Annotated in this window: 35 protein-coding genes and 1 tRNA gene (2 of these 36 only partly in view); 28 read left to right on the plus strand and 8 right to left on the minus strand. The window is 46.2% G+C overall.

Annotated elements, in window-relative coordinates; all coding sequences use genetic code 11:
- The 12 genes from BACINT_RS03370 to BACINT_RS03425 all read left to right on the plus strand — a co-directional run.
- Positions 1-2,143: the 3' portion of a golvesin C-terminal-like domain-containing protein gene (locus BACINT_RS03370; RefSeq protein ID WP_007660607.1), read on the plus strand. The gene continues 986 nt to the left of window position 1, outside the view; the window shows 2,143 of its 3,129 coding nt (coding positions 987-3,129); the start codon falls outside the window, past its left edge; its stop codon occupies positions 2,141-2,143.
- A 23-nt stretch (positions 2,144-2,166) separates the two neighbouring features.
- Positions 2,167-4,026, plus strand: coding sequence for an outer membrane protein assembly factor BamB family protein (locus tag BACINT_RS03375; protein ID WP_007660608.1), 1,860 nt, complete (start codon positions 2,167-2,169; stop codon positions 4,024-4,026).
- 32 nt (positions 4,027-4,058) lie between these two features.
- A complete protein-coding gene (locus BACINT_RS03380; protein ID WP_007660609.1) occupies positions 4,059-5,522 on the plus strand; it encodes a glycosyltransferase family 2 protein in 1,464 nt (487 codons plus the stop codon).
- A gap of 2 nt (positions 5,523-5,524) precedes the next feature.
- The gene (locus BACINT_RS03385; RefSeq protein WP_007660610.1) at positions 5,525-6,457 is read left to right on the plus strand and encodes a DUF4922 domain-containing protein; all 933 of its coding nucleotides are present in this window, start codon (positions 5,525-5,527) and stop codon (positions 6,455-6,457) included.
- A 63-nt stretch (positions 6,458-6,520) separates the two neighbouring features.
- A complete protein-coding gene (locus tag BACINT_RS03390) occupies positions 6,521-7,888 on the plus strand; it encodes a SpoIID/LytB domain-containing protein (RefSeq protein WP_007660611.1) in 1,368 nt (455 codons plus the stop codon).
- Positions 7,889-7,912: 24 nt separating this feature from the next.
- On the plus strand, positions 7,913-9,235 hold the full coding sequence (locus tag BACINT_RS03395) for an MFS transporter (protein WP_007660612.1): 1,323 nt from the start codon (positions 7,913-7,915) through the stop codon (positions 9,233-9,235).
- Between the two features lie 34 nt (positions 9,236-9,269).
- On the plus strand, positions 9,270-10,502 hold the full coding sequence (locus tag BACINT_RS03400; protein ID WP_007660613.1) for an exo-beta-N-acetylmuramidase NamZ family protein: 1,233 nt from the start codon (positions 9,270-9,272) through the stop codon (positions 10,500-10,502).
- Between the two features lie 169 nt (positions 10,503-10,671).
- A complete protein-coding gene (locus tag BACINT_RS03405) occupies positions 10,672-13,587 on the plus strand; it encodes an FAD-binding and (Fe-S)-binding domain-containing protein (protein ID WP_007660614.1) in 2,916 nt (971 codons plus the stop codon).
- A 25-nt stretch (positions 13,588-13,612) separates the two neighbouring features.
- Complete coding sequence (locus tag BACINT_RS03410; RefSeq protein WP_007660615.1) at positions 13,613-14,800, plus strand: acyltransferase family protein; 1,188 nt, start codon at positions 13,613-13,615, stop codon at positions 14,798-14,800.
- Between the two features lie 74 nt (positions 14,801-14,874).
- The gene (locus tag BACINT_RS03415; RefSeq protein WP_007660616.1) at positions 14,875-15,714 is read left to right on the plus strand and encodes an ATPase; all 840 of its coding nucleotides are present in this window, start codon (positions 14,875-14,877) and stop codon (positions 15,712-15,714) included.
- A gap of 53 nt (positions 15,715-15,767) precedes the next feature.
- A complete protein-coding gene (gene murQ, locus BACINT_RS03420; protein ID WP_007660617.1) occupies positions 15,768-16,583 on the plus strand; it encodes an N-acetylmuramic acid 6-phosphate etherase in 816 nt (271 codons plus the stop codon).
- Positions 16,584-16,615: 32 nt separating this feature from the next.
- Positions 16,616-18,508: a serine hydrolase gene (locus BACINT_RS03425; protein WP_007660618.1), complete on the plus strand. Its 1,893-nt coding sequence runs from the start codon at positions 16,616-16,618 to the stop codon at positions 18,506-18,508.
- A gap of 59 nt (positions 18,509-18,567) precedes the next feature.
- On the opposite strand, the gene BACINT_RS03430 is transcribed toward BACINT_RS03425, so the two are convergent.
- The 4 genes from BACINT_RS03430 to BACINT_RS03445 all read right to left on the minus strand — a co-directional run bounded on the left by BACINT_RS03430 (position 18,568) and on the right by BACINT_RS03445 (position 23,372).
- Positions 18,568-19,893: an ATP-binding protein gene (locus BACINT_RS03430; RefSeq protein WP_007660620.1), complete on the minus strand. Its 1,326-nt coding sequence runs from the start codon at positions 19,891-19,893 to the stop codon at positions 18,568-18,570.
- 182 nt (positions 19,894-20,075) lie between these two features.
- Complete coding sequence (locus BACINT_RS03435) at positions 20,076-20,708, minus strand: FKBP-type peptidyl-prolyl cis-trans isomerase (protein ID WP_007660622.1); 633 nt, start codon at positions 20,706-20,708, stop codon at positions 20,076-20,078.
- Positions 20,709-20,752: 44 nt separating this feature from the next.
- Positions 20,753-22,294: a glycine--tRNA ligase gene (locus BACINT_RS03440; RefSeq protein ID WP_007660624.1), complete on the minus strand. Its 1,542-nt coding sequence runs from the start codon at positions 22,292-22,294 to the stop codon at positions 20,753-20,755.
- Positions 22,295-22,502: 208 nt separating this feature from the next.
- Positions 22,503-23,372 carry a DUF4373 domain-containing protein gene (locus tag BACINT_RS03445; RefSeq protein WP_007660627.1) on the minus strand — a complete coding sequence of 290 codons (870 nt, stop codon included), beginning with the start codon at positions 23,370-23,372 and terminating at the stop codon, positions 22,503-22,505.
- 601 nt (positions 23,373-23,973) lie between these two features.
- Here BACINT_RS03445 and BACINT_RS03450 point away from each other — a divergent pair.
- The 4 genes from BACINT_RS03450 (at position 23,974) to BACINT_RS03465 (ending at position 28,781) form a co-directional block, all read left to right on the plus strand.
- The gene (locus BACINT_RS03450; protein ID WP_007660629.1) at positions 23,974-26,652 is read left to right on the plus strand and encodes a DNA gyrase/topoisomerase IV subunit A; all 2,679 of its coding nucleotides are present in this window, start codon (positions 23,974-23,976) and stop codon (positions 26,650-26,652) included.
- Between the two features lie 40 nt (positions 26,653-26,692).
- Positions 26,693-27,556, plus strand: a complete 864-nt coding sequence (locus BACINT_RS03455) for a DUF3316 domain-containing protein (protein ID WP_007660632.1) — start codon at positions 26,693-26,695, stop codon at positions 27,554-27,556.
- Between the two features lie 36 nt (positions 27,557-27,592).
- On the plus strand, positions 27,593-28,624 hold the full coding sequence (locus BACINT_RS03460; RefSeq protein ID WP_007660634.1) for a S41 family peptidase: 1,032 nt from the start codon (positions 27,593-27,595) through the stop codon (positions 28,622-28,624).
- A 75-nt stretch (positions 28,625-28,699) separates the two neighbouring features.
- Positions 28,700-28,781, plus strand: a tRNA-Leu gene (locus BACINT_RS03465).
- A gap of 148 nt (positions 28,782-28,929) precedes the next feature.
- On the opposite strand, the gene BACINT_RS03470 is transcribed toward BACINT_RS03465, so the two are convergent.
- Entirely contained in the window at positions 28,930-30,249 is a 1,320-nt protein-coding gene (locus tag BACINT_RS03470; RefSeq protein WP_007660636.1) for an ATP-binding protein, read from the minus strand.
- Between the two features lie 251 nt (positions 30,250-30,500).
- On the opposite strand from BACINT_RS03470, the gene BACINT_RS03475 reads away from it, so the two are divergent.
- The 12 genes from BACINT_RS03475 to BACINT_RS03535 all read left to right on the plus strand — a co-directional run bounded on the left by BACINT_RS03475 (position 30,501) and on the right by BACINT_RS03535 (position 53,953).
- Positions 30,501-33,539 (plus strand): SusC/RagA family TonB-linked outer membrane protein, encoded by a 3,039-nt coding sequence (locus tag BACINT_RS03475; protein ID WP_007660640.1) that lies wholly within the window; start codon positions 30,501-30,503, stop codon positions 33,537-33,539.
- An 81-nt stretch (positions 33,540-33,620) separates the two neighbouring features.
- Positions 33,621-35,141: a RagB/SusD family nutrient uptake outer membrane protein gene (locus tag BACINT_RS03480; RefSeq protein ID WP_007660641.1), complete on the plus strand. Its 1,521-nt coding sequence runs from the start codon at positions 33,621-33,623 to the stop codon at positions 35,139-35,141.
- Between the two features lie 296 nt (positions 35,142-35,437).
- Complete coding sequence (gene bglX, locus BACINT_RS03490; protein WP_007660643.1) at positions 35,438-37,765, plus strand: beta-glucosidase BglX; 2,328 nt, start codon at positions 35,438-35,440, stop codon at positions 37,763-37,765.
- A gap of 109 nt (positions 37,766-37,874) precedes the next feature.
- Positions 37,875-39,209 carry a glucoamylase family protein gene (locus tag BACINT_RS03495; RefSeq protein ID WP_007660644.1) on the plus strand — a complete coding sequence of 445 codons (1,335 nt, stop codon included), beginning with the start codon at positions 37,875-37,877 and terminating at the stop codon, positions 39,207-39,209.
- A 293-nt stretch (positions 39,210-39,502) separates the two neighbouring features.
- Complete coding sequence (locus BACINT_RS03500) at positions 39,503-42,541, plus strand: SusC/RagA family TonB-linked outer membrane protein (protein WP_007660645.1); 3,039 nt, start codon at positions 39,503-39,505, stop codon at positions 42,539-42,541.
- Positions 42,542-42,586: 45 nt separating this feature from the next.
- Positions 42,587-44,104: a RagB/SusD family nutrient uptake outer membrane protein gene (locus BACINT_RS03505; protein ID WP_007660646.1), complete on the plus strand. Its 1,518-nt coding sequence runs from the start codon at positions 42,587-42,589 to the stop codon at positions 44,102-44,104.
- A 75-nt stretch (positions 44,105-44,179) separates the two neighbouring features.
- Positions 44,180-46,501: a beta-glucosidase BglX gene (gene bglX, locus BACINT_RS03510; protein ID WP_007660647.1), complete on the plus strand. Its 2,322-nt coding sequence runs from the start codon at positions 44,180-44,182 to the stop codon at positions 46,499-46,501.
- A gap of 22 nt (positions 46,502-46,523) precedes the next feature.
- Complete coding sequence (locus BACINT_RS03515) at positions 46,524-47,384, plus strand: endonuclease/exonuclease/phosphatase family protein (RefSeq protein ID WP_021968220.1); 861 nt, start codon at positions 46,524-46,526, stop codon at positions 47,382-47,384.
- A gap of 8 nt (positions 47,385-47,392) precedes the next feature.
- Complete coding sequence (locus BACINT_RS03520) at positions 47,393-48,715, plus strand: glucoamylase family protein (RefSeq protein WP_007660649.1); 1,323 nt, start codon at positions 47,393-47,395, stop codon at positions 48,713-48,715.
- Between the two features lie 130 nt (positions 48,716-48,845).
- Positions 48,846-51,674 (plus strand): triple tyrosine motif-containing protein, encoded by a 2,829-nt coding sequence (locus BACINT_RS03525; protein ID WP_007660651.1) that lies wholly within the window; start codon positions 48,846-48,848, stop codon positions 51,672-51,674.
- Between the two features lie 109 nt (positions 51,675-51,783).
- Positions 51,784-52,137, plus strand: a complete 354-nt coding sequence (locus tag BACINT_RS03530) for a glucuronyl esterase domain-containing protein (protein WP_021968218.1) — start codon at positions 51,784-51,786, stop codon at positions 52,135-52,137.
- The gene (locus tag BACINT_RS03535) at positions 52,070-53,953 is read left to right on the plus strand and encodes an outer membrane protein assembly factor BamB family protein (RefSeq protein ID WP_044154696.1); all 1,884 of its coding nucleotides are present in this window, start codon (positions 52,070-52,072) and stop codon (positions 53,951-53,953) included. The genes BACINT_RS03530 and BACINT_RS03535 overlap by 68 nt, the downstream gene beginning before the upstream one ends.
- Positions 53,954-54,039: 86 nt before the next feature.
- On the opposite strand, the gene BACINT_RS03540 is transcribed toward BACINT_RS03535, so the two are convergent.
- The 3 genes in view from BACINT_RS03540 to BACINT_RS03550 are tightly spaced (at most 35 nt apart) and all read right to left on the minus strand, a layout consistent with a single transcriptional unit that may run on beyond the window.
- On the minus strand, positions 54,040-55,362 hold the full coding sequence (locus BACINT_RS03540) for a zinc-dependent metalloproteinase lipoprotein (protein ID WP_007660656.1): 1,323 nt from the start codon (positions 55,360-55,362) through the stop codon (positions 54,040-54,042).
- Between the two features lie 18 nt (positions 55,363-55,380).
- Positions 55,381-56,523: an Omp28-related outer membrane protein gene (locus BACINT_RS03545; RefSeq protein ID WP_007660657.1), complete on the minus strand. Its 1,143-nt coding sequence runs from the start codon at positions 56,521-56,523 to the stop codon at positions 55,381-55,383.
- A gap of 35 nt (positions 56,524-56,558) precedes the next feature.
- A protein-coding gene (locus tag BACINT_RS03550; protein ID WP_007660658.1) for a DUF6029 family protein crosses the window boundary here: on the minus strand, positions 56,559-57,671 show its 3' portion. Its footprint extends 468 nt past the window's final position; 1,113 of the gene's 1,581 nt are visible here — the last part of the coding sequence; its start codon lies beyond the right edge, outside the window — the gene reads right to left on this strand; the stop codon is at positions 56,559-56,561.

Genomic DNA, 57,671 nt, shown 5'->3' on the forward strand with positions numbered 1-57,671 from the left:
AGTGAACCAACAGATGGGTGGCGGCACCTGGATTTATCTGGGTACATTTGGTTTTGATGCCGGAAAAAGCGATGCCGGAAAAGTTGTTTTAAGCAATCGTTCTGATAAAGCCGGACGTATCGTTACCGCTGATGCCGTAAAAATCGGAGGTGGTATGGGAAATATAGCACGCCGTATCTCTGATGCAGGTGCCACAGAGAATATTAAAAGTTCGGACGGCAATGCTGCCATAGTGCATAAAGAAATGCCGAAGATAGATTACCCGTATGAGATAAGCGGTTATCCCCGTTTCTGCGAGGCAGCACGCTACTGGCTTCAATGGGCAGGTATTCCGGACAGTGTCTATTCCGACAGTCAAGGTAAGAATGACTATACAGACGATTACAAATGTCGTGGTATCTGGGTGAATTACCTTGCCGGTGGTTCTACGGTTAATCCGACAGAACAAGGACTGAATATCCCGGTAGATATGGCTTTCGCCTTCCATTCAGATGCAGGAACCACGCTAAACGATTCCATCATCGGAACACTGGGTATCTACTATACCAACGTTTACAATGAAGAATACGCCAACGGAGCATCCCGCTATCTGGCACACGACATGACAGACCTGATTCAGTCAAATATCGTACAGGATATCCGTAGCCTATACGAACCGGATTGGACACGCCGCGGTATGTGGAACCAATCCTACTACGAAGCACGTGTACCCCGTGTCCCCACTATGTTACTGGAATTACTTTCTCACCAGAACTTTACAGACATGCGTTATGGTTTAGATCCACGTTTCCGTTTTACGGTAAGCCGTGCAATCTATAAAGGTATGCTGCAATTCATTTGCTCGCAATACCACATGGATTATATTGTTCAGCCGTTACCTGTCGACAATATGGCATTGAAAATGGTAGGCGAGAATGAAATAGAGCTGACCTGGCAACCCGTAGCCGACCCACTGGAGCCAACGGCAAATGCTGAAAAATATATAGTTTATACCCGCATCGGAGATGGCGATTTCGACAATGGTGTGTTGGTAGATAAGAATACCTATCGCACTGCCCTCCCTGCCGGCATGGTATGCAGCTATAAAGTAACTGCCGTCAACAAGGGCGGAGAAAGTTTCCCGTCCGAAATACTCTCTGCAGGACGTGCACTTAATAGTTATAAGCGATTAACGATGAGTGATAAGCAAACAAACGCTAATCACTCAGATATCGTGCTGATAGTAAACGGCTTCGACCGCATCAGTGCTCCGGCTGATTTTGTTGCACCTGCTCCCGGTGATACTTTACTTGCCGGTTTCTTAGATGATCTGGACCACGGCGTACCTTATCTGAAAGATATCAGCTACATCGGTAAGATGAAAGAATACCGCCGTTCCATTCCATGGATGGACGACGATGCTTCCGGCTTCGGAGACAGCTATGGCAATTACGAAGATAAAGTAATCGCCGGAAACACATTCGATTATCCCGCTATTCATGGAGCCGCTATTTTGAAAGCCGGATATTCTTTCATATCTTGCAGCGATGAAAGTGTGGAAAATAAAACTATGAACCTGAACGACTATAAGTATGTAGACCTGATATTGGGTAAAGAATGTCAGACCAAAATGGGACGTGGCGGTGTGAAGCCGTTAGAGTTCAAAACATTCAGCCAACCTATGCAGGAAGCTATCACCGCATATTGCGGACAAGGCGGAAACATCTTCGTCTCGGGTGCTTATGTAGGAACCGACCTTTGGGACAATCGCCTTGCCCCGGCTCAGGAGTCCGATAAGAAATTTGCAACAGAAGTCCTGAAATATAAATGGCGCGTGGGGCAGGCAGCTACAGAGGGTAAGGTGAAATGTGTAGCTTCACCGTTCCCCGCCCTTTCAGGCAACTATACATACCATAATGAACTGAATGCAGACAGCTATGTAGTAGAATCACCGGATGCCATCGAACCAGCAACCAAAGATGCATACACCGTTATGCGCTATTCGGAAAACAACCTGAGTGCCGGAGTAGCTTACAAAGGCGACTACAAGACTTGCATACTGGCTTTCCCGTTCGAAGCATTACGCACCGCCTCTGAAAGAGAAATGTTAATGGATGCCATCCTGACATTCTTCAGTGAAAAAACAGATTCATTCAAACAATAATATACTAAAACCAATCATCATCTATGAAGCGAAGACTTTTAATAATGTTCCTGCTGGGGTGCCTGCTACCGTTCGCGGTACAGGCACAACATGGTACATTCCGTTTTGCGCAAATAACGGACATCCATTTCAGCCCCAACAATCCCAACCCGACGGAAGACTTGCTACGTTCCGTCGCGCAAATAAATGCGACAGACAGTATTGACTTTGTTTTGGTTACGGGCGATATCACTGAAGAAGGCGACCGTGCCACTATGCTGAAAGTCAAAGAGACATTGGATTTACTGAAAGCAAAGTATTACGTGGTCCTCGGTAACCATGAAACCAAATGGAGCGACTCCGGTTGTACTGCCTTCGGTGAGATATTCGGCGGCGAACGCTTTGAATTCGAGCATAAAGGCATCCTGTTTCTGGGTTTCAACTCCGGCCCGTTGATGCGTATGGCTTACGGACATGTCGTTCCGCAGGACATCCGTTGGATGACGGAAGAAATGGATAAGTTTGGAAAAGACAAACCGGTTATACTCGTCACACACTATCCGTTACTGGACGGAGATGTGGATAACTGGTATGAAGTAACAGATGCAGTACGCCCCTATAACATTCGTCTGTTCATCGGCGGGCACTATCACCGTAACCGGGATTTGCGTTATGATGGCATTCCGGGTATTTTGATGCGCAGCAACCTGCGTGATAAAGATGGAAAACCGGGATATGGTATCTATGATATAACGAAAGATTCGATCCTCGTCTACACTCAACGCATCGGCGAATCGAAAAAACAATGGGCTGCTTTCTCGCTGGCTCAGCCCTATTATGATCGTAATGGAAAAGCAGAGAAATACCCCGATTTTTCAGTCAACACAGCATACCCGAATGTGAAAGAACAGTGGATAGTACAAACCGGTGCAGGCATCTATTGTTCACCTGCAGTAGAAAAAGAAAAAGTGTTCGTCGGAGACGATATGGGTTATCTGACTTGCTATGCCTTGAAGAATGGAAAGAAACTATGGAACTTCCAATCCGGCAAACGCATTGTAGGCACTCCGGCTGCGGCAGACGGTGTAGTCGTATTCGGTTCTGCCGACCGTAACATCTACGGTCTGAACAGCAAAGACGGAAAACTGCTGTGGACTGTAAAAGCAAAAAGCCCGGTACTGGGTGCGGTAACCATTGAAAATGGAATTGCCTACATTGGTGCCAGCGATTCTACTTTCCGTGCAATTGATATCCATACAGGTAAAGTAATCTGGGTATATACCGGTGTGAAAGGATACATTGAAACCAAACCACTGGTAACAGCCGACAAAGTGATCTTCGGTGCCTGGGACAATACCCTCTATGCATTGAATAAGGCAGACGGCAAGGAATTATGGAAGTGGACAGGCGGTTTAACGCGCATGCACTTCTCACCCGCAGCCGTATGGCCGGTAGCTGCAGAAGGCAAAGTATTTATCACCGACCCGCAACGTGCCATGACGGCTATCAATATAGAAAATGGAGAAACAGTATGGCGCACTTTCCAGTCTATGGTACGTGAAACGATTGGTTTATCGGAAGACGGAACGCGCGTATTCAGCAAGACTATGAACGACAGTATTGTCTGCTATGCCACACAAGGAGATCAACCCCGTGAATTATGGGCAAGTAACGTCGGCTTCGGATACGAACATGCACCCTCTATGCAAGTGGAAAAGGGAGGTGTAATGTTCGGCAGTACCAAGGAAGGATTGATCTTTGCTTTGGAAGCCCAGACAGGTAAAGTCTTGTGGAAACATAAGATAGGTAACTCACTGATCAATACCGTAGTGCCGCTGAACGGGCAACAGGTATTGTTCACCGCCACCAGTGGCGAAGTAGGACTGCTACGAGTTAAAAATTAAAGAATTAATAATTAAAAGCAATATAGGACATTATGAATAAAATCAATTGCTTCGTTCCTTTCTCAGGAGCTGCACAAGCGGAAAAGACAGTAAAAGGCCTGCAAGAAACCGGCTTAGTGAATAATATTTATCTGCTCGCCCTACCGGACGTTACAGAAAACCTACCCGGATGCAGTACCCTGCACATGCAATCCATCCAGTCCAGCACTGCTATGAGGTACATCGCCGGACATAGCGATGCAGAATATACGCTGATCTATACAAAATATACAACGCTTGAACTGGGGTTATTCGCCCTGGAGCGTATGATACACATTGCTGAAGACAGTGGTGCAGGCATGGTATACGCTGACCGTTACCAAGTAAAGGAAGGCAAGCAAACCAATGCCCCGGTGATAGATTATCAATTCGGCTCATTGCGCGATGATTTCGACTTCGGTTCCGTACTGTTATTCCGTACGAATGCATTCAAGGAAGCCGCTGCCCGCATGAATGAAGACGAATATAAATTTGCCGGACTTTACGACCTTCGTCTGAAAGTAAGCCAGAAAGCAAGTCTGGTACACATCAACGAGTACCTGTACAGCGAAATCGAAGACGATACCCGCAAAAGCGGTGAGAAGATATTCGATTACGTGGATCCCAAAAACCGCGACCGTCAGATTGAAATGGAACAGGCTTGTACCGAGCATCTGAAAGAAATCGGCGGCTATCTGGCACCTGAATTCAAACAAATAGAATTCTCAGCAGGTAACTTTGAATATGAAGCTTCGGTTATCATCCCTGTACGCAATCGTATCCGTACCATCCGCGATGCCATTCATTCGGTATTGAAGCAGAAGACCGACTTTAAGTTCAACCTGATTATCATCGATAACCACTCTACGGACGGAACCACAGAAGCTATTGACGAATTCAAGAACGACGAACGCCTCATCCACATCATCCCCGAACGCAATGACCTGGGTATCGGCGGTTGCTGGAACATGGGGGTGCATCATCCCAAGTGCGGTAAGTTCGCCGTACAACTGGACAGCGACGATGTATACAAGGATGAAAACACACTGACTATCATGGTTCGCGCTTTCTATGAACAGAATTGCGCTATGGTGGTAGGTACTTATATGATGACGGACTTCAATATGAATATGATTGCTCCGGGTATTATCGACCACAAAGAATGGACACCCGAGAACGGACGCAACAACGCACTCCGCATCAACGGTCTGGGCGCTCCGCGTGCTTTCTATACTCCGGTACTGCGTGAAGTGAAAGTTCCGAACACCAGCTATGGTGAAGACTATGCACTGGGATTAAACTTCTCCCGCCAATACCAGATCGGTCGTGTATATGACGTAGTTTACATGTGCCGCCGCTGGGACGACAACTCGGATGCTTCACTGGATATCGTGAAAATGAATGGTCATAATCTGTATAAAGACCGCATCCGTACTTGGGAACTTCAGGCACGTGTAGCAATGAATAAGAAAGGATAACTATGAACCAAACCATAAACAATTTGTTCACCGAGCAACTAGTCTCCTGGGAAACGGCTCGTAACAACTATGCCGCCCTTTCGGGTGTCCAGGTGAAGGAGTTGAATGTAAACGGTATTCCTTATAAGGTACAGTTCAATCCTGCACGTATCGTTTCTTCGGGAGCCAAAGTAGATGCCCAGTCCATCAAGGAACGCAAATGTTTCCTCTGCCCGGCCAATTTACCGCCGGTGCAGAAAGGAATTCCGTTCGAAGGACATTATAATATCCTGGTCAATCCGTTCCCTATCTTTCCCCGTCACCTGACGATACCGGAAGTGGCACACGTGAACCAGCGCATAGCCGTCCGTTTCAAGGATATGCTGGCATTGGCACAAGCGTTGACGGATTACACAATATTCTATAATGGTCCCAAGTGCGGTGCCTCCGCCCCCGATCACGCTCACTTCCAGGCAGGCAACAAAGGTTTCATGCCTATTGAAAAGGACTGGCGCGAACAAGTAGCAGGCAAAGTGGCAGGTTACGGTGAAGCTACCCTCTGGTACTTGAATGACGCTCCCCGTGCAACATTGGTCATTGAAGCAGCCAATAAGAAACATGCTGCCGCCCTGTTCGATATCATTTATCATTCACTGGACATCAAACCGGGAGATGACGAACCGATGATGAATGTATTGGCATGGTACGAAGATGAGAAATGGATCGTATGCGTATTTCCACGTGAGAAGCACCGTCCGGCTTGCTATACAGCCGAAGGAGATGCCAATTTATTGAGCAGTCCTGCATCCGTAGACCTCGGCGGAGTGTTTATCACACCGGTCGAAAAAGACTTTCTCAAGATTACCGCCGAAGACATAGCCCAGATCCTGAGCGAAGTATCGCTTTCTGCCGAAGACTTCCATCAGGTACGTCAGCGCATTAAAGAGAAGATATAATAAAACGGAGTATCCTTATTCTCCTCCGGAGAGGGGAATTAAGATAGTAATTAATAAGATAATATGAAAGAACCCAAAGTACACGTAGGCATATTGTTCGAGCCGCAAATAGAGTTTATCCTGCTGAATCCGTACCGCATCAACGGTATGGAAATCAGTGGCAAGCAGGTTGTGACCTACAACGAAGGCAGGATACTGTGGAACGGACGCCTTTATGACGAGCTTCTATTTGAACCTGTAAACGAAGCTACCGACGCTTTCGAACTGCTTGATGTCACCATCGGCATCAACTTCCACTGGGAGCGTAAAGAAGACCAGCGCTTCCTGGGTTCTCTGAAGATTATTGTGGAGAACAAGAAGCTGACAGGCATCAACGTCATCCACGTAGAAGATTACCTGACCAGCGTAATCTCCAGTGAGATGAGCGCAACGGCTTCGTTAGAGTTGTTGAAGGCACATGCAGTGATTTCACGAAGCTGGCTCCTTGCAATTGACAATTCCTTACGGCATGACAGCGCAGCACCCAATAACGCAGCCAATTGTCAATTGTCAACTGTCAATTGTCAATTGAAGTGGTATGAGCGCGACGCCCATACCCGTTTCGACGTCTGTGCAGACGACCATTGCCAGCGTTATCAAGGCATCACCCGCGCCTCCACCGAAATCGTAAAGCAAGCTATCGCTGCCACCCGCGGACAAGTATTGACGTCTGACGGTAAGATATGTGATGCCCGCTTCTCCAAATGCTGCGGCGGTGCATTCGAAGAATTCCAGTATTGCTGGGAAGATACACCCCATCCGTATCTCCGGAAACAACGCGACTTCCGCATCTTCAATCCCAAAACCTGCGACCTCAGCTTTGAAGCTACCCGACCCGGTGGAGGATTACCCGACCTGACGGATGAACAGGAAGCGGAAACGTGGATTCGTACCTCTCCACCGGCCTTCTGCAACACCACAAATAAGAGAATCCTTTCGCAGGTGCTGAACAATTACGACCAGGAAACCACCGACTTCTACCGCTGGAAAATGGAATACACCCAAGAAGAACTTTCTGCACTGATCCTGAAACGCTCCGGCATCGATTACGGGCAAATCATCGATCTTGTCCCTATCGCCCGTGGAACTTCAGGTCGCCTCTGGAAACTGAAAATCGTAGGAACCAAACGGACGCTCACCATCGGCAAAGAACTGGAAATACGCCGTACGCTGTCCACTTCCCATCTCTACAGTTCCGCATTCATAGTAGGTAAGGAAGACGTCTCTCCCGAAGGTATCCCCGGACGCTTCATCCTCACCGGAGCTGGTTGGGGACACGGCGTAGGTTTGTGCCAGATCGGCGCCGCCGTCATGGGCGAGGAAGGATATAAGTATGACGCAATACTGCTGCACTATTACATAGGCGCAAGTATCGAGAAGCTATATGACTAATTCAACAAAACAATAAACAATATCATGAACAGTACAAAAAGAATATCACCGTGGGCATGGGTACCTACCTTATACTTTGCACAAGGCATCCCCTACTTCATAGTCAACAACATCTCGGTACTGATGTTTGCCAAGATGGGTGTTCCCAATGGAGAGATGGCTTTGTTTACGAGTTTGCTGTATCTACCCTGGACCATCAAGCCCTTCTGGAGCCCGTTCATCGACATCATCAAGACCAAACGATGGTGGATCATCTCTATGCAAATCCTGATGTCGATAGCATTCATCCTGTTGACACTGTCTATTCCGAAACCGGATGAAGCAACGATAGCTGCCGGAACAACTCCCATCAGCATGTTCACCATCACACTGGTTCTCTTCATCATTACAGCATTTGCTTCGGCTACACATGATATTGCCGCCGATGGCTTCTACATGCTGGCATTAAGACAGAGCGACCAGGCTGCATTTGTCGGTATCCGAAGCACCTTCTACCGCCTTGCATCCATCTTCGGACAAGGAGTACTCGTAGCCATAGCCGGTGCCATCGAGCTGAGATACAAAGACATTCCACTGTCATGGACCATCACAATGCTGGTTACAGCCGTCATGTTCAGTTTGGTAACTTTCTATCACCTCTTTGCAATACCCAAGCCTACCTCTGACAAGTCTGTGCTGACACCGGGAACAGCCAGTGCAAAAGCCATATTCCAAGAGTTCGGGCGCACATTTGCCACTTACTTCACCAAACCCGGCGTATGGCTGGCCATCGCATTCATGCTGCTTTATCGCCTGCCCGAAGCATTCCTCATCAAGATGTGTATGCCTTTCCTGGTAGCTTCTAAAGAGGCAGGAGGTCTGGAACTTTCCACGGCAGAAGTAGGTATTGTGTATGGCACTATCGGAGTGATATTCCTCACCGTAGGCGGTATCCTGGGCGGATTGTTTGCATCGCGTATCGGACTGAAGAAATCCATTTGGTGGATGGCGGGATGCATGACACTCCCCTGTCTGACCTTCGTCTATCTCGCCATCGGCCAACCCGATAATCTGTTTGCCATCTCCACGGCCATTGCCATCGAGCAGTTCGGCTACGGATTCGGATTCACGGCCTATATGCTTTATATGATGTACTTCTCCGAAGGAGAGTTCAAGACGTCGCACTATGCCATCTGTACCGCCTTCATGGCACTGAGCATGATGATTCCGGGCATGTTTGCAGGTTACCTTCAGGAAGCAGTCGGCTATGTCAACTTCTTCTGGATCGTAATACTCTGCTGTGCCGCCACTATTGTGGTCACGGTGTTTGCCGACAGGAAGATTGACCCGACATACGGGAAGAAGTGATAAGTGATAAAGTGATAAAAAAGAACGATTCATTATGAAAAAGTATATTCTCCTCTGTGTCCTCTGCTTCCTCTGTGGTGCATCGCAGGCACAAAAGATTCGGATAAAGACAGGTATCGAAGTCCTGAAAGATCAGAACTTCAAGTGCTTGGAAGGCAAACGTGTAGGTCTGATTACCAACCCCACCGGAGTGGATAATCAGATGAAATCCACCATTGACATTCTGCATGAAGCACCGAACGTAAATTTGGTTGCCCTCTTTGGTCCGGAGCACGGGGTTCGTGGCGACGTACATGCCGGCGACCACGTGACGGACATCAAAGATGCCACCACCGGATTGCCCGTATATTCCCTTTACGGCAAAACCCGCAAGGCTACACCGGAGATGTTGAAAGACATTGACGTATTGGTCTACGATATCCAGGATATCGGTTGCCGCTCATTCACCTATATCAGTACAATGGGACTGGCTATGGAAGCAGCAGCCGAAAACGGTAAAGAATTTATCGTATTGGATCGCCCCAACCCGGTAGGTGGACTCAAGATAGAAGGCAATCTGGTAGAAGATGATTGCATTTCTTTTGTCAGTCAGTTCAAGATTCCGTACCTTTACGGGCTGACTTGCGGTGAGCTGGCATTGATGCTGAACGGAGAAAAGATGATGGCAGCACAATGCAACCTGCACGTTGTGAAGATGAAAGGTTGGAAACGCAAGATGGACTATGTACAAACGGGGTTACAATGGGTACCCTCTTCTCCGCATATCCCCCATCCGCACTCGGCTATATTCTATCCAGTAAGCGGTATTCTGGGGGAACTGGGATACATGTCCATCGGAGTAGGCTATACGATACCCTTCCAGATGTTCGCCGCACAGTGGGTAGAAGCAGAAAAACTGGCGGGAAACCTGAACGCATTGAATGTGCCGGGTGTCGTATTCAGGCCGATGTATCTGAAACCCTTCTACTCCGTGGGTAAGGGTGAATTGCTGCAAGGCGTACAGGTACACATCATGGATGTGCAAAAAGCCCCGCTGAGCGACATCCAGTTCCTGATAATGCAGGAGATCGCAGCGCTCTATCCTGACCGTGCTGTATTTGAGCATGCCGACAAAGGACGTTTCCGTATGTTCGATATGGTAAGCGGCTCGGAAGAGATACGCAAGCGGTTCTCACAACGCAACCGCTGGGAAGATGTTCGCGACTATTGGTATAAGGATGCTGAAGACTTCCGACGGTTGTCGAAGAAGTACTACTTATACAAATAATAGGACAAAAGAAATTAATCTCAAAAAAGGGTAGGACTGAATGCCATTCAACCGTTACTTGAATAGAGTTCAGTCGTTACCTTAATAGGGTTCAGTCGTTACTTCATTTAGCCCCTTTCCACAACATATTCTGGCAGGGGGGACAAAGGAAGTTTAATTAATATACAATATGGCAAAGAGTAACTATATGGCCTTTCTGCACGATGCCTCCCAGGTCATCCCGCAGGAGAGGATATACACCGACGAACTGCGCCGGTTAGCATGGGGAACAGATGCAGGTTTCTACCGCCTTATCCCACAAATCGTGATTCGTTCCAGCAGCGAAGAGGAGATCTCCGAACTGTTGAGACTTGCCGACCGTTATGGTCTGCCAGTGACGTTTCGTGCCGCAGGAACCAGCTTGTCGGGACAAGCCATTAGTGACTCTATCCTGATAGTAGCCGGAAAACATTGGGAGAAGTACAGCATTTCTCCCGATCATGAACAGATTACCTTGCAACCGGGCATCATCGGTCAGCGGGTTAACGAGATTCTCGCACCCTACGGACGTAAGTTTGCTCCGGACCCGGCAAGTGTGAAATCGGCCATGGTAGGCGGCATCGTCATGAACAACGCCTCGGGCATGAATTGCGGCACACATGCCAATAGTGACAAGGTACTTCTCTCCGCCCGCATCGTATTGGCGGACGGCACCGTGCTGGATACAGGGGACGACATTTCGCGTGCTTCCTTCGAAGCCACCCACCCCAATTTCCTTAACCGCATCTGCGAACTGCGCGATCGGATACGTGCCAACGAAGAACTCTCCGCACGCATCCGCTACAAATATTCCATCAAGAACGTAACCGGACTGAACCTTCTGCCATTTGTCCGTTTCGATGATCCATTCGATATTATTGCCCACCTGATGGTAGGCTCGGAAGGCACGCTTGCGTTCCTTTCCCAAATTACCATGCGCACAGAGTACGACTATCCGTACAAGGCTAGCGCCATGCTCTATTTTACCAACATCAAGGATGCCTGCCGGGCGGTGGTGGCGATGAAAGAACTCTCAAATGACAATACTTCCGCATCAGAAGCAGACAGAAAGATAGTAAAAGGCGCCGAACTGCTGGACTATAAGAGCCTCTCTTCGGTAGAAGATCCTGTCTACTTAAAGTATAAGCAAGAAGTTGCCGATGCCTCCGGCCTCACAGCCGTGCTGACCGAAACCAAAGCCCGCACCCGCGAGGAACTGGAACAGAACATCTCAGTAATCGAGGAATGTCTGAAAACTTTCAGCACCTACATCCCCGTGCACTTCACCGACCGGCCGGAAGAATATTCCAAGTATTGGGCTATCCGCTCAGGCATATTCCCATCCGTAGGTGGTACACGCCAGCCGGGCACTACCTGCCTCATCGAGGACGTAGCCTTCCACATCGAAGACCTGCCCGAAGCCACTGCCGACCTGCAACAGCTCATCGCCCGCCACAGCTACGATGATGCCTGCATCTACGGTCATGCCCTGGAAGGCAACTACCATTTTATCCTGAACCAGTCCTTCAGTACCGACACCGAAGTAAAACGCTACGAGGACCTGATGAATGACGTAAAGACTCTGGTAGTCGATAAATATGACGGCTCGCTGAAAGCAGAACATGGTACTGGACGCAACATGGCCCCCTTCGTGAAATATGAATGGGGAGAGGCAGCTTTTGAAGCCATGAAGGCAGTCAAGCAGTTGTTCGACCCGAAAGGGCTGCTCAACCCGGGAGTTATTTTCAATGATGACCCGCAATGCCACATCAAGAACTTCAAACCGTTGCCGTTGATTCCTATCGACGAAGCCAGTCCTGCCGAAAAAGTAAACAAGTGCATCGAATGTGGCTTCTGCGAAGTGAACTGCCTGTCGTGCGGCTTTACCCTTTCTTCGCGCCAGCGCATTGTATTGCAACGGGAAATATCACGTCTGAAACAAAGCGGCACAGCCCCGGAACGTCTGTCTCTACTCGAAAAACAATACCGCTACCCGGGCAATCAAACTTGCGCAGGAGACGGACTATGCTCCATGTCTTGCCCGATGAATATCAATACAGGCGACCTGACCCACATCATCCGACAGGAAATACTGCCGAAAGGTAGCCTCGGATATAAAGCAGGAGATTTCGTAGCCAATCACTTCGCCGGTGTTAAGAGTAGTCTACGCCCCGTTTTATCATTAGCCAATTTCGGACACTCCGTATTAGGAACCAAAGCCATGAGCAGCATTACGAAAGGGATGCACAATGTATTGGGCGTACCTTTGTGGACGCCTGCCATGCCGAAAGCTTATTCAATTGACAAGTCACAATTGTCAACTGTCAATTGTCAATTAAACAAAGTAGTTTATTTCCCCAGCTGCATCAACCAAACCATGGGCCTCCCGAAAAAATCCCCCGTGGAGCAACCTTTGGTAAACAAGATGATCTCCCTCCTACAAAAAGGCGGTTACGAAGTCATCTTCCCCAAGGACATGGACAAGCTCTGCTGCGGCACCATCTGGGAAAGTAAAGGTATGCTCGACATTGCTGACCACAAAGCAGCCGAACTCGAAGCCGCCCTTTGGGAAGCCAGCGAGCAAGGCAAATACCCAGTTCTCTGCGATCAGAGCCCCTGCCTGCACCGCATGCGCGAAACCATTCAAAAGATGAAACTCTACGAACCTGCAGAATTCATCTACACTTTCCTGCGAGACAAACTGGTCTTCACGCAGACCGACCGCCCCGTAGCTGTACACATCACCTGCTCCATGCGTAAAATGGGTCTGGCAGATACAATTATCTCCCTAGCAAAACTCTGTTCTACGCATGTCTTCGTACCCGAAGAAGTAGGCTGCTGTGGTTTTGCCGGCGACCGTGGATTCACCTATCCTGAACTGAATTCCTATGCCCTGCGCAAACTCCGTCCGCAGATAGAAGCATCGGGTATCACTATCGGCTACTCCAACAGTCGTACTTGCGAAATAGGACTGACTACCAACTCAGGTATCCCCTACGTCTCTATCGCCTATCTTGTAGACCAATGCACGAAGAGCGTGAAAGCTGAAGCAACTGATAACTTATAACTAATAACTTAACACACTTATTACAATGAACAGTCAGACCAAGACAAACAAGCGCATTCTTGCCCTCGACATCCTTCGCGGTGTCACCATTGCGGGCATGATTATGGTGAACAACCCCGGCACTTGGGGACATATATATGCCCCCCTGCGCCACGCTGAGTGGAATGGCCTCACCCCCACCGATCTCGTCTTCCCTTTCTTCATGTTCATCATGGGTATCTCTACCTATATCTCCCTGAAGAAGTACAATTTCGAGTTCAGCCATGCAGCCGCCATGAAGATATTGAAGCGTACCATTATCATCTTCCTGATCGGACTTGCCATCGGCTGGTTCTCCAGATTCTGTTACTACTGGGCAGGTTCCCATGAAGGACTCAGCTTCGGCGAACAACTCTGGGCATCCGTCTGGACCTTCGACCGCATCCGTATCCTGGGTGTCATGCAGCGTCTGGCCCTTTGCTACGGTGCTACCGCTATCATTGCGCTGACCATGAAACACCGTCATATCCCTTACCTCATTGCCACATTGCTGGTAGGTTACTTCATCCTGCTGATGTGTGGCAACGGATTTGTTTACAACGAAACCAATATCCTCTCCATAGTGGACCGTGCCATCCTCACCCCCGCACACATGTACAAGGATAATGGCATTGATCCCGAAGGTCTTTTAAGCACCATCCCCTCCATTGCCCACGTATTGCTGGGCTTCTGCGTGGGTCGCATGATGCTGGACAGCAATAAAACCGAGAACCGCGAGACGTTATTGAACTCTCACCTGATCAAGTTATTCCTGATTGGCACCATCCTTACTTTTGCAGGCTTCCTGCTGAGCTACGGTTGTCCTATCAACAAGAAAATCTGGTCTCCCACCTTCGTTCTCACCACTTGCGGGTTGGCCTCCAGTTTCCTGGCACTGCTCATCTGGATCATTGACGTAAAAGGATACAAGAAATGGTGTACTTTCTTTGAGGCTTTCGGTGTCAATCCCCTGTTCATGTACGTTCTGGGTGGAGTACTCAGCATTCTGTTCGGCAGCATCAGCTTTCCCTGGGGCGATGGCAGCATCAGCATACACGGGTTCTTATACAAGATCGTTCTCATGCCGATATTCGGTGAGACAGGCGGTTCACTGGCCTATGCATTGCTCTTTGTAGCCATCAATTGGTGCATCGGCTATCAATTGTATAAACGGAAGATATATATCAAGATATAGTAGCAAGCAGATAAATCGGCAAAAGACTATAACACCGATGAAATATAAACGATGAATAATTAAAATTAAACGATATGATATTAATAGCAGACAGTGGCTCTACAAAAACCGATTGGTGTGTTGTAGAGAAAGGTAAACTCATCCAGCAAGTTTCTACGAAAGGTACCAACCCTTTCTTTCAGTCGGAAGAGGAGATCAGTAATGAAATTGCGACAGCGCTGCTGCCCCAGTTAACGACCAATGCCTTCGACGCTGTGTACTTTTATGGTGCCGGCTGTGGCTTCCCCGACAAAATTGCCATGGTACACCGTGCCATTATCCAGCATCTCCAGGTTTCGGGCGACGAAGTGGAAGTAAATACAGACATGCTTGCCGCCGCCCGCGGACTTTGCGGACACGAACCGGGCATAGCCTGCATCATGGGCACAGGTTCCAACTCGTGTTATTACGACGGCAAACATATTGGTGCCAACGTCTCCCCCCTGGGTTTCATCCTTGGCGACGAAGGTAGCGGTGCTTGCCTGGGCAAATTGCTGGTAGGTGATATTCTGAAGAATCAAATGACTCCGGAACTGAAAGAGAAGTTCCTCAAACAGTTCAATCTGGAACCGGCAGACATCATCGACCGTGTATACCGCAAACCATTCCCGAACCGCTTCTTGGCAAGCCTGTCTCCATTCCTCGCTCAGAATCTGGATGAGCCTTGTGTGCGCACGCTGGTGCTGAACAGTTTCAAGGCTTTCCTGAAAAGGAACGTCATGCAATACGATTATCAGCATAGCAAGGTACATTTCATCGGCTCCGTAGCATTCCATTATAAGGAGGTACTTGCCGAGGCCGCACAGGAAATGGGCATTCAAATAGGTACCATTCTCCAAAGCCCTATGGAAGGCCTGATTAGCTACCATAGCTAACCATCCCAGCCTCCATAAATCATAAATTATAAATCATAAATCTCATCATCATCATGGCATTCGTAAAGATATCAGAGCAACCTTCGCTCTACAACGACTTAGAAAAGAAATCTGTCCGCGAAATATTAGAGGACATCAACACAGAAGACCAGAAAGTGGCTTTGGCTGTTCAGAAAGCTATCCCACAGATTGAGAAACTGGTGACACAAATCGTTCCACGCATGAAGCAAGGCGGACGCATCTTTTATATGGGAGCAGGTACTAGCGGTCGCCTAGGTGTGCTGGATGCATCGGAAATTCCTCCAACATTCGGTATGCCTCCTACACTCGTCATCGGACTGATAGCAGGTGGTGATACAGCCCTGCGCAATCCGGTGGAAAATGCGGAGGACGATATGCGTCGCGGTTGGGAAGAGTTGGTTGAACGTAACATTACGGATAAAGATACCGTCATCGGCATTGCTGCTTCCGGCACGACTCCTTACGTTATCGGTGCCATGCAGAAAGCACGCGAGCACGGCATCCTTACAGGCTGCATCACCAGCAACCCCGACTCTCCGATGGCAGCAGAAGCAGATGTTCCCATCGAAATGATTGTAGGACCGGAGTACGTAACAGGCAGCTCACGCATGAAATCGGGTACGGGGCAGAAGATGATACTGAACATGATTACTACTTCTGTCATGATACAACTGGGCCGCGTGAAAGGTAATAAGATGGTGAACATGCAGCTGAGTAACCAGAAATTGGTAGACCGTGGTACCCGCATGATTGTAGAAGAACTGGGATTGGACTATGGAAAGGCAAAGGCACTGTTGCTAATGCATGGTTCAGTGAAAAAGGCAGTGGATGCTTATAGAGGAAAATAAATTCAAAAGAGCATTGATAATACCCTAATATTATGAAACTAATCCCCTCCTTCCTTTTCCTTACGTTGCTTGCTCTGCAAGCACCTGCACAATCCTTGCAACGTGTTGCCCCCGAACAAGTAGGCATGGATTCCCGCCATTTGCTATACGCTGACGAAGCGATAGAAACCGCCATCGCCAATAAAGACATTCCCGGTGCCGTGCTCGCTGTAGTGCGCAACGGGAAGATGGCTTACCTCAAAGCATACGGTAACAAGCGGGTATACCCTAACACCGAGCCTATGACCGTAAACACTATTTTCGATATGGCTTCATGCAGCAAACCCATGTCCACTGCCATCTGTACCCATATCCTGGCAGAACGTGGCAAGCTCCGCCTCCTGGACCCCGTCAGCCTCTACATCCCTGAATTTAAATCCTGGGTGAGCGAAGACGGAAAAGATAAGAAAATCATCCGTATCGCCGACCTGCTAACGCACACTTCCGGTCTCCCCCCTTATGCCCCAACCAGTGAATTGGAGAAACAATATGGCTCTCCCAGCCCCGACGGAATGATAGAGTACATAGCCAACTGCCGCCGCGACTTCAAGCCGCAGACCGATTTCCAATACAGTTGCCTTAACTACATCACCCTGCAACGCATCATCGAAACTGTCAGCGGACAATCTTTACGTGACTTCGCCCGCGAAAATCTTTTTGATGTATTAGGCATGGCCCATACCGACTATCTCCCCTGCAAGCGCGACAAGGATGGAAAATGGATAAACAGCGCCCTCCCCCACTGGGCAAAAACCGATCTCCACAGCACCGCCAATTGTCAACTGTCAACTGTCAATTGTCAATTGAAAAACGTCGCTCCTACCGAAAAGCAACCCGACGGCAGCGTCCTCTGCGGACAAGTACACGATCCACTCGCCCGCGTCATGAATGGTGGTATTTCCGGCAATGCCGGTGTATTCTCTTGTGCCGAAGACATAGCTGTCCTCTGCGCCGCCCTGCAAAACGGCGGAGAATGGAACGGACACCGCATCCTCAGCCCATTGGGAGTAAAAGCTATGCGTACCGTCCCTCGTGCCACCGCTACATTAGGACGCACTTTAGGATGGGATAACTTCACCGCCTACGCTTCCAATAACGGAGATTATTTTGGTCCGAATACCTACGGGCACACCGGATACACCGGTACTTCCATCATCATAGATCCGGACAACGACACTTCCGTCATCCTGCTTGTCAATGCCGTGCATCCCGAAGACGGTCACAGCATGGTTCGTCTGCGCTCTCTGGTAGCCAATGTTGTTGCAGCTTCTATCTATCCCACCCCACGTATTTATACGGACCATTACTATAAGCGCTTCCTGCAATTCATGGATGAACCTGCCATTACTTCCAAAGACATCGTCATGGTGGGCAACAGCCTTACAGAAGGTGGCGGTGACTGGAACGCCCGCCTCAACAAGAAAAACATCCGTAACCGTGGTATCATCGGTGATGAAGTTATGGGTATTTACGACCGACTGCACCAGATACTTCCGGGACACCCTAAGAAATTATTCCTCCTTGCCGGTGTCAACGACATCTCACACGACCTCACTGTGGACAGCATCGTCAGTATGATACGCATGACCGTAGAGCGCATTCAGCGTGAATCTCCCGATACGAGACTCTACCTGCAAAGTCTCCTGCCTTTCGATGAGAGCTTCGGACGTTACAAAAAGCTAACCGGAAAAACCGACATGGTTCCCGAAATCAATACACAACTGGAAATTTTAGCTAAAGATCACAAGATTACATTCATCAACCTCTTCCCGTTATTTACAGAGAAAGGCACGAATGTACTGCGCAAAGAGCTGACCAGCGATGGCTTGCACCTGAATGAAGAAGGATATAAAATTTGGGTGAAAGCGTTGAAAAAGAGAATGTAATGAGTGATTAGCGGTGAGTGATTAGTGGGTTGCACCGTTATTCCGCATAAGCCTTATTGCTAAACATTAATCACTCCCAACAATTCTCTCGTCTTATCCGCCAGGAACAAAGGTATATTCAGTAAATTCCCATCCTGCTTCAGATTCAACATTGAATACCGAATCCGACAAGCAGGTTGAAAGAGTTTCTCATACTGAATCAGACTTTTGCCCTGTATATTTTGATCTGCCTTTACCTCTATCGGATAGATCTGATTGATATACTGAAGCAGAAAATCCACCTCTGCCTTATTGCCTGAAGTCCAATAACGGAAAGGCATTTGAAACTGTGCCGTAAGACTTTGCAATATATAGTTTTCAGCCAGCGCTCCTTTATATTCTGTATAGGCAGGAGTAGGCAGCAATAGTATACTGGCATCCAATTCAGACAGCTTCCTCAACACCCCCAAATCCAATGTATAAAGTTTAAATGTGCCCAAATCATCATAAGCTTTCAATGGCAACTTAGGAGCCTTGCTAAGTAACACTTTATTAACAAGCCCTGCCTGCTCTAACCACAAAATTGCATCTTCATATTCCCTGGCACGTGCTCCCGGACGAACCAACTGATAAACAAACTTACGATTCTCTTTCGCCAACTGCGAAGGCAACGAATTCCAAACATAATTGATACGAGGAGCCAAAGTCGGAGTAGTATGTTTCACGAAATCCAGAGCATAATCATTCAGTATATCTTGAAGTGCAGAGTCCACTCTCTCCATATCATTAAAATCAACCATCAACGTGGCCGGTTCAGGCATACCACCACAAATGGAATAAGCAGTAAAAGACTCCCGCAACTTATCAAAAAAGATCTGTGGCAGTGGCTCTACCTTATCAATAGAATGCATATACTCATGCATAACCGGGTCTTTTGTCCTCAGGAACTCCGTAAAAGTGAGTGGATACATATAAAGATGATTCACTTTCCCCACCGGAAATGATTTACCCACATGATTCAGATAGATACCTAACAAAGAGCCCGCACACGCCACAGCATACTCTGGAGCTTCCTCACAGAAGTATTTCAATGCATTCAACGCCTCGTTGCACTCTTGAATTTCATCCAGAATCAATAAGGTTGTTTGAGGTTCTATCTTCTTTCCATGCAAAAAAGATAAGTGTTGAATAATTCGTTGAGGGTCTTTCGTTGTTCTGAAGACATCGCAAAGACCACTTTCATCCTTATCTAAACTGAAATAAGCAACATCGTCAAAATACTCCCTGCCAAAGTACTTCAAAGTCCACGTCTTACCTACCTGTCGTGCACCATGAACTACAAGCGGCTTTCTGTTAGTATCCGTTTTCCATGCTGCCAATTGCGAGATAATGTCTCTTTCAAACATAGCAAATCACATTTTTGATATCACAAAAGTGTATGTTTACACATTTTTGATATGAGTTTTGTGCAAATATACACATTTTCGGCAAAAGACCCTGCAATAGTAAAATATAAAACAAACGAAGGAGGCCTATCTAATCACAAGAAATAGATAGGCCTCCTGTATTTTTTAAAGAAGAAGTTAGTTTACTGAACCACCTCTGTCATTATTACATCAAAAGCTAATACTGAATAACCGGGAATCGATCCACTACCATCAGTTCCATACGCAGAACCCCATGGAACATAAACCATCCAGCGTTCTCCAACGCGCATATATTGCAGGAAAGTTCTCCACCCACTTGTCAGTGAAGAAGAGTTGATAGTAAACATAACAGTCCAGTCGAAATCTGTCGGCTCATTCTTTGGAGGATTAGGGATAGCCTGATCTATTGCACTATATCCCGTAAAACTTCCATCAAACTTAGTACCAGTAATCAGTGTACCATAATAATAAACATAAGCCGCCTCTGTAGCCATCGGACGTTGTCCATCCAGATTCTTCACAAGCTTTTTACAATATATATATTCCGGAGTCTGAAGAGTGCTGACAAATTCATTCTTAACATAGAATATTTCGCCTACCTCTACTTTATCCAACTTTTCCAAGTCCATAGGAACATAATTATCTCCCGCAACTACCTTGATAGAATCCAGAAACGCTTGGTTACGCTCCTGCCAGTTCGCATATTTCCCTTCCTCTTCCACTTCTTCGCAAGAGACAAACGCACCTGCCAAAATCAGCAGGAAAGGTAAAAATACTAAGAGTTTTTTATTCATTCAATTATTTTTTATTCTGTATTCTAACTTTCGAATTCCGGTACTTATTGCAACCCTTTCAGCAATGAAGTGATGCTGACACGGTCTGCAATGATGTTATTCAGTTCAGCAATAGCCACGCGTTCCTGTTGCATCGTATCACGATTACGCAGTGTCACGCAGTTATCTTCCAGAGTTTGGTGGTCAACAGTCACACAGTACGGAGTACCGATGGCATCCTGACGACGGTAACGTTTACCGATACTATCTTTTTCATCATACTGGCAGTGGAAGTGGAACTTCAATGAGTCGATGATCTCACGAGCCTTTTCAGGCAGACCGTCTTTCTTCACCAACGGCATTACGGCCAACTTCACAGGAGCCAGTGCGGCAGGCAATCTCAGCACTACGCGGCTTTCTCCACTTTCCAGTTGTTCTTCGCAATAAGAAGCAGACATGATGCTGAGGAACATACGGTCCACACCGATAGAAGTCTCGATAACATACGGAGTATAACTTTCATTTGTCTCAGGATCGAAGTACTTAATATTCTTACCTGAGAACTTCTCATGCTGAGACAAGTCAAAATTCGTACGGCTATGGATACCTTCCACTTCCTTGAAACCAAACGGCATCAGGAACTCAATATCTGTAGCAGCATTCGCATAGTGAGCCAACTTATCATGATCGTGGTAACGATAGTGGTCATCACCGAATCCCAATGCCTTATGCCATTTCAGGCGAATTTCCTTCCACTTCTTAAACCAGTCCAATTCAGTGCCCGGCTTCACGAAGAACTGCATTTCCATCTGTTCGAACTCACGCATACGGAAAATGAACTGACGGGCAACAATCTCGTTACGGAATGCCTTACCAATCTGTGCAATACCAAAAGGTATCTTCATACGGCCGGTCTTCTGTACATTCAGGTAGTTCACAAAGATACCCTGAGCTGTTTCAGGACGCAGGTAAATCTTCATGGCACCATCCGAAGTAGAACCCATCTCTGTAGAGAACATCAGGTTGAACTGACGAACTTCCGTCCAGTTCTTTGTACCGCTGATAGGGCAAACGATTTCTTCATCCACGATAATCTGGCGAAGCTCGTCAAGGTTATTATCATTCAGAGCCTTTGCAAAACGTTCGTGCAATGCGTCACGTTTAGCCTGGTGTTCCAGTACGCGACCGTTTGTGCTACGGAACTGTGCTTCATCAAAAGACTCTCCGAAACGCTTGGCAGCTTTGGCAACTTCTTTATTGATCTTATCGTCGTACTTTGCAAGTTGGTCTTCAATCAATACATCGGCACGATAACGCTTCTTGGAATCACGGTTGTCAATCAAAGGGTCATTGAATGCGTCTACGTGTCCGGAAGCCTTCCAGATGGTGGGGTGCATAAAGATAGCGGAGTCGATGCCGACAATATTTTCGTGCAGCAACACCATGCTCTGCCACCAGTATTGTTTAATGTTGTTTTTCAGTTCCACACCCATCTGACCGTAGTCATACACTGCTCCCAATCCATCGTAGATGTCGCTGGAGGGGAATACGAAACCGTATTCCTTACAGTGTGATACGAGTTTCTTAAAAACGTCTTCTTGTGCCATTTTTTTGTTATATCTATTAATTTTAATCCTGTTCTTTATTAAAAAGCGCCACAAAGATAGGGATTTATATCATAAGTCGGGCAGGTGGGGTATTAATTTATCTTATCGTAACAAACTCTCACTTTGCACTTCCGGCCCAATCTGTCCATCAAACAAATTGAGGATACGATGGATATATGAGGCCAAAATCCGTCTCATGGAATGATTCTTACCGTCCCACGAAGCAAGGTTGTCCCATCTCACGAGGCGGATTTCGTCGCATCACGAAACGAATTTCGTCATCTCGCGAGACAGTCTTACCCGAAGTTGGAGAAGAATCCATTGCCTCGTGAGATTGTTCCAGACAGCATTGCCCACCGAGTGGAGAAGTGCTTCGTCGGCGATAAGGCAGCTCATAGGACGGCTGCCTGAGACAGATGGCAGGAAAGAAACTACTGCCGGAAAAGGGAAAAATGACAGTATTGGCAGCAACATAGATATCACTGTGATTAACAGTAACAGCAACAGCAGATATTTCTTTTTCTTTTGCTGCTGTTGTTATTATATCTCTTATATTCTCTTTATGCTGTATGGAATTATCTGATAAAAAGCTGTTATTCTGACTATTGCAATTTATTTCAGATTCATTTTCATCGCGATTTTTATCCATTGCCTGCCTGTTTTTCGTCGAAATTCCGTCATTTTTGCCCGATTTTACATCATTGTCCGGGTACTTTTTGCCATTTTGCCCACTGTTTTTCGCAGTGTTTTTTGTCGGTTTCACCTCCACATCCTCTTCTTTTTTTTGCGGCCCTTCAACGTATTTCGTATTTAGCTGCACGGGTGAAAAATGATCGCCGACAATAGTGAACAACTGGAAATCCATAACGATCTTCATCATATAAGGATAAGTGAAATTACGGGTGGCAAAAGGTTTCAGGTATTTCATGTCCGCTTCCATATCGGGCAGAAAGCTCAGTTTCTCCAAAATATACCAATAAGTACCATAGGCCTTACCGCCCTCACGGGAAATCATATTCTGAATACGGGAATCATTGAAAGACATAATCTCATGCTTAAGGTAAAAGTGCTTATTCATATTCTGCTTAATTCTGTTTCAAATAATTTATCTTTTTGCTTTTACAAAGATCCGATTATTATTCCACTACACCAAAAACGGTTTTTCACGAAAAGGGCCGTTTTCTTACTATTTGAAATGCAGGAAATGAGATAGGAAACGGCTTGTTAACTGGACGAAAAGCGACAAGACATCACACTAATAATCAACATCTTACAACCAACACCTTCTTATTTCCATTCTCATTCATAAATTCTACAAGTAGATTCGGAAAATTGACAAAAGAACGAAATGCCGCCCACAAGCAGCCAAACGCCACATATTAGAGAAAAAACTCACATTTCAAATAGTGCGTTTTCGGCCATAAATGTCTTATTTGAAAAGCGTTTATTTATGATATAATAACACATTGAATACAAAAGAGAAAATCACACATGCAACATCTGATAAATGATAATTTATTATTCATCCGCAGATTGTAGCTTATGTACATCCAAGATGTACCTTTCTTTTCCAGATAATTAAAAAGTCTTCATTTGCAGATTTTCCCAAGAAATTTCGTATTTTTGCGTTCGACTGAAAAATTCAGTGATTATTCAGAATAGATATTCCCGAAATAGATATGAGCGAAGACTTTGAAGCACCGAAAGACGACTTGGAAAAGAACCTCCCGGAAGGGAACGAAGGACATTCGGATTATAAACCCGCTGACACGAAAGACGTAAAAGCAAAATACCAACTTAGCGGTATGTACCAGAATTGGTTTCTGGATTATGCTTCATACGTTATTCTGGAACGTGCCGTACCCCACATCAATGATGGTTTAAAGCCTGTGCAACGACGCATCTTGCACTCCATGAGGCGTATGGAAGATGGACGCTACAATAAAGTGGCAAACATCGTAGGACATACCATGCAGTTTCACCCACACGGTGATGCTTCCATCGGTGATGCATTGGTGCAGTTGGGACAAAAAGATTTGCTCGTAGATTGCCAAGGAAACTGGGGTAATATACTCACCGGCGACGGTGCGGCTGCTCCCCGTTACATCGAGGCACGTCTGTCTAAGTTCGCCCTCGATGTGGTCTTCAACCCTAAAACAACCGAATGGAAACTCTCCTACGACGGACGAAACAAGGAACCGGTAACTCTACCAGTGAAGTTCCCTTTGCTCCTGGCACAAGGGGTAGAAGGTATTGCCGTAGGTCTTTCTTCCAAAATACTTCCCCATAACTTCAATGAACTTTGCGATGCATCCATCCGCTATCTGCACGAGGAAGAGTTCAAGCTCTATCCGGACTTTCAGACTGGCGGTAGCATCGACGTTTCTAAATACAACGACGGTGAGCGCGGAGGTGCAGTGCGTGTACGTGCTAAAATCGAGAAAATCGACAACAAGACACTTGCCATCAAAGAAATTCCTTACGGTAAGACCGTAGCCAATGTTTGCGATTCCATTGTGAAAGCAAGCGAGAAAGGCAAGATCAAGATAAAGAAAGTAGAAGACCTCACGTCCGGGAATGTGGAGATACTTGTTCATCTTGCTCCCGGCGTTTCTTCGGACAAAACAATCGATGCCCTGTATGCTTTCACGGACTGCGAGGTAAGCATATCACCTAACTGTTGCGTCATCGACGATCAGAAACCCCACTTCCTCACCGTAAGCGATGTACTGAGAAAATCGGTAGACAATACCCTATCCTTGCTACGCCAGGAACTGGAAATACGCAAAGACGAAATACTGGAAAGTCTGCACTTTGCTTCACTGGAAAAGATCTTCATCGAAGAACGCATTTATAAAGACAAGGAATTTGAGCAAGCCAAGGATATGGATGCTGCTTGCGCACATATCGACGAACGTCTGACGCCTTATTATCCACGATTCATACGCGAAGTAACTAAGGAGGATATCCTCAAATTGATGGAGATAAAGATGGGACGTATCCTCAAGTTCAACTCTGACAAAGCGGAAGAACTCATTGCTCGTATGAAAGCGGACATAGAGGAAATAGACCATCATTTGGCAAATATCGTGGAATATACGGTAGACTGGTACTTAATGCTGAAAAACAAATACGGCAAGAATTTCCCACGCCGCACAGAATTGCGAAACTTCGACACCATCGAAGCAAGTAAAGTGGTGGAAGCCAACGAAAAACTATATATCAACCGTGAAGAAGGCTTCATCGGCACAGGTCTGAAGAAGGATGAATTCCTGTGTAACTGCTCAAGTCTTGATGATGTCATCATCTTCTTCCGGGACGGACGCTATCTGGTTACTCCCGTATCCGACAAGAAGTTCGTAGGCAAGAATATTCTCTATGCCAACGTTTTCAAGAAGAACGACAAGCGTACAATCTACAACGTTGTTTATCGCGACGGGAAAGAGGGTACACAGTATATCAAGCGGTTTGCCGTAACAAGCATCATCCGCGACCGTGAATATGACGTAACTCAAGGTACTCCCGATTCACGCATCACGTACTTCACGGCCAATCCTAACGGTGAAGCGGAAGTCATCAAAGTAACCCTGAAGCCCAATCCGCGCGTGCGCCGTATTATCTTTGAAGAAGATTTCAGCGACATCAGCATCAAGGGACGCCAGGCAAGAGGTAATATACTAACCAAGCTTCCGGTGCACAAGATTGCCCTGAAACAGCGTGGCGGATCAACACTGGGCGGACGGAAAGTATGGTTCGACCGCGACGTGCTCCGACTCAACTATGACGGACGAGGTGAATATCTGGGAGAATTCCAGAGTGAAGACAGCATCCTCGTAGTACATGATAACGGAGATTTCTACATCACCAACTTCGACCTTAGCAATCATTACGAGGCCAACATCCGGATATTGGAGAAATTTGACCCGAACAAGATATGGACCGCTGTGCTCTACGATGCAGACCAGCAGAATTTCCCATATATCAAACGTTTCTGCATGGAAGCAACCAACCGCAAGCAGAACTATCTGGGAGAGAACAAGAATAATCGCCTTATCCTGCTGACGGACGAATGTTATCCCCGCCTGGAAATTATATTCGGCGGACATGACAGTTTCCGCGAACCGATGATTATAGAAGCAGATGAATTTATTGCCGTAAAAGGTTTCAAGGCAAAAGGGAAACGCCTCACCACGTTCACGATGGAAACCGTCAATGAACTGGAACCAACACGGCAACCCGAAGTTCCTGAGGAAACGGAAGACCAGAATGAAGAAGAACCGGAAATACTGGACCCGGATCACGGCAAAAGTGAAGACGATATCCGGGACGAGATAACAGGACAGATGAAACTGTTCTAAGTGATTAACGGCTAATGATTAGTGATAAGCAACTCTATCAATGAAGCTAAATAAGATTGGTGTAATACTAATGGGATGCCTGCTTCTGGCAGGCGGAAGTATACAGGCGCAAAGTGTGGAAGACAGGGCGCTACAAGAATTAAGAGCGGACTCTTCGGCCCGGACACGTTTTGTAACCCGTGCCACCATGTATGGCGTCGGTTACACCAATGTGTACGACACTTACCTGTCACCGCAGGAATACAAAGGTATAGACTTCCGCATTTCACGCGAAAGTATGCGCATGACCAAGTGGATGAATGGCAATATATCCCTGCAAAGCTTTTTTCAGGCTGATTTGGGTTATACCCACAACCGTGTGGATAACAACAATACATTCTCCGGGCTTGCCAACTGGAATTACGGGTTGCATTACAACTTCCCGATTACTTCCAACTTCAAGTTGCTTGCCGGAGGGTTAATCGACCTCAACGGTGGCTTTGTCTACAATCTGCGCAATGGCAATAATCCGGCACAGGTACGCGCTTATATCAATCTGGATGCATCCGGAATGGCAATATGGGATTTACGGATCAAAAACTATCCCATCAGTCTGCGCTATCAGGTCAATCTTCCTTTTGCAGGCGTTATGTTCTGCCCGAATTACGGACAATCGTACTACGAGATATTTACGCTGGGCAACTGGGGCGGAGTGATAAACTTCACCTCCCTGCACAATCAGCCATCCCTGCGGCAAATGCTAACTGTTGATTTTCCGGTAGGAAGGGCAAAAATGCGCCTAGCTTATCTTTGGGATGCACAACAGGCAAAAGTAAATGACATAAGGATGCATACCTACTCGCACGTATTTATGGTAGGTTTTGTAAAAGAGTTGTTTCTCATTCGTGATAAGAAAAGAAAATAGAGTGATAAAACGACAGCGTGTTAAGGTGATAGAATAATGAAAATAAAAGAAATATATCATATTAAATTAAGGTGGCTTGGAATACTTTTCATGTTGCTGCCATTGTTTACAAGTTGCATTCGGGAAGAAGAGTTCAACAACTCTCCGCAAGGTAATTTCGAAGCCTTGTGGAAAATCATCGACGAGCAATATTGTTTCCTTGACTATAAACAGATAGACTGGAATGCCATTCATGACAAATACCAACCTCTCATAACTTCTAATATGCCCAACGATGGGTTATTTCAAGTCCTTGACAGTATGCTGGCGGAACTGAAGGATGGTCACGTCAATCTGTACAGTTCTTCGAATATGGGTCGCTATTGGGATTGGTACCTGGATTATCCACGCAACTTCAACGAGGGTATCATCGAACGGCAGTATCTTGGAAAGAATTACCGCATTGCCGGTGGCCTCAAATATAAAATCCTTGAAGACAACATTGGGTATATCTATTACGAATCATTCTCCAATGGCGTCGGCAACGGTAATCTGGACGAAGTTCTCTCCTACCTTGCTCCATGTAGCGGACTGATTTTCGATGTACGAAATAACGGCGGAGGTAATCTTACTTACTCTGAACGTATTGCCTCCCGCTTCACTAATGAAAAGGTATTGACGGGATACATCCAGCATAAGACAGGAAAGGGACACAGTGATTTCTCTGATCCTGAACCTATTTATCTGGAACCGTCCAACAGCATTCGTTGGCAGAAGAAGGTAATGCTTCTCACCAATCGCCACTCTTACAGTGCGACGAATGATTTCGTGAACGCTATGCGCTATTTTCCTAATGTCACTTTAGTAGGTGACAAAACCGGTGGTGGTTCAGGTTTGCCTTTTTCTTCGGAACTTCCTAACGGCTGGGGAGTACGTTTTTCTGCCAGTCCACATTTGGATGCCAAAAAGCAACATATCGAATTCGGCATTGATCCGGATGAGGAAGTAGATATGGCAAAAGAAGATGAAGACAAAGGGATAGATACGATCATTGAAAGGGCACGGGAACTCTTAAAAGTGGTTCAATAAATACTTTCTGCACCAAACTATTTGCTGAAAAGAAAAATCTTTCTATCTTTGCCGTCGCTTAACAAGAAAGCCACTGCGGGTGTGGCGTAATTGGCAGCCGCGCCAGACTTAGGATCTGGTGCCGAGAGGCGTGTAGGTTCGAGTCCTATCACCCGCACTACCAACAAGGTATTTATAGTCAAAAACCCACTAAAACTGCAATTTTAGTGGGTTTTTTGTTGTTTTCAAGCTGTCACCTCAAAAAAAGCACACAGCATTCGGTGACAATTTCGGTGACATGACTTGCTTTCCGTCAACTCACTTATCTACATATCCTGCAGCGACAATTTCCCCAGATTGAGACTATATTTCTTCAGTTCTCTTTCTGCCTCCAACAGATTGGCTACTTTTTCTTCCAACTTAGTAATACTATACCGGGATTCATCTCTCTTTATCTCATAAATATCGGCCGTTTTATCCAAATCGTTCAGTGTAATAAGGTCAATCTCATTCTCACCCTTCCGATTCCAATACATACCAATATCTGTATACAAACCACTCTGCATAAATTTATCACGAAAATAACGCTCCAACATATTACCTGAAAAAACATCATAATCCCGACGAACTATATTTTCCACCAGTTTCAACGCCCCCGATTCAATATATCCTTGATAGCGATAAATGAAACGGAACCAGAAAGTAAGGAAGTTATCGGCTATACAGTATCTCACTTGTTTAGAATTCTCTTTAGAGAAGATAGGACGCTTCTTACTTATCAGGGAATAATATTTCTCTAACTTAGCTAAATAACCGCCAATTTCAGCTTTCCCCAGACGACTCTCTATTTCTCCACGAGTATAATCTCCCCCCGCTATGCATTCTAATATAGAAAAATAAATAGAGTAATCAGGCCCGAACTCTTCAATGAGCAGGTTCTTCCCTTCATTCAGGAAAGGAGAATTGGGACGAGTCAACAGACTAATCATTTTATCTTTGGTATATGCCTTGTTCGTCATAAACAGATTAACATACCAAGCCACTCCCCCTGTAAATGCATAGAGTGCCAAAAGATCATCCGGCCGGTAAGATGGATTATGATCGGCTAATATCTCTTTCAGCACCTCTACCTCGAATGGTTTCAGGTGTATCATTTGTCCGGCACGGGAAAAAAGAGGCTCTTTCCGATCTTCAAAAATCTGGTGCATCAACGAATAAATAGACCCACTAACTATGAGATTCATCTTTGAAGTCCCTTTATTTAAATCCCACTCCCTTTGTATTTCACTGAAAATAGAAGGATTAGTACGTTGAAAGTCTTGAAATTCATCAATGATAAGATTAAAGGGACGTTCGCGAGAGATGATTAACAGATGACGGAATAATTTGGCAAAAGATGTATAGTTACCGATAGGCAACTCTAATTTACTTTCCGCCTCATCCACAAAGTCCTGACAAAGCAAGGCCTCCGCCTTACGTGCAACAAAGAAATAAAGAGTCAAACTTCCTGCGGTACATTGCAATGCCAATTGGGTTTTGCCAATACGCCTCCGCCCAAACAAAACTGTCATTTGAGATTCTTGTAGAGAAGCCGCACGGATATTCTCTAATAATTCTTGTTCTTCTTCACGATCATAAAACTTCATAATATACTATCCTTTAGCAAGTAAGCACACACTTATTGATATTATTATCGTAACAGACATTACGGTAACAGCCATTACGATAATACAAAGATATTATTTTTACGCTTACTATCAAAGAAATACCAGCATCTTTCCAAGCCCTGTCACCCAAAGGAATTGTGTTAAAAAACCGGGATTTGAATGACCTCGAAATCTTTTTTTCATTTGCATTGTTTTGATGCAATATATCATTCACATAAAAATTTAATGCAATGAAGAGAAACCTGAACCCTCCTATGAAGAGAGCCCTAAGGCTTAAAAATCTATTCTTGACGGCATGTTTCCTGTTGATAGGCACTGCCGCATTCTCCCAGGAACACACTGTAACAGGTGTTGTTACCGATTCATTTAAAGAACCGTTGATTGGTGTATCCATAGTGGTACAAGGAACCAACACCGGTGTAGTGACCGGACTGGATGGCGATTACTCGATCCAAGTTCCTGCAGATGCTACCCTCGAATTCTCATACGTAGGTATGGAGAAGCAAAGCATCAAGGTAGGCAACCGCAATGTCATCAATGTACAAATGAAAGAAGACTCGCAAATGCTCGCCGAAACAGTCGTCATCGGCTATGGTAGCGCAAAAAAACGCGACCTGACAGGATCTATCACCAATATCAAAGGGGATGAGATTGCCAACAAACCGGTTGCCAACCCACTGTCCGCCCTGCAAGGTAAAGTGGCCGGAGTACAAATCATCAACTCCGGCAAGGCTGGTGCCGACCCGGAAATCCGTGTACGCGGTACAAACTCCATCAATGGTTACAAGCCATTGTACGTAGTAGACGGCCTGTTCAATGACAACATCAACTTCTTGAATCCACAGGACATTGAGTCTATGGAAATTCTGAAAGACCCGTCTTCACTTGCCATCTTCGGTGTGCGTGGTGCTAACGGTGTCATCATCATCACCACCAAGAAAGCTAAAGAAGGACAGACCCGTGTAAACATCAATGGTTCATTTGGCTTTAAAGCCATTACCAACAAGATTGCAATGGTGGATGCAGATGGCTTCAAGTTGCTGTATAACGAACAATTAAGAAATGAAGGTAATCCGGAATACGATTTTTCCGACTGGACAGGCAACACCAACTGGCAGGATGAAATATTCCAGACCGGATTCATCACTAACAACAACATCAGCATCACAGGTGCTTCCGACAAACATAGCTTCTACCTCGGTGCGGGCTATGCTTACGAACAAGGAAACATCAAGCATGAGAAGTATAGCAAAATCACACTGAACATCAGCAATGATTATAAAGTAACAGACAACTTTAAAGTAGGTTTCCAATTCAACGGTGCACGTATGTTACCGGCCGATTCAAAGAGTGTTGCCACTGCCTTGCGTGCAGCTCCGGTGGCAGAGGTATATAATAAGGAATATGGTTTATATACCTCCCTTCCCGGATTCCAGAAAGCACAAATGAATAACCCGATGGTGGACGTTGACTTGAAAGCGAACACTACAAAAGCGGAGAACTACCGTGGTTCGGGCAATATATACGGGCAATGGGACTTCCTGAAACATTTCCAGTTCAAAGCCATGTTCTCACTGGATTATGCATCGAACAGCACACGGACTTATACGCCGATTATTAAAGTGTATGATGCCAGTGCCGAAGGTGATATAGCTACACTGGGCACCGGCAAGACCGGAGTCACCCAGGCCAAAGAAACGGAAATGAAAGTGCAGAGCGACTATCTGTTGACCTACACCAATTCATGGGGTGATCACAGCCTGACAGCCACCGCCGGTTTCACAACCTATTACAATAAACTTGAAAACCTGAATGCCGGACGCACGCAAGGCGTAGGTCTGATCATTCCGGACAATCCCGACAAATGGTATGTAAGTATCGGCGATGCCGCCACTGCTACCAATGGTAGTACACAATGGGAACGTTCTACAGTATCTGTACTGGCACGTATTCTCTATAATTATAAAGGCAAGTACCTGTTCAACGGTTCCTACCGCCGCGACGGTTCTTCCGCTTTCTCTTATACAGGAAACCAATGGCAGAATTTCTATTCCGTAGGTCTGGGTTGGCTGATGAGCGAAGAGGAATGGATGAAAGGTATCGAATGGCTGGATATGTTGAAACTGAAAGGATCATGGGGTACGCTGGGTAACCAGAACCTGGATAGAGCCTATCCGGCGGAGCCTTTGCTGACCAATGCCTACTCCGCAGTATTCGGTACTCCGTCCGCCATTTATCCGGGCTATCAGCTTGCCTATCTGCCTAACCCGAACCTGCGTTGGGAAAAAGTAGAAGCATGGGAAGTAGGTGCCGAAGCCAACTTCTTCCGCAACCGCCTGCACTTTGAAGGTGTATATTACAAGAAGAAAACAAAAGACCTGCTGGCAGAAGTTCCCGGTATTTCAGGAACCGTGCCGGGCATCGGTAACCTGGGGTCTATCGAAAACCTGGGTGTGGAACTTGCACTGAGTTGGCGCGACCAGATCGGCGACTGGAATTATAACGTCGGAGCCAACCTGACTACCATTAAGAATAAGGTATTGAGCCTTGTACAAGATGGATACTCCATCATTGCCGGAGATAAGAGCCAAAGTTATACAATGGCAGGTTATCCTATCGGTTACTTCTATGGTTACAAAGTAGAAGGTGTTTACCAGACTCAGGAAGAGATTGATAATTCACCGAAGAATAAGCTTGCAACGGTCACTCCGGGTGACTTGAAGTTCAAGGATGTGAACGGTGACGGTGAAATCACCACAGCCGACCGTACCATGATCGGTAATCCGACACCGGATATTACTTATGGTATTACTCTCGGAGTAGGTTACAAAAACTGGGAGTTGGCAGTAGACATGATGGGACAAGGCGGCAATCAGATTTACCGTACCTGGGATAACTATAACTGGAGCCAGTTCAACTTCATGGCACAACGCATGGACCGTTGGCATGGAGAGGGTACCAGCAATACCCAGCCGTTGCTGAATACGAAACACAGCATCAACAATATGAATTCTGAATACTATATAGAAGACGGCTCGTTCTTCCGCATCCGCAACGTATCATTGGCTTACAACTTTGACAAGGCGTTGATTTCCAAGATCGGTATGCAGGCACTGAAACTCTATGTGAATATTCAGAATCTGAAAACGTGGAAACATAACACCGGATATACACCTGAACTGGGTGGCTCGGCCATTGCCTTCGGGGTGGATGACGGAAGTTATCCGATGCCGGCGATTTATACGTTCGGGTTTAATCTGACGTTCTAAAGGGGCGTAGCGCCCCGGCAAGATTTCCTTGCGGCGTACAAGAGTAACTCCATATTATAATAACCATAACAACTAAAGATTATGAAGATAAAGAAATATATCCTATCCCTGCTGATTGGCGCGACCGCCCTCTCATTCAGTTCCTGCAATGACTTTCTGGACCGCGACCCGTTAGGCCAGTTCACGGAAGACGACGCCCCCAACGCCCTTGTAGGCGGAAAAATATTCAACGTTTACTACCTGATGCGTTCGTATGACATCACCGCAGGTATCCCCGCTTTCATGGTACACATGGTTCGCAGCGAGGATTCAGAAAAGGGCAGTGATGCCGGCGACGGCGGTAACGAAGCTGCCATGTGGGATGATTTTGAGTACACAGCCTCCAACGGCCCGTTAGCCGCTTACTGGGGGCAGAACTACAAAATCATCTACCAATGTAATGAGATTCTGGACGACATCGCCAACAGCGACCATAAGGACGACACCGAATCCATCCGCAACCGTGGTGAAGCCCTCTTCTTCCGTGCTTACTGCTACTTCAACCTGGTACGTGCCTTTGGTGAAGTGCCTCTGGTGACCATCAAAGTAGTGGAAGCCTCCGATGCCAACGTCCCCAAAACCACTGCCGAGAAGATATACGAACAGATTGACAAAGACCTGACCGAAGCCGAAAAGTGCCTGCCCTTGAGATGGGACAGCGACTACACGGGACGGCTCACCTGGGGTGCCGCACGTTCCCTGCACGCACGTACCTACATGATGCGTAACGACTGGGAAAATATGTACACTGCTTCTACGGATGTCGTTAATTCCGGAATCTATAACCTGAATACTCCGGTAGATAAAGTCTTCACCGTAGAAGGTGAGAATTGCGGCGAAAGTATCTTCGAACTGCAATGCGAATCTACCGACGCTATGAAGGAAGACGGCAGCATCGGCAGCCAGTTCTGCCAGGTACAGGGTGTACGCGGAGCAGGCAACTGGGACTTGGGCTGGGGTTGGCACATGGCCACCACCCTGATGGGTAAAGCTTACGAACCGGGCGATCCGCGTAAAGATGCGACGCTACTCTATTTCCGCCGTAGCGATGAAGAGCCCATCACTCCGGAGAATACGAACAAGCCTTATGGTGAATCGCCCGTATCCACCGCCATGGGTGCTTACTTCAATAAGAAAGCGTACACCGACCCAACCCTACGCCGCAAGTATACCCGCATGGGATTTTGGGTAAATATCCGTTTGATCCGCTATCCGGATGTCTTGTTGATGGCTGCTGAATCTGCCAATGAGAAAGGTTTAATGGGTGAAGCAAGCGGTTATCTGGAACAGGTACGTGCACACGCTCGCGGCACGCTGACCAATGTACTGCCTAAAGTTGAATCTTTGGATCAGAGTGTATTGCGTGAGGCTATCCGCCATGAACGCCGTGTAGAACTGGGATTAGAGCCCGACCGCTTCTATGACCTCGTACGTTGGGGCATCGCACAAGAAGTGCTTCAGGCTGCCGGTAAGAACTACCAGCCCAAGAATGCACTGTTACCATTGCCACAGACAGAAATAGATAAATCAAACGGTGTATTGGTGCAAAATCCCGATTATTAATCAAATCGAACTCCGCAAGTATCGGCAAGCCATGCAACCGCAGAGTTTATCAGAAAAGCCTGCGGAGGCTAAGGCGTCAAGAGGCAAGATTCTATTCTTTCCACCGTGGAGGTTTTTTCTTTCCACCATGGTGGAAAGAAAAAACCTCCACGGTGGAAAGAAAGAAACCCCATGGTGGAAAGAATAAGCAAATACTACCGCGCGGCTTAGCAATAGGGAAGAAAATCCTTAAATATCGCAGTCAGATTGCTTATGACAACCCATGCTCATTTTATTATCTTAAAATATAGAAATATATGAAAGCAATATTCAAAAGAACAAGCCTGTTGTTGATGGGCGCCCTGATAGGCATATCAACCGTACAGGCACAAAAGTCCCCCCAAGACATGGACCGCTTCATCGATGCGCTGATGAAGAAAATGACTGTGGAAGAGAAAATCGGACAGTTGAACCTACCCGTCACGGGAGACATCACCACAGGACAGGCCAAGAGCAGCGACGTAGCCGCAAAGATTGAAAAAGGATTGGTAGGCGGACTCTTCAACCTGAAAGGGGTAGACCGCATTCTTGAAGTGCAAAAGCTGGCAGTAGAGAAATCACGTCTCGGTATTCCCCTGTTATTCGGCATGGACGTGATACATGGATACGAAACCATCTTCCCCATCCCATTGGGGCTGTCCTGCACTTGGGATATGGCCGCCATCGAGAAGTCTGCCCGTATCGCAGCCATCGAAGCAAGTGCCGATGGCATCTCCTGGACATTCAGTCCGATGGTAGACATCAGCCGTGATCCACGTTGGGGACGTGTCAGCGAAGGTTCGGGAGAAGACCCTTTCCTGGGTGGAGCTATCGCACAGGCAATGGTATACGGATACCAGGGTGCCAATCTGCAAGACCAGTTGCGCCGTAATGATGAAATCATGGCCTGCGTTAAACATTTCGCCCTGTATGGAGCCGGAGAGGCCGGACGCGATTATAACACAGTGGACATGAGCCGCAACCGGATGTTCAATGAATTTATGTATCCGTACGAAGCTGCCGTAGAGGCAGGTGTAGGTAGCGTAATGGCTTCATTCAATGAAATAGACGGGATACCGGCTACCGGGAACAAATGGCTATTGAGCGACTTGCTGCGTGGCCAATGGGGGTTTGAAGGGTTTGTGGTAACAGACTTTACAGGTATTGCGGAGATGATAGAACATGGTGTCGGCGACTTACAAACCGTCAGTGCACTTGCCCTGAATGCAGGTGTGGATATGGATATGGTAAGTGAAGGTTTTGTCGGCACGCTGATGAAATCCATTAAAGAAGGAAAAGTGAGAATGGGTACGCTAAATACGGCTTGCCGCCGGATATTGGAAGCAAAATATAAATTGGGCCTGTTCGACAATCCTTATAAATATTGTGATGTGAACCGTCCGAAGCGGGACATCTTTACAAAAGAACATCGGGATGCCGCCCGTAAGATTGCCAGTGAAAGTTTTGTACTTTTAAAGAACGCTCCCTTAGCAGCACAGAAAAATGCCGCCCCCGTGCTTCCATTAAAGAAGCAAGGCACCGTTGCAGTAATCGGTCCTCTCGGCAATACGCGTAGCAATATGCCGGGCACTTGGAGTGTAGCTGCACGCCTCAACGATTATCCTTCTTTGTACGAAGGACTGAAAGAGATGATGGCAGGCAAAGTCAACATCACCTACGCCAAGGGCAGCAACCTTATCGGTGATGCTGCTTACGAAGAACGTGCCACCATGTTCGGTCGCTCACTGAACCGCGACAACCGTACGGATCAGGAATTATTGGACGAAGCGCTGAAAGTGGCAGCCGGAGCCGATGTCATCGTAGCCGCACTGGGGGAATCTTCTGAAATGAGTGGTGAAAGTTCAAGCCGCACAGAACTCGGCTTACCCGATGTGCAGCATACTTTACTGGAAGCCTTACTAAAAACAGGCAAGCCTGTAGTACTTACTCTGTTTACCGGTCGCCCGTTGACACTGAACTGGGAACAGGAACATGTACCTGCTATCCTCAATGTATGGTTCGGAGGTAGCGAGGCAGCTTATGCCATTGGCGATGTATTGTTCGGCGACGTAAATCCAAGTGGAAAGCTGACGATGACGTTCCCGAAGAATGTAGGCCAGATACCTTTGTTCTACAATCATAAGAATACCGGTCGCCCGTTGGCAGAAGGTAAATGGTTCGAAAAGTTCCGTTCAAATTATCTGGATGTGGATAATGAACCATTGTACCCCTTCGGTTATGGATTATCATATACCAACTTCCAGTATAGTGACATTGCACTGAGCACGCCTACACTGGGAAAAGACGGTTCTGTTACCGCCGTAGTTACTGTAACCAATACGGGTAAATACGATGGTGCGGAAGTAGTACAACTCTATATCCGTGATCTTGTAGGAAGCATCACCCGTCCGGTGCGCGAGCTGAAGGGGTTCAATAAGATCTTCCTTCGTGCCGGAGAAAGTAAAACAGTATCATTCACCATCACGCGCGACCTGCTCCGGTTCTATGATTATGATATGAATTACGTAGCCGAACCCGGTGATTTCAATATTATGATCGGTGGAAACAGCCAGACGGTGAAGACGGCAAAATTAACACTTAAATAAAGTGATTAGGGTTTAGTGATAAGTGATTAATGCCATGCGGAATAATAGCGCAGCCCACTAATCACTTATCACTAAACCCTAATCACTAAACTTCCCCTCTATATTAATTATGAAACAACTAACAACCTACTTTCCCCTTCTCTTCCTGCTCCTTCTCGGAGCTTGTAAGAATTCGAACCCCGGCAACACTGCCCGACTTACGGACGATGCTTTGATGGACACTGTTCAACGGCGAACCTTCAATTACTTCTGGGAAGGCGCAGAGCCTAACAGTGGTCTTGCCCCCGAACGTATCCACATGGACGGCATCTATCCCGAGAAAGACCAGAACGTTGTCACTTCCGGTGGCAGTGGCTTCGGTATTATGACCATACTTTCAGGTATCGACCGCGGCTACGTCACCCGTGAAGAAGGTCTGGCACGTATGGAAAAGATTGCCTCTTTCCTCGAGAAAGCTGACCGTTTTCATGGAGCCTACCCACATTGGTGGTATGGAGATACCGGTAAAGTGAAACCTTTCGGACAAAAAGACAATGGTGGAGATCTTGTGGAAACAGCCTTCCTGATACAAGGATTACTGGCTGTACACCAATATTACATCAATGGTTCGCCGGAAGAGCAGGCACTTGCCAAACGCATCGATATCCTCTGGCGCGATGTCGATTGGAATTTCTATCGCCAAGGCGACCAGAATGTACTCTACTGGCATTGGAGCCCCGAATATGGCTGGGCAATGGATTTCCCTGTACATGGTTATAATGAATGCCTCATCATGTACCTGCTTGCTGCAGCCTCTCCTACGCATGGTGTTCCTGCCGCTGTCTATCATGACGGTTGGGCACAGAACGGTGCCATCGTCGATCCCCATAAAGTAGAAGGCATCGAACTTCATTTGCGCTATCAAGGTTGTGAAGCCGGACCTCTCTTTTGGGCACATTATTCTTTCCTCGGATTGGATCCGACAAACCTGAAAGATGAATATTGCGCCAGCTACTTCGACGAAATGCGCAACCTGACGCTTGTGAACCGTGCTTATTGCATCCGCAATCCGAAGCACTACAAAGGTTTCGGCCCGGACTGCTGGGGACTGACCGCTAGCTACTCCGTGGGCGGATATGCCGCCCACATGCCGAACGAACGGGACGACCAGGGAGTTATATCCCCTACTGCCGCCCTTTCATCCATTGTCTATACACCGGAGCAGTCGCTGGCTGTGATGCGGCACCTCTACGGAATGGGCGATAAGCTATTCGGGCCTTACGGTTTCTACGATGCCTTTAGCGAAACTGATAACTGGTATCCCAAGCGATATCTCGCCATTGACCAAGGCCCGATAGCCGTCATGATAGAGAACTATCGCACTGGATTGCTATGGAACCTCTTTATGAGCCATCCGGATGTACAAAACGGATTGCAGAAACTGGGATTCTCAATAAATAAATAGATAGAAAAGCCGGAAGCAGTACACAATACTTGTTTCCGGCTTTTATTTTTTATCAGATAAGTTTCATTATACACTTTCCTTATTTCACTAAGAAACAAGGTATTAAATTAATTTGAGTAGTAAATGAGTAGTCTTTGAATTGTTAAAAATCAGGGATATGTATTGGTGGTGAATGTGTTTTTTGTGCACGGCTTATTTCTATTCATACTTTTGCCCCAGACTTAATTCTCGCCAAAAACAAAAGAAGCGAGAAATGAGGTCCAACCTAGTTATCCACTAAAAAATTTAATGCAATGAAGAAAAAAACACTTCTTCCCTTGGAGAAAGCCTCATGGCTTAAAAGTTTATTTCTATTAGTGTGCCTCGTACTTTCCGGCACCACTGTATTCGCTCAGGAAAAAACAGTAACCGGTGTAGTAACCGATTCATTCAATGAGCCGTTGATTGGCGCATCTATTGTAGTACAAGGTACCACTAACGGTGTAATAACCGACCTTGATGGTAAGTATTCCATTAAAGTTACTCCGGGTGCTACTCTCCAATTTTCATACGTAGGTATGGAGAAACAAAGTATCAAAGTAGGCAATCAGAGTATTATCAACGTTCAGTTGAAAGATGATTCCCAAATGCTTGCCGAAACAGTAGTTATCGGTTATGGTAGTGCAAAGAAACGCGACCTGACAGGTTCTATCACCAATATCAAAGGTGACGAGATTGCCAACAAACCGGTTGCCAATCCATTATCGGCTCTGCAAGGTAAAGTGGCCGGTGTACAGGTTATCAACTCCGGCAGGGCAGGTGAAGACCCTGAAATCCGCGTACGCGGTACCAACTCTATCAATGGTTACAAACCTTTGTATGTAGTTGACGGATTGTTTAACGACAACATCAACTTCCTGAATCCACAGGATATTGAATCTATGGAAATCCTGAAAGACCCGTCCTCGCTCGCCATCTTCGGTGTACGTGGTGCCAACGGTGTTATCATTATCACTACGAAGAAAGCTAAAGTAGGCCAGACTCGCGTAAACATTAACGGCTCTTTTGGCTTTAAGAGCGTACCCAATCAGATTGAAATGGTAGATGCAGCCGGATTCAAAGAACTGTATAACGAACAGCTAAGAAATGAAGGTAATCCCGAATTCGACTTCACGGGTTGGAACGGTAACACTAACTGGCAGGACGAAATCTTCCAGACCGGTTTCATCACCAATAATAATGTCAGCATCACAGGAGCTTCCGAAAAGCATAGTTTCTATCTTGGTGCCGGGTATGCTTATGAACAAGGTAACATCAAGAACGAAAAGTACAGCAAAATAACGCTGAGCGTCAGCAATGAGTATAAACTGACAGATAACTTCAGAGTAGGTTTCCAGTTCAACGGTGCACGCATCTTACCAGCCGACACTAAGACTGTAACCACTGCTGTTCGCGCTACTCCGGTAGCTACGGTATTCAATGACCAATACGGCCTTTATACAACTTTGCCTGAATTCCAGAAGGCACAAATGAATAATCCAATGGTAGACGTTGACCTGAAAGCCAACACAACACGTGCCGAGAACTATCGTGGTTCGGGGAACGTATATGCTGAATGGGATTTCCTGAAACATTTCCAGTTCAAGGCTATGTTCTCTATGGATTATGCTTCTAACAATAGCCGCAAGTTCACTCCTATCATTCAGGTATATGATGCCAGTGCCGAAGGAAACATAGTTACACTGGGCGATGGTAAGACAGGTGTCAGCCAAGCCAAACAGACAGAGATGAAAACACAGAGTGACTATCTGTTGACTTACACGAATACATGGGGTGATCATAGCCTGACAGCTACTGCCGGTTTCACCACTTATTACAACAAACTGGAGAATCTGGGAGCTGCCCGTGCACAAGGTGTAGGTCTGGTGATTCCTGATAATCCTGACAAATGGTACGTAAGCATCGGTGATGCCGGTACTTCCACCAATGAAAGTACACAATGGGAACGTGCTACCGTATCAATGCTGGGACGTATCCTTTACAACTATAAAGGCAGATATTTATTCAACGGTTCGTTCCGTCGTGACGGTTCTTCCGCTTTCTCGTACACAGGAAACCAATGGCAGAATTTCTACTCTGTAGGTGCAGGCTGGCTAATCAGCGAAGAAGAATTTATGAAAGATATCACTTGGCTGGATATGTTGAAGCTGAAAGGTTCATGGGGTACACTTGGTAACCAAAATTTGGACAAAGCTTATCCTGCAGAACCTTTGTTGAGCAACGCATACTCTGCCGTATTCGGTACTCCGTCCGCCATCTATCCGGGCTATCAGCTTTCTTACCTGCCTAATGCTACCCTGAGATGGGAAAAGGTAGAAGCATGGGAAGTCGGTGCAGAAGCTAACTTCTTCCGTAACCGCTTGCACCTGGAAGGTGTATATTACAAGAAAACCACGAAAGATCTGCTTGCCGAAGTACCGGGCATTTCAGGAACAGTACCGGGTATTGGTAATCTGGGATCTATCGAAAACAAGGGTATTGAACTTGCCATTAACTGGCGCGACCAGATCGGTGACTGGAACTACAGCATTGGTGGCAACCTGACTACTATCAAAAATAAAGTGCTGAGTCTTGTACAAGAAGGTTATTCTATCATCTCAGGTGACAAGAGCCAGAGTTATACAATGGCCGGATTCCCTATCGGTTACTTCTATGGTTACAAGGTAGAAGGTGTTTACCAAAACCAAGCTGAAATAGACAACTCACCCAAGAATACACTGGCAACCGTTACACCGGGTGACCTGAAGTTCGTAGACGTGGATGGCAACGGTGAAATCACTCCTGCCGACCGTACCATGATCGGCGATCCGACTCCGGACGTGACTTACGGCATCAACTTCAGTGTAGGTTACAAAAACTGGGAACTGGGTGTTGACATGATGGGACAAGCCGGTAACGAAATCTACCGTACATGGGACAACTACAATTGGAGCCAGTTCAACTTCATGAAACAGCGTCTGAACCGCTGGCATGGTGAAGGTACCAGCAACAGCCAGCCGTTGCTCAACATGAAGCATACGATCAATAACCTGAACTCTGAATACTACATTGAAGACGGTAGTTTCTTCCGGATACGTAACGTACAGTTGGCTTACAACTTTGATAAGACATTACTCTCCAGGATTGGAGTACAAGCGCTCAAGCTCTATGCCAATATTCAGAACCTAAAGACTTGGAAACATAATACCGGTTACACACCCGAGCTGGGCGGTACAGCTATTGCATTTGGTGTGGACAACGGTAGCTATCCGATGCCGGTAGTTTATACATTTGGTTTCAACCTTACTTTCTAAAATGAAGAATGAAATACTAAACATTAATCATTAAACATTGAAAACATGAAGATACAAAAATATATCCTATCACTGTTGATTGGCTCTGCAGCCATCTCATTCAGTTCTTGTAATGATTTCCTGGACCGCGACCCGCTGGGACAATTCACGGAAGACGATGCCCCCAACGCTCTTTTAGGTGGAAAGATTTATAATGTATATTACCTGATGCGCAGCTATAACATCACTGCCGGTATTCCCTCTTTCATGATAGAAATGGCACGCAGCGAAGACTCCGAGAAGGGTAGTTCGGCAGGCGACGGCGCCGATGTGGCAGCCATGTACGACGATTTCGAATACACAGCCTCCAATGGAACTATGGGAGCTTACTGGACTCAGAACTATAAGATCATCTTTCAGTGTAATGAAGTGCTGGATGACATCGAGAAAGAAGGAAAGACAGATACGGAAACCATGCGCAACAAGGGAGAAGCCCTTTTCTTCCGCGCCTACTGTTATTTCAACCTGGTACGTGCCTGGGGAGAAGTGCCTCTGATCACCTTCAAGGTTGTAGATTCTGCCGACGCAAATGTAGCAAAAAGCGGTATTAATAAAATCTATACACAGATTGATAACGATCTGACTGAAGCAGAAAAACTTCTGCCCTTGCAATGGGATTCAAACTATACAGGTCGCGTTACCTGGGGTGCCGTACGATCACTGCATGCACGTACCTATATGATGCGTAACGACTGGGATAACATGTATAAACTCTCTACCGAAGTGATTGGTAAAGGCCTTTACAACCTCGACACTCCGGTAGATAAGATCTTCACCGTAGAAGGCGAGAACTGTGGTTCCAGTATTTTCGAGTTGCAGTGTGAATCTACAGATGCATTGAAGAACAGCCTTACCATAGGTAGCCAGTTCTGCGAAGTACAAGGTGTACGCGGCTCCGGCGACTGGAACTTAGGCTGGGGATGGCACATGGCTACCACAGAATTGGGCAAAGCTTTTGAACCGGGTGACCCGCGTAAAGATGCCACTTTACTCTACTTCCGCCGCAGCATCGATGAACCTATCACGGAAGCCAATACCAATAAGCCTTACGGCGAATCTCCCGTTTCCACAGCCATGGGTGCTTACTTCAACAAAAAGGCATACACTGAACCATCATTGCGCAAGAAGTATACCAAGGGTGGTTTCTGGGTGAATATCCGCCTTATCCGCTACACGGACGTATTACTGATGGCTGCCGAAGCTGCCAATGAAAAGAATCTGCCGGGCGAAGCCAAAACATATCTGGAGATGGTACGTTCACATGCCCGTGGTCTGGACAAGGAAATCCTGCCCGAAGTTACTACCAATGATAAGGTTGAACTGCGCAAAGCTATTATGCACGAACGCCGTGTAGAGTTGGCTCTCGAACCAGGACGCTTCTACGATCTTGTACGTTGGGGTACTGCAAAAGAAGTACTGGCCGCTGCCGGTAAAACGTATCAGGATAAAAACGCTTACCTGCCTATTCCGCAAACGGAGATAGATAAATCGAAGGGAGTACTGGTACAGAATCCGAACTACTAATAAACAATGCTATCCCAATTCTCTTCATTCCAAGATGAAGAGGATTGGGGATAGTTCTTATAAAAAACAAAGTGTATGAAGAAAGTTTTCAGAAGAACAAGTGTCCTGTTAGCAGCAGCGTTTCTTAGCACTGCTGCCATACAGGCACAAAAGTCTCCGCAGGACATGGATCGCTTCATCGATGCATTGATGAAGAAGATGACTGTAGAGGAAAAGATCGGTCAGCTGAACCTACCCGTTTCCGGCGAGATCGTCACCGGGCAGGCACAAAACAGCGATGTGGCAAAAAAGATTGAACAAGGGCTCGTGGGCGGACTCCTCAACCTGAAAGGGGTGGAGAAGATACGCGATGTACAAAAACTGGCCATAGAGAAGTCACGCCTGGGCATCCCCCTGATATTCGGCATGGACGTAGTGCATGGTTACGAAACCATTTTCCCTATTCCATTAGGCCTCTCCTGTTCCTGGGATATGGAAGCCATCAGGAAATCTGCCCGCGTTGCAGCCATCGAGGCCAGTGCTGATGGTATTTCCTGGACATTCAGCCCGATGGTAGACATCAGCCGTGATCCGCGCTGGGGACGCGTCAGCGAGGGTAACGGCGAAGACCCATTCTTGGGTGGAGCCATCGCTAAAGCAATGGTATCGGGTTATCAGGGTATCGACCTCAACAACCAACTGAAGCGCAACGATGAAATTATGGCATGTGTAAAGCACTTCGCACTGTATGGTGCCGGAGAAGCCGGACGTGATTACAATACCGTAGATATGAGTCGTAACCGTATGTTCAACGAATACATGTATCCCTACCAAGCTGCCGTAGATGCAGGTGTAGGCAGCGTAATGGCGTCTTTCAACGAAATAGACGGCATACCAGCCACGGCCAATAAATGGCTGATGACCGACGTACTGCGCAAGCAATGGGGCTTCGACGGCTTTGTGGTGACAGACTTTACCGGTATCTCCGAAATGATAGCGCACGGCATCGGTGACTTGCAGACTGTTTCCGCACGTGCACTCAATGCAGGCGTGGATATGGACATGGTAAGTGAAGGCTTCACGGGTACAATCAAGAAATCCATAGACGAAGGCAAGATCAGTATGGAAACCCTGGACAAAGCCTGTCGCCGCATCCTTGAAGCCAAATACAAACTGGGATTATTCGACAATCCTTATAAGTACTGCGACCTGAAACGCCCGAAGCGTGACATCTTCACCAAGGAACATCGCGACGCTGCTCGTAAGATTGCGGGAGAGAGCTTTGTACTCCTGAAAAACGACAAGTCAGGTTCCTCTGCAAACCCAACACTTCCTTTGAAAAAAGAAGGTACGGTGGCTGTCATCGGCCCACTGGCAAATACCCGCAGTAACATGCCGGGTACCTGGAGTGTAGCCGCACGCCTCAACGACTATCCTTCTGTGTACGAAGGATTGAAAGAGATGATGAAAGGCAAGGTAAACATCACTTATGCCAAAGGTAGTAACCTCATCAGTGATGCAGCCTACGAAGAACGTGCCACAATGTTCGGCCGTTCATTAAATCGTGATAATCGTACAGACAAAGAGATGCTGGATGAGGCGCTGAAAGTGGCCGCTAATGCAGATGTAATAATAGCCGCATTGGGAGAATCATCTGAAATGAGTGGTGAAAGTTCAAGCCGCACTAACCTGGCTCTTCCCGATGTACAGCGCACTCTATTGGAAGCTTTGCTGAAAACTGGAAAGCCTGTTGTACTGACGCTCTTTACAGGTCGCCCACTAACGTTGACTTGGGAACAGGAGCATGTGCCCGCCATCCTGAATGTATGGTTCGGTGGAAGTGAGGCAGCATACGCCATTGGCGATGTATTGTTCGGCGATGTAAATCCCAGCGGCAAACTAACGATGACATTCCCCAAAAACGTAGGCCAAATACCTTTGTTTTACAATCATAAAAATACCGGTCGTCCTTTACTTGAAGGCAAATGGTTCGAAAAATTCCGTAGTAATTACCTGGATGTAGACAACGATCCATTGTATCCATTCGGCTATGGTTTGTCGTATACCAACTTTCAATACAGCGACATAACTCTGAGCGCCCCGACTATGGGACAGGATGGTTCTGTTACTGCTATGGTCACGGTAACCAATACCGGTAAGTACGATGGTGCAGAAGTAGTGCAACTTTATATCCGTGACCTTGTAGGAAGCATCACCCGTCCGGTAAAAGAACTGAAAGGGTTTGATAAAATTTTCCTCAAAGCGGGTGAAAGTAAGACTGTATCTTTCAAAATCACTCCGGAATTACTGCGCTTCTACGACTATGAACTCAACTACGTAGCCGAACCGGGAGACTTCGACATAATGATCGGGGGGAACAGCCAAAGTGTAAAAACGACTCATCTGAGTTTGAAATAATAGTATTTTAAAACGAAGGAACATGAAACACAGAACTTTACTGACCTGCATGTGTGGTCTGATACTCTTTGGCAGTTGTAAAGACCAACCTACACAAAATGAGCAGCCATTGGAAGTTATGACTTTCAATATCCGCCTAGACGCCCCTTCAGATAGTGCCAACAATTGGAAATATCGTAAGGACAACGTTTGCAAGATGATTGCCTACTATCAGCCTGACTTGCTGGGAATGCAGGAAGTATGTCACAATCAGATGGAAGACCTAAAACTAGGTCTTCCGCAATATACCGCTTTGGGTGTAGGACGTGACGATGGCAAAGAAGCCGGTGAATATTGTCCGGTATTTTTCAAGACCGACCGGTTCACACTTGTGGAACATGGCAATTTTTCTCTCAGTGAACAGCCTGAAACTATAGGCGTCAGAGGCTGGGATGCATCTTATAACCGCATCACCACATGGGCTATATTACAGAAAAAAAGCGATGGAAAAAAGCTGGTTTTCTTCAATACCCATCTGGACAATGACGGGAAAACAGCCCGCAAAGAAGGTGTACAACTTATCTTGAATAAAATCAAGGAAACCGCCCCTCACATGCCTGCAATCATCACCGGCGACTTCAATTGTACACCCGGCGAAGCTCCCCTGCAAACACTTGAAAAAGGAGGAATGAAAAATACATCCAAAGTAGCAACCGTCATGTATGGCCCGTCCTGGTCTTTCCATGACTTCGGTCGTTTGCCAATGGAAAAGCGTGTGTTGCTGGACTATGTATTTGTGACGAACGGAACAAAAACAGACCGCTACCGAGTCATTCAAGACACCCCGGAGAACGGTTTTCTTTCCGACCACAATCCCGTACTTGTTAATATAACCCTTCAATAAAAGTAGATATGAAGATACAATATAGCTTATTACTGCTCTTATTACTATCAGGCTTTACACAATGTAAAAGCCCGACAGTAAAATCCGGTTCCATAAGCGACGAAGCACTGATGGATACCATACAACGCCGCACCTTCAACTATTTCTGGGAAGGTGCCGAACCTAACAGCGGACTGGCATGTGAGCGCATCCATATGGACGGCATCTATCCCGAAGATGACCAGCACGTAGTAACTACCGGTGGCAGTGGTTTCGGAATTATGGCTATATTGGCAGGTATCGACCGCGGATACATCACCCGTGAAGAAGGACTGGCCCGTATGGAAAAGATTGTTTCTTTCCTCGAGACTGCCGATCGGTTTCATGGTGCTTATCCTCACTGGTGGTATGGAGATACCGGCAAAGTGAAACCTTTCGGTCAGAAAGATAATGGAGGCGATCTCGTAGAAACAGCATTCCTTATGCAGGGCTTACTAGCCGTACACCAATATTACGTCAGCGGTTCGACCGAAGAGCAAGCCCTAGCCGTACGTATCGACACCCTTTGGCGTGAAGTAGACTGGAACTTCTATCGACAAAACGATCAGAACGTGCTTTACTGGCATTGGAGTCCCGAATACGGTTGGGAAATGAATTTTCCGGTATATGGTTACAACGAGTGCCTCATCATGTACATCCTTGCCGCCGCCTCTCCTACACACAGTATTCCCGCCGAGGTCTATCACGATGGTTGGGCAGAGCAAGGTGCTATTGTCGATCCCCATAAAGTAGAAGATATCGAACTTCACCTGCGTTACCAAGGGTGCGAAGCCGGTCCCCTTTTCTGGGCACACTATTCATTCCTCGGATTAGATCCGACAAATCTATCCGACAAATACTGTCCCGGTTATCTCGATGAGATGCGCAATCTCACCCTTATCAATCGCGCCTATTGTATCCGTAACCCCAAGCAATGGAAGGGTTTTGGACCTGACTGTTGGGGACTGACAGCCAGTTATTCCGTTAACGGATACGCTGCCCATGCCCCTAATGAGCTTGCAGACCATGGCGTCATCTCTCCCACTGCCGCTCTTTCTTCCATTGTCTATACTCCTGAATATTCATTGGAAGTAATGCGCCATCTTTATAAAATGGAGGATAGAGTGCTCGGACCTTATGGTTTCTATGATGCCTTCAGTGAAACAGAAGATTGGTATCCTAAGCGCTATCTTGCTATAGACCAAGGACCTATAGTCGTAATGATAGAAAACTATCGTACAGGATTATTATGGAAACTCTTCATGAGTCATCCCGATGTACAGACAGGATTAAAAAAACTGGGATTTAAATAGAAACATGGGGAGAGACTTTCATATTAAGAAGAATCTTCCCATATTTTTTGCCCTTACCTTAAATTAACTATCTTTGTCCCAAGAATAACAATAAGGTCATGGCCTTTTCTAACCTTTATTCAACCTATTTATGGACATCCGAAAGAACATCATCATAACCTGTGTGTCCCTTTTTGTCTGCGCTACCCTATTTGCCAATCAAAAACCTTATGTCACCAACCTCTCACGTGACAAATATCACGCTGCCAATAAAAATTGGTCTATCGGGCAAGATGAAAAAGGCATCATGTACTTCGGAAACAGCATCGGGTTACTGGCATCCGACGGTATGGAATGGAAACTTTATCAAACGCCGAATGCCAGCATCGTGCGTGCCATTGCCGTAGAATCGCATCAGACCATATATAGTGGTGGTTCCGAGGACCTGGGTCGCTGGGATCGCGACCAATCGGGAGAGTTGAAATACACTTCCCTCAAAGGATTAATTAAAGGAGACAATCCACTCGACAATCAAAGTTTCTGGCGCATTTGGATAGATGGTAATAAAGTATATTTCCAATCCTTCAGCCACATCTATGTATACGACCATCAAACAATCACTCCCATCGACGGGCCAAGCGCTTTTCTACTACTGCTGAAAGTACGAAGTGAATACTGGGTACAGGAAATGTACGGTGCCCTTTATCAACTGAATAATGGAATACTCGGCAAAATTCCCGGAAGCGAATTCCTGAACGGTACTACCACTCGCGTCATCCTGCCTTACGACACTGACCGCTATTTGATAGGTACTTCCACCGGAGAAATTTACATCTATGACCAAAAGAACTTTATTCCTTGGAACCTATCTCTTTCCCGACAGTTAAGAGGCCAGGAATTAAACTGTGCTATCTATTCCGCCAAACGGAACACTTATTATCTGGGTACGCAACTTAGCGGTGTATATGAGGTCGATACCCACGGAAACATCCTCAACCATTTCTCTACCACCAACATTCTTCAGAACAATACCGTTCTGTCTCTCTACGAAGATAATCAGAATAACATCTGGGCAGCCCTGGATCGCGGTCTCGCCTACATTCGCTATACTGACGGATTGAGTTACTACCGTTCTACCGATGGTGGATTCGGGGGTATATATGATGCTACTATCTGGCATGACAACCTGCTTATCGGTACAAATCAGGGAATCTACTATACCCAGTATAACAAACTCAATGAGCTGGATGTATTCTCCTCTCTCAAATTAATAGAAGGTACACAGGGACAAGTATGGTCTTTTCGAAAAATAGATGGACGATTATTCTGTGCACACACCAACGGATTACTGGAAATCCTTCCCGACTTCCGCATCCGCCACCCTTACCGTGTCAATACCGGAGTCTTCCGTACACTGGAGGCAACCATCAATGGGAAACAGATACAAATCATTATTACCTACGATAACTTGCTGATACTGAACAGAACTACCGGAGAATTAAATTCCATGCGACAGATATCCGACCCGATATATAATGCCGAAGTAGACCATCTTGGAAATATATGGTTGGAAACCGCCAGTCGGGGCGTATATAAATGTCGGCTGAATGATGAACAAAATGCCTTCCGCTATTATACTTATTATGGTAATGAAAAAGACAGTTCGCTCCCTGCCCGGCTGCAACTATTCAAATCGGGCGGACGTATCCTCTTCTTAGGCAATGACCTGTTTTATATCTATGACGAGGTCAACGACAACTTGCAACTTGAACAGCACCTGAACCGCTGCTTCGAAACCATACATGATCTTAAACGTATCGTCCCCATTGATAGCGAAGAGAGTTGGGCCATTACCGGTTCATCAGTCTATCGTTTCTTTTACGACGGTTACATTGCACGTATCCGCGAAGCCTATAAAGTAGAAGCTGATAATCTCTCGCTCATCACTGCCTACGAGAACATCGCCGTCCTCAACGACTCACTTTCACTTATTTGTCTGGATGCAGGCTTCATTCTCCATAACTCCCACCTCAGTAAGCGGCAGACCGTAGAGCTTTCCGCTCCTAATCTGGAGTTTATTCATGCCGGAAAAGAGTTGAATGCAGGTTTTATAGATATTAACCAGAGCATCCACATCCCTTTTCAAGACAATACAGTTACTGTCGGTTTCTCTGTCAATGCCGCATTTGCCGGAAATCTCTCTGTACAATACCAACTGGAGGAAATGGATAGCACCTGGAGTGCCCCGAAACAACTGAATAGCATTTCCTATGCCCGTCTACCACAAGGCAAGTATACATTGCGCCTGCGAACTACAGATGGACTGAATAATTACTCACCGGATACCCTTCTGGAATTTAATGTACTTCCCCCCTGGTACAATACCGTTTGGTGGTATCTGACCTGCTGTGCCCTCATCATTGCTGCCTTATTCGGTACCTTCTACCTGATGAAACGGCGCCTGCAAACCAAACATCTGCGCCGTATGAAAGCCCAGGAAGCAGCACACTTGCGTTTGATGAACGAGCAACTCCAGAATGAAATCGAAGAAAAAGATGCTGAGATCTTCACTCAGACTTCATTTATCATCCACAAGAACGAACTCATTCTGAAACTCAAAGAAATGGTAGATGATATCTGTGCCCGGAATACACAGAAAGGATTGATCCCCTTTTATCAGAAGATAAACAATCTGCTCGCCAACAATCTCGACACCGAAGATGACTGGAAAATGTTCCTTATCAAGTTTGAGCAAAAGCATCGTAACTTCTTCAAGCGACTGAAAGAGATGCATCCGCAACTCACCAACAACGACCTCCGCCTCTGCGCCTGCCTCAGATTGAATATGGAGACCAAGGACATCGCTTCACTGATGAACCTTTCAGTCCGTGCGGTAGAGAATAACCGGTACAGATTGAGAAAGAAGCTTGATTTGAAGCCTACACAAAACCTAAATGAATATTTTTTGAATATTGACTAAATAGATCAGGTATTATCTCTCATCTTTAAAGATTTCATCCTAAAGATGTAACGTGATGAAAAGTATCTGTAACATCATCCTGACCAGGCAATAAAAACATCATCTATCTTTGTCGGCAGATGTAAACCTCTTCAAAAAGATGGCTCTTTTCGCCGGAGTATTCGACGAGCACATTACACTGACTATTGCTCAGGAATCCTGTGGTGACGGTGCTGCTGCATGGCGAGTTTCTGAAACGCTGGGTGAAGTGGAAACATTGATGAGCACTGGTGTAAATGGTGGGGCACAAATGATCCGTCTTTCCCTTAAACTTATTTGTTTTTACGGTAAAAGTAATGTTTTACCGCAGAAACTTTTTATCTTTGGGGGAACACTTACTAATACCCCCAAAAATCATGAAAAGAATTTTATTGGCTATCTGCGTGATAGCGCTGTCCGTCCTCTCCTACGGGCAAGACAGTAACCAACGAGCCTTCACTTTCGCCTGGCTCAGCGATGTACACCTCAATTCTTTCGCCTATGCCGAAGATGATCTGCGGCAATCCATTGAAGACATCAATGCTAATCCAGATGTTGACTTCACTATTCTCAGCGGCGATGTCACCGAATTCGGTGATACCAAAGAATTCTATTTGCTGCAAGACATTCTGAAAGATTTCAGGAAGCCTTATTTCCTCATTCCTGGCAACCATGATGTAAACTGGAGTGAAAACGGATGCACGATGTTCGACAAGATTTTCCAGGCTTCCCATTTTTGTTATGACTGGCAGGGAGTTCGTTTCATCGGCTGTGGCGCCGGACCAAGCCTACGTATGGGACCGCCTCACATCCCCCGCGAAGAGATTCTGTGGCTCGATTCCATCGTCCGTGCTACTCCGGCAAAGCAACCCATTATCTTCATCAATCACTTTCCTCTCAATCAGGACCTGAGTAACTGGTACGAAGTTATCGACATTCTTAAGACGCGTAATATACAAGCTGTACTCGGCGGTCACCTTCACGTGAACCATGCTTACGATGCCGAAGGTATTCCTGCCGTTATAGGTCGTTCTTCCTTAAGAAGGGAAGATACCATAGGCGGATATAATCTGGTACACCTGCGTGGTAATACACTGGAGTTCAACGAACGGATCATCAAGGTCGAAACCCGTCCGGCTTGGAACACTATTCAACTGCAATCTCCTGCCGAAAAGAAGGATACGATTTACTATCGCCCGGACTTTTCTATCAATGCTACCTACCCTTCCATCCGTGAGGTTTGGAAACTCAAAGATGTGACGGACGTGGCCTCACAAGCCGGCATCGATGGTAGCCTATACGTTTATACTAATACCGCGGGTGTGGTTCATGCCCTCAATACCACCAACGGAGAAACCTTGTGGACCTACACTACGGGAAACAAAATCTTCTCCGCCCCTTTCATTACCCCGAAACTCGTCATCGTTTCTTCGTGCGACGGTTTCGTCTATGCGCTGGACAAGAAGAAAGGTACTGTGCACTGGAAATACAATACCAACTATCCTATTGTGGCTTGTCCGGTGGTTGCCAACGAAACCATTTACATCGGTAGCAGCAACGGCAAGTTCTACTCACTGAAACTGGCCGACGGCACATTGAACTGGGTTTGCGAAGGTTTGCAGGGATACATAGAATCGCGCCCTGCCGTAAACAAAGAACATGTATATATAGGAACCTGGGGAGCCATGTTCTATGCCATCGACCGAAAGACGGGAAAAAAGGTATGGGAGTTCGACACCAAGCGGGGCAGATATTTTTCACCGGGCGCCTGCTGGCCGATAGTGCTACCTTATACCGATCAAAGCAAGAAGGCCGAACAAGTCATTGTCCTCAGTTCAGATTATTTCATACGTGCCTTCCAGCCCGATAATGGAGAAATTCTTTGGGCTTCCGACAAAGCAAAAGGGCGGGAGTCCCTCGGATTCTCACCGGACGGAAAAACAATGTATGTGAAAGGAATTAAGGATAACATAACTGCCGTAGATATCTCTCACGGGAAGTACACCACACTTTGGAGTACTTCGATGCCATACAAGGGTAATTTCATTCCCACCCGAATGGAAACGACCAGACAATTAGTCTTTATTCCTACCGAATTTGGCGTGCTCCATGCTGTGAAGACAGATGGAAGCGGCATTGCGTGGTCTCATAAAATTTCTCATTCGGCAATCACTTCTCTGATCAATGCAGGGAAAGGAAGGGTAATTGTGATGACGATGGATGGAACAATTATGTGTCTGGAATATCCACTTATCAGATAACTGATAAAAAGAAGGGATTGTGTTCAAATGTGTGACACAACCCCTATATTATCAAGAATCAGTTGATAAGGATACTACCCTTTCATTTACTCATAAGCTTTCATTTCAAAATGAATCGGAGTACGACTGGATGGTTGTTGCTGTTCCGGAGTGCGAATCTTCGGTCCCGGAATGAACGGACTGCGTAACATCACATAACGCATACGCGTTGCCTGATCTGCCGTAAACCGGTCTGCATCAGAAATGGCATAATCCATGACATTAGTCGAGCGAAAAGTCACACCCGGATGTTTACAGTCATTACGCATCACCAGAACCTCATAGTCTGCCTGGGTCATTGTGCCACTATTTCCCAAATATTTCAGGAGGTAGTCATCATACTCTGCCTTATTATATGTCGGAGTATCTTCACAGAAGTCACTGTCAATGCACCAGTCTGAACTTCCCGTCTGATCCTCGTCATTTTCCGAGAACGCATGGCGCAGTCCTAAATAATGTCCCAATTCATGTGTCAACGTAGCAACAATATCAGAACTGCTATAATACGCATCATGGTCATAAATATAATCGTTATTGATACTGACACAATGCGGGTAAGGGATATTAGTATAATCAACCTCATACGCTAGCACACTTAGGCCTTCTAAATGATCCGGTTGAATTGTGTAAGGGAAAGTAGAGATTCCCAATATACCTTCTTCAGTGAAGGTATAGAGACAGACATTAATATAACGGTCCTGATCCCACATCAAGTCAATATACTTCTGAGGCGTATTGGCAGTGTATCCCATAAATTCCCTGCAACTGATCCGAGCATTGGCCCATTGTATGCGATGTACACCAGGTTCCTCCATCTTATTGCCGTCAGGATCTTCGGTAGCCAGCACAAATTCCAGATTCAAGTCCACACCACTACTTTTATAAAGTTTATTCACATCAGCAAGTATCGTTTCCAGCCAGCCAGTCTTCACATACTGTTTCGTATTACTTTTACTGGAATAGATGACATGAAAAACAACAGGTAACTTATAGTGATAATTATCATCAGGCACAACAACTTTCTGACTAACCGTAACAGTTTGAGACGACACACCCCCTGCTACTACAACGGTTATTCTGGCTGTACGTGTACCTCTATCTATATTCTCGGCAATGTTCAACTGAACATCGGCAGTTCCTTCACCACCAGCTTTTAAAGGTACACACCAAGAAGCATCCGAAGTCACTGTCCAAGAAGCGTTCGATGTTATCTTCAAGGTTAATGTAGTAGCCGTAGCATCCAGATCCGTAAACGAAGATTGCGAAACTTCCACGTAAGGAGCTTCGTCATCACCATCGCTACAGCCTGCCACGAAAGGCAAGCATAAAGCGAACAGGAAAAGTAATTTGAGATTTTTCATTTTAGTCATATCTGGTGAATTAAGTTTTTATTTGTATTCAAAGGCAACACTCCCGTTGATAGGGCAATCAATAACATTGTCAACAATAAAACGGTTCGCTGAATTCGGTTTGGAAACAACAATCACAACATGGCATTTACTCAAATTATTGATGCCTGCCTGTGCAATATTAAACTCACAGAAAAAATCCGCTTTTTCACCCTTTGTCCATCCGGTGCGTCCACCCAGTAAAACACCAGCTACAGGAGAAGTAGAATTAGCAGCACGCAAAGCTTTATTATGGATCATCGGAGAATCCAAAGTAACATCAGTAGAATTAGCTTGTGCATGTTGAATACCATCTTCCAGCAGCCAAGCAGCAATACGGTAATCGGCATTTACCCCTACTTTTATTTTAGCCTGCACTTTCACTTTACCGGAAGCTTCTGTTCCGCTTACGGCTGCTGAAACTCCACAAGTGGCAGGATCTTCCAAAGCCAGCCTCACATTTGTAGAAATAGTATTAGATATCTGCTGGGGGTAATTGGAACCGATAGACATATTCTTATCCATATTTATCACCATAGCCGGGAAACTGTTCATTCCCGCAGCACTGATAATGGCCAGAGAAGCCTCATTAGTCATCGGATCTGTTTCATTAATATTAGTATGTACTGCAACAAACACAGTGCTGGCTGCCCGTTCTGTTTCGGAGAAGATATTGATACCGGAAATCATATAAGGACAATAAGCACATCCTGTACTGGTGCCCTGCACAGCCAATACGCGTTGCTTAAATCCTTCAAAAGTGTTCGCACTCGGATCAGATGGCAAAGAAGGTATGCCACTTACAGCTTGCACTGTGATTTTATCAGAAATCTCGCCGTTATAGCTGGCAAAAAATTGAAAACTTCCTTCTGTAACGGAAGAAAAGGAAGTATTGCCATAAACAGCCGAAGCCTTATAAATAACAGCTTTGTCCGTTACATCGGAGTTGCCCTTCATTACAGTAAAGACAGCCGCATCCTGTCCGTTTGCTTCAATTACAGTGGCCGAAGTACGCAATACCAAAGTACCAGTTTCGTTACCTCCACCGTTCTCCGGTTCGTCATTGGAATTTCCACTACAAGCGGAAAAGACAACTATTACAATGATAGCTGCCAAATATAAGTATTTACTTAAATGTATCATTTCTTCTATTATTCTTTTAATATTACATATTGTTATCAGAAACTGGTTGTTAACGTCAGGTTAGCACCGGTATAGGCAGGTTGGTAACGACATACTCCACCCGAACAAACAAATCCGGCACGGTTACGCCCATAACTCAGTTGCAAGCGGGTGCGATGTTGCGTATAGCTGACAGAAGCATTATAATAATGCTTATCCGTAGTGCCATGGTTCCACATATCACTTACGGCGAAACTCCAGCGGGGAGCCAGACTCAATTCCACTAAAGCAGCCACCCAGTCCTTCTCATAATCTGTAGAGTAGAGATATTGTACTTCTGCACGCAAGGCCGTCTTCTTATTAAACTTATACGTATTATCCAGTACAAAGATATTTGAAGCGTAAGTTACATCCTGCATACCATGGCTGGGACTCCATTCCTGCACGGATACCAGAAAAGCAGTTTTCCACCGTTTATTCCACTGGTGTTCTACATCCGCATTGATATCACGCCACAAAAGACGGCTTTCCCCGGTCAAATCCTTATCCGAATAGAATGTGGAGAAATTAGCATGGAAATTCCAGTAATCGTTGCGCTGCTTGTCACCACGGATAGAGTAATAGGCATCAATCTGCCCCCCGGCATCACCGTCGGCATTCACCTGATAAGGATTAAGGTTTGCCAGCATATAGGTGTATTGACGAGTCAGGGCAGGCAGGTAATTCAATACATTACCGGCACCTTCGCCTATCAACGTAAGCATCGTATTCATGTGTTCCAATTGGCGAAATGTGCCCAATACACTAAAACGTTTATGACTATACCCCAGTTCCACCAGGATTGCATTCCCATCCACCATATTTGCACTGACAGAAGTAGGCAGGTCTTTCCCTTTACTCACATACTCAGCACGTACAGTCCAATCATTCCAGTCCCAATTAATGCGACCGGAAAACATATCAAGATTGGAGGTGGTAAGAATATCGATTAAATCGGCATTCTCCTTCAAATCTTCATAACGATTCACATAACTACCTTCTACGTTCAGATTCATATTCTGTAAACCCAGAAGTGAAGAAAGTGAAACACTGGCATCAAATCCGCGAACGTAACTGTCTGCATAATCCAGATAAAGGCGGGGGCGTCCATACAGCCCGCTCAAACGGAC

Origin of the sequence: Bacteroides intestinalis DSM 17393 (assembly GCF_000172175.1) — a bacterium.
GTDB lineage: Bacteria > Bacteroidota > Bacteroidia > Bacteroidales > Bacteroidaceae > Bacteroides > Bacteroides intestinalis.

What these genes read in the sequence shown, in the direction of transcription:
- BACINT_RS03470 (WP_007660636.1), bottom strand. Translation starts at nt 30,249, where the DNA reads ATGAAGTTTTATGATCGTGAAGAAGAACAAGAATTATTAGAGAATATC.
- BACINT_RS03380 (WP_007660609.1), top strand. Translation starts at nt 4,059, where the DNA reads ATGAATAAAATCAATTGCTTCGTTCCTTTCTCAGGAGCTGCACAAGCG.
- murQ (WP_007660617.1), top strand. Translation starts at nt 15,768, where the DNA reads ATGGCATTCGTAAAGATATCAGAGCAACCTTCGCTCTACAACGACTTA.
- BACINT_RS03435 (WP_007660622.1), bottom strand. Translation starts at nt 20,708, where the DNA reads ATGAATAAAAAACTCTTAGTATTTTTACCTTTCCTGCTGATTTTGGCA.
- BACINT_RS03395 (WP_007660612.1), top strand. Translation starts at nt 7,913, where the DNA reads ATGAACAGTACAAAAAGAATATCACCGTGGGCATGGGTACCTACCTTA.
- BACINT_RS03415 (WP_007660616.1), top strand. Translation starts at nt 14,875, where the DNA reads ATGATATTAATAGCAGACAGTGGCTCTACAAAAACCGATTGGTGTGTT.
- BACINT_RS03375 (WP_007660608.1), top strand. Translation starts at nt 2,167, where the DNA reads ATGAAGCGAAGACTTTTAATAATGTTCCTGCTGGGGTGCCTGCTACCG.
- BACINT_RS03505 (WP_007660646.1), top strand. Translation starts at nt 42,587, where the DNA reads ATGAAGATACAAAAATATATCCTATCACTGTTGATTGGCTCTGCAGCC.
- BACINT_RS03460 (WP_007660634.1), top strand. Translation starts at nt 27,593, where the DNA reads ATGAAAATAAAAGAAATATATCATATTAAATTAAGGTGGCTTGGAATA.
- BACINT_RS03400 (WP_007660613.1), top strand. Translation starts at nt 9,270, where the DNA reads ATGAAAAAGTATATTCTCCTCTGTGTCCTCTGCTTCCTCTGTGGTGCA.
- BACINT_RS03430 (WP_007660620.1), bottom strand. Translation starts at nt 19,893, where the DNA reads ATGTTTGAAAGAGACATTATCTCGCAATTGGCAGCATGGAAAACGGAT.
- BACINT_RS03545 (WP_007660657.1), bottom strand. Translation starts at nt 56,523, where the DNA reads ATGATACATTTAAGTAAATACTTATATTTGGCAGCTATCATTGTAATA.
- BACINT_RS03495 (WP_007660644.1), top strand. Translation starts at nt 37,875, where the DNA reads ATGAAACAACTAACAACCTACTTTCCCCTTCTCTTCCTGCTCCTTCTC.
- bglX (WP_007660643.1), top strand. Translation starts at nt 35,438, where the DNA reads ATGAAAGCAATATTCAAAAGAACAAGCCTGTTGTTGATGGGCGCCCTG.
- BACINT_RS03410 (WP_007660615.1), top strand. Translation starts at nt 13,613, where the DNA reads ATGAACAGTCAGACCAAGACAAACAAGCGCATTCTTGCCCTCGACATC.
- BACINT_RS03445 (WP_007660627.1), bottom strand. Translation starts at nt 23,372, where the DNA reads ATGAATAAGCACTTTTACCTTAAGCATGAGATTATGTCTTTCAATGAT.
- BACINT_RS03455 (WP_007660632.1), top strand. Translation starts at nt 26,693, where the DNA reads ATGAAGCTAAATAAGATTGGTGTAATACTAATGGGATGCCTGCTTCTG.
- BACINT_RS03525 (WP_007660651.1), top strand. Translation starts at nt 48,846, where the DNA reads ATGGACATCCGAAAGAACATCATCATAACCTGTGTGTCCCTTTTTGTC.
- BACINT_RS03520 (WP_007660649.1), top strand. Translation starts at nt 47,393, where the DNA reads ATGAAGATACAATATAGCTTATTACTGCTCTTATTACTATCAGGCTTT.
- BACINT_RS03405 (WP_007660614.1), top strand. Translation starts at nt 10,672, where the DNA reads ATGGCAAAGAGTAACTATATGGCCTTTCTGCACGATGCCTCCCAGGTC.
- BACINT_RS03450 (WP_007660629.1), top strand. Translation starts at nt 23,974, where the DNA reads ATGAGCGAAGACTTTGAAGCACCGAAAGACGACTTGGAAAAGAACCTC.
- BACINT_RS03500 (WP_007660645.1), top strand. Translation starts at nt 39,503, where the DNA reads ATGAAGAAAAAAACACTTCTTCCCTTGGAGAAAGCCTCATGGCTTAAA.
- BACINT_RS03440 (WP_007660624.1), bottom strand. Translation starts at nt 22,294, where the DNA reads ATGGCACAAGAAGACGTTTTTAAGAAACTCGTATCACACTGTAAGGAA.
- BACINT_RS03535 (WP_044154696.1), top strand. Translation starts at nt 52,070, where the DNA reads ATGAAAAGAATTTTATTGGCTATCTGCGTGATAGCGCTGTCCGTCCTC.
- BACINT_RS03390 (WP_007660611.1), top strand. Translation starts at nt 6,521, where the DNA reads ATGAAAGAACCCAAAGTACACGTAGGCATATTGTTCGAGCCGCAAATA.
- bglX (WP_007660647.1), top strand. Translation starts at nt 44,180, where the DNA reads ATGAAGAAAGTTTTCAGAAGAACAAGTGTCCTGTTAGCAGCAGCGTTT.
- BACINT_RS03540 (WP_007660656.1), bottom strand. Translation starts at nt 55,362, where the DNA reads ATGACTAAAATGAAAAATCTCAAATTACTTTTCCTGTTCGCTTTATGC.
- BACINT_RS03480 (WP_007660641.1), top strand. Translation starts at nt 33,621, where the DNA reads ATGAAGATAAAGAAATATATCCTATCCCTGCTGATTGGCGCGACCGCC.
- BACINT_RS03515 (WP_021968220.1), top strand. Translation starts at nt 46,524, where the DNA reads ATGAAACACAGAACTTTACTGACCTGCATGTGTGGTCTGATACTCTTT.
- BACINT_RS03475 (WP_007660640.1), top strand. Translation starts at nt 30,501, where the DNA reads ATGAAGAGAAACCTGAACCCTCCTATGAAGAGAGCCCTAAGGCTTAAA.
- BACINT_RS03385 (WP_007660610.1), top strand. Translation starts at nt 5,525, where the DNA reads ATGAACCAAACCATAAACAATTTGTTCACCGAGCAACTAGTCTCCTGG.
- BACINT_RS03425 (WP_007660618.1), top strand. Translation starts at nt 16,616, where the DNA reads ATGAAACTAATCCCCTCCTTCCTTTTCCTTACGTTGCTTGCTCTGCAA.